Source organism: Actinoplanes flavus, from assembly GCF_017592555.1.
GTDB classification, from domain to species: domain Bacteria; phylum Actinomycetota; class Actinomycetes; order Mycobacteriales; family Micromonosporaceae; genus Actinoplanes; species Actinoplanes flavus.
On record NZ_JAGFNS010000033.1, the window covers coordinates 1 to 55495 of the forward strand.

A 55495-nucleotide genomic window follows, 5' to 3' on the forward strand; every position below is an offset into this window, starting at 1 on the left:
CCTCTGGTCGCCGTCATACTTCGCCGGATCGTGCGGCGGCGCACCACTCGCGGTCGTCCGCGAATACATCGAAAACCAGAAACGTCCAGGTGGGTGACGGCGTTCCTCCCGGCCGTGAACGGCCGGGGTTCCCGCCTTATGAACTGCTGAACCGATGACAGCGTCCCGGCGTCCGGTGGCCGAGCTGGTCCTGGGCGCTGTCTCGAAGCGTCCGGGACAGCCCTCACAGCCAGCCGGAACCACGCGGCTGGTCGTGGGGGCTGTTCCAACGGTGCTGGGACGGATCGGTAGCCAGCCGGAACGACTCGGCTGGTTGTGGGGGCTGCTTCAACGGTGCTGGGACTGCTCTGGTGGCCAGCCGGCGCGACTCGGCTGGTTGTGGGGGCTGCTTCAACGGTGCTGGGACTGCTCTGGTGGCCAGCTGAGCAAGATCAGCAGCTGTCCGGGCAGTCCGGTGGTGTGCGCCGCCCGCCCGCCGCGGCTTCCGGTGACCTGATCTTGTAGCTTCGGCGGATGGGCACGATCGGGACCGCCGCGTTCGACAACGAGCAAGCCGTCACCCTCCTGGAGGAGATCGCCGCTCATCCGCCCGAGCAGCGGGCCGCGGCCCTGGAGCAGGTGTTCCGGGAGGCGACCGAGCCGGACCGGATCGTGGCCGCCGCCGCGATCGTCGCGGCCACCCTGATCGGTGGAAGGCAGTTCGACCAGCCGGCCGCGAGCGGCGCCCGGCTGCCCGCCGCCGTGCCCGGGCTCGGCCATGCGGCGCTCGGCGCGCTCGTCCCGGCCACCGGACCGGGCAGCCCGTGGGCGCGGGACCCGGATCGGCGCGACACGGTCGCCGCGCTGACGCAGGTGCTCACCCTCTGCGGCAACGTGACCGACGAACTCGACGACATCTGGAACGACGCCGCAGACTACGGGGCAGACGGCGAGGCCCCGGACGGCACACCGCCGGGGATCGAACACCTCGCGTCGTTGCTGCGCGTGCACAACTCGGTGATGGGCGGTGGCGTCGGGTTCGCCCTGGAGGTCAACGAGCCGTTCCGGGTCCGGCGGGCGATCGATGCGCTGCGCTACTTCGAACTGCCCGAGGCCGCCGCCCTCCTCGACGACGTCCTGCGTCGCGACCTCGACGGCGAGCCCGCCGACACCCGGCCGGACGACGAGCTCACCGCCCTTCTCGACGGCGACTACCTGGACCGGGCCTTCAGAGCGAAGGCCGAACGGGTCCCCGCCGACTTCGGCCGTTCCGGGCGGTGAGCGCGACCGCCGTCGCCGGGCAGCCTCCGCGCTGGCAATGAGCGGGACCGCGATGGTGGTCATCGCTGGCAGTGTCGCGCCGGTCTTGGGTGCGGCTTGGTGGTGAGGGTGACCGCTGTTGTGGTTGCCGCTGGCTGTGGCGTGCCGGTCTTGGGTGCGGCTTGGTGGTGAGGGTGACCGCTGCGGTGGTCACCGTCCGCAGTGGCGCGCCGGTTTCGGTGGGGCGGGGTGGTGAGTGTGACTGCTGTGGTGGTTACCGTCGGCAACGGCCCGCCGGTCTCGTTTGGGCTGGGTGGCGAGTGTGACCGCTGTGGCGGTCACCGCCAGCAGTGTCGCGCCGGTCAGGAAGCCGGGGCCCGGGCCGTGGGACTCGGCGATGATGCCGGCGAGCGCGGCGCCGGCCGAACTGCCCGCGTTGGTGGCGACGTTCACCCAGGTGCCCGCCTCGGCGGCCGAGCCCTCACCGGCCAGGTCGTCGGCGGCCAGATAGGCGACCACGTAGACCGGGGCCAGCGCCGTCCCGGTCGCGCACAGCACCAGACCGAGCGTGATCAGGCCGGGCGCCGCCGAGGCGGCGGTCAGACCGGCCGCCAGGACTCCGGCCAGGGCCGCCAGCTGCCGCAGGGGGTGACGGCCGGGTTCCCGGCGGGCCCACAGCAGACCCCCGATCACGCTGCCCACGGCGAGGGCCGCCTCCAGCAGGCCGGCGGCGCCGGGACGGCCGTGATTCTGGGCGGTGGCGGCGATGCAGGTGTACGCCACACTCGTTCCGGCGCCCACCCCCAGGATCGCGGCGAGCAACCCGCGCACCCCCGGTGACCGCAGCGGGCCGGGGTCGAACAGCCTGCCCGGGGCCGCTGGCTCCCGATGCCGGGCCGGTGGCGCGGTGGCCATGCCGAGAGTGCCGGCGAGCAGCAGGAACGCGCTGAGCAGCAGTGCCCGGTGGGCCGGGCCGGCCGCCACGAGCAGGCCGGCGACAAGCGGCCCGACCAGGTACAGCGTCTCCTCGACGACGGCGTCCAGCCCGTACGCCCGCGGTTTGAGAGAGGTCCCCGCGGTGAGCCGGCGCCAGCTCGCCCGCATCGACGGACCGAGCGGCGGCGCGGCGAAGCCGGCCAACGTGATCACCACGACGAGTACGGCCGGGTCGCGCACCACGGAGGCGACGGCCAGGGCGACGGCGCACACCAGCGCGAGCGGCGGCAGGACGGCGTGCTGGCCGTGCCGTTCGGCGAGGCGGGTCTTGACGGGCAGGGTGACGGCGGCGATGCCGAAGCCGGCGGCCGCGAGACCGGCGACGGCATACGAGCTGGTGGCCTGCTGGACGGTGAACAGGATGGCGAGCGGGAGGACGCCGTAGGCCAGCCGCCCGCCGATCGCGGGCACGAAGGTGCGCAGCGCGAACGGCAGGCCGAGGACGGCACGGTAACCTCCCACGCCGACGGCGCGGGGCATGAGGGAGACTCCTCGAACGAAGCGACGGAACCGGGGGAGTGGCCCGTTCCTACGGCGGCGTCGAGGTCATGCCGCGATGGTAGCCCCCTATTCGCTGCGCAGGTTTCCTGGGCGGGTGAGCCGCCACAGGATCGGCAGTCCGGCGGCCGTCGTGCCCAGGACCACCAGGGCGGCGATGCCGGAGGTGGCGCCGATGCCGAACCAGTCGACGGTCAGCGGCGCGCCGACGGCGACCATCAGGATGCCGGCCAGCGCGCTGCCGACGGCCACGGCCAACACCATGCCCAGTACGACGGGGACGGCCACCTGCAAGAGCACCGAACCGCCGAGCGTGCGTCGGCGGGTGCCGAAGGCGACCAGGACCGCCAGCACCCGGCGTCGGTCGCGCAGCTGCTCGACCACGTTCACGACCATGCTGGCGCCGATCAGGACGAGCAGGACGATCGCACCGGCGAGCAGGGCGTCCCGCATCCCGGCCAGCGCGTCGCGAACCGTGTCGTTGCCGTACGAGTACAGGTACGCCTGAAGGTCCAGCCGCGCGGTGCTGTTGCGCAGATGCTCCATGGCCCGCGGCACACCGGGATCGAGGGCCACGTAGAAGTTGGTGTCGTCCGGCTGGACGGCGACGCCGGCCATCGCGCCCGGGGTGATCAGCAGCGTCTCGCCGGAGGTGGGCTCCGGCTCGGCCCGCGACACCGCCCGGGTGGTGGCCGGCGACGTCCAGGACGTGTCACCCAGCCGGTAGGTCGTCCCGGCGACGGCCCCGTCCAGCGCGAACACGTCGCCGTCGCGGCACTCGCCCACCTTGGCCAGCTGGCTCAGCAGGGCACAGTCGCCGATCCGCAGCGTGGCCCCGTCGAGGCGGACGATCCGCAGTGGCCGGTACTCGCGGACGCCCGGGGTGGCGTCGAGCGCCGCCGTCCAGGTGCGGTCGGGCAGGGTGGTGCCGGGCAGGATGGCGACGCCGTACCGAATCGGTGCGCTTGCCGAACTTCGGGTGTAGAGCGATTCGATCCCGGTCACGATGCCCTGCATGGCGATCACCCCGGCCACCGAGACGGCGATGCCGGAGACGGCGCGGATCGCGGTGCCGCTGTCGAACTGGAGGCGGCGCACGGCCAGCTGCCACGCCGGGGGCCCGCCGGCCCCGAGCCGCCCCACGACCGCCTCCACCTGCCACGGCAGCAGCAGCGCGATGCCGGTCAGCAGCGCGGCCATCCCGGCGACGACCTGGATCTCGTAGCCGGACGAGCCCTCGTCGATGCCCCCGTAGAGCGGCCACAGCAGGATCGACCCGATGGTCGGCAGGAGGAGCCGCCACCACAGGCGGCGACGGACCGGGGTGCTCATCCGGGTCACGCCGAGCGGCTCCACGACGACCCGGCGCATCGCCGACAGCGTCACCGCGACGGCCACGACCGGCACCGCGATCACGATCGTGATCGCCAGCGACGGCACCGGGCGCAGGTCGGACAGGTAGAAGGAGAGGGCGCCGGTGCCGAACCGGTGGGCCAGCAGGATCTCGCCCACCCACAGGGCGGCGCCGATCAGCAGGCCCAGCACGGCACCGGCCAGGGTCTCCCCGGCGGCGATCCGGCGGGTGGTCGCGGCGTCGGCGCCGACCAGCCGCAGCGCGGCCAGCCGGCGGTCCCGGGCCTCGTCGCCGAAACGGACGGCGGCGGCCATGAACACCATCACCGGGATCAGCAGCACCACCATGCCGACCAGGGTCAACAGCACGAAGATCGGAACCGGGTCGCGCACGATCGCGCCGGGGGTGCCGAACTCGCGGATCCGGCCGTCGTGCTCTGCGGACAGCGTGTCGGTGCCCAGGTAGAAGAAGAGCTCGGCCGGACCGGACAGGCCCTCCGCACCGATCACCCCGACCACCTCGGCGTCCCAGCGGTCACGCAGCAGAGCGTTCGCCGGATCGTCCAGCAGCCGGGCGAGCGCGGGGGAGACCACCATCCGGCCCGGACCGGGGATCGACGACACCCCGGGCGGCACGGGCGGGTGCGAGCCCTCCGGCTGCAACAACTCGCCGCTGATCGACCAACCCTCGAATCGGGTGCCGAAATGGCTGGTGAGCATGGTGTCGTCGGCGCGCGGCAGGTCTTGGTAGCCGTCGATGGCGCGGGCGTCGGTGCGTGCGTTGCTCGCGGCCATGGCAGCCGGCACGGTGGCCGCGCCGAGCAGCACCGCCACTCCCAGGCCGACCCCGATCGCGATCAGGCCGAGACGGAACCACCCGGCCCGGCCTCCGGCGACACTCATGCGGACGCCGAGAGCGAGCTCGAAGAACCAGTTGCGGGCCCTCACCGGGCCGGCTCCTGCTCACGAACCCGGCCGTCACGCACGACGGCCTCACGGTCGGAGTAGGCGGCCACCCGCGGCTCGTGCGTGACCAGCACGACGGCGGCCCCGGTGTCCCGGGCCGCCGCGATGAACAGCTTCATCACCAGCTCGCCGTTGAGCGAGTCCAGTGCGCCGGTCGGCTCGTCCGCGAAGATCACCGCGGGCTCGGTGACCAGTGCCCGGGCCACCGCGACCCGCTGACCCTGACCACCGGACACCTGCCCGGGGCGTTTCCCGGCCAGGTCGGCGACCTCCAGCCGCTCCAGCCACGTGGCGGCGCTCCGCTGTGCGTCCCGCCGGCCGGCGCCGGCCAGCCGCAGGGGAAGAGCCACGTTCTCCAGGCAGGTCAGCTCCGGCACCAGCTGCCCGAACTGGAACACGAACCCGAACTCGCCGCGCCGCAGTGTGCTGCGCTCCGCGTCGGACATCCGCGCCAGGTCGCGGTCGCCGTAGCGGATGCTGCCCGCGCCGGGCGTCAGGATGCCGGCGAGGCAGTGCAGCAGCGTCGACTTGCCGGAGCCGGACGGGCCCATCAGGGCGAGGACCTCACCGGCATACACATGCAGGGAAGCGCCGCGCAGCGCGGTGGTCTCACCGAAGCTCAGGTGGACGTCGTCGGCGGTGAGCAGGGGCATGCCTCTCTCCACAGTGGCGGTCACGGGCGGACCCGGGCGGCGAGACGGTCCAGGCGGGCGGCGGTCAGCTCCAGCCAGCGGAGATCGGCCTCCAGGTGGAACAGGGCGTGGTCGCAGATCAGCTCGTCGGCCAGGTCGCCCTCGTTCTTGCGCCGGGTGAGCACCCGCATCAGCCGGAGGTGCTCGGCGCGCTGGGCGTCCAGCACCTCGGTGGCGTCGCGGCCGGTCATCAGGGCCAGCACGACCTTCGTGTAGAGGGTGCTCTGCAGATACGGCTCGGGCTTCTCAGGCCGGGAGAGCCAGTCGGCGACGTCGGTGATCCCGGCGTCGGTGATCGCATACTTCTTGCGCTCCGGCCCGTCGCCCGGCTCGGACTCCACTTCGACGAGGCCGTTCTTCAGCAGGCGCGCCATCGTCGAATAGACCTGGCCGAAGTGCAGTGCACGGTCCCGGCCGAACGCCTCGTCATAGGAGCGTTTCAGGTCGTATCCGTGGCGTGGGCCGTTCTCCAGGAGCCCCAGCAGGGCGAAACCGACTGACATGCGGGCCACTATACACGCGATGTATAAACCGGGTGCATAGTGAGGCGGGCGGGTGTCGGCCCGCTGTTCCGGCCAGGTGCCACGACGAGGCGGGAGTTGGGATAATGTCGCGATACATCGGCGGGTGAGGCGGCGCGACGACCATGGGACTGCACGGACGCCTGCGCGGATTCGGCGGCGAGGGCGGCCGGATGCGCCGGGGCATGGTGCCCGATCTGGTGCTCACCGCGCTGCTCGACGGTCCAGCCCATGGTTACGAGCTGATGGACCGGCTGGAGCGGTTCAGTGGCGGCAGTTGGCGGCCCAGCCCCGGCTCGATCTGCCCGCTGTTGCAAATGTTCCAGGACACCGGTCTCGTCAGCAGCAGCGAGACCGACGGCCGGGAACGGGCGGCGCAACGACGGGTCGACGCGTTCGGGGCCGGTTTCCCGGCCGATCCCCCGGAGCACTCCCAGCTGCGGACCGAGATGCATCAGCTGCGGGCCGCCGCCCAGCAGGTGTCCGCCATCGCCTCCCCGGAAGCCGTCGATCAGGCCGTCGCCATCGTGAAGAGCGCCCGCCAGGCCCGCTATCGCCTGCTCGCGGAGCAGTGACGCGGCCGTGGACGTCGTCGTCGTGGGCGCCGGCATCGCCGGGCTGTCCTGCGCGCGGGCGCTGACCGACGGCGGCGCCCGGGTCCGCGTCGTCGAGCGGAGCCCGGTGCCCGGCGGCCGGTTGGCCAGCCGGCGCTACGACGACCGGTTCGTGGACATCGGCGCCGCCTATCTGGTCGCCGACGACCCGGACTTCGCCGCCCAGGTCGACGCGTGGCGGACCCGCGGCCTCGCCCGTCCGTGGACCGACGCCCTCCGCGTCCACCCCGGCGGGGAGTGGGCCACCGGGCCGGTACGGTGGGCGGCGCCCGGCGGACTGCGCTCGCTCGCCACCGATCTGGCCACCGGCCTCGACCTGCGGTTGTCGACCGATCTGGACACGGTTCCGGCGGACGCGGACACGGTTGTGCTGGCCATGCCCGGTCCGCAGGCGCTGCGCCTGTCACCGCCGGCGGCGATCGCCGATGCGGCGCGGGCACAGATCTGGAAGCCGGTGATCGCGGCCGTCCTCACCTACCCGGCCCGGGAGTGGGGCGACCTGCGTGGCGCTTTCGTGAACGACCACCCACTGCTTGCCACCGTATGTGACGACGGGGACCGGCGTGGCGACGGCGCGCCGGTCCTGGTGGCGCACTCGACGGCCGCGCTGGCCAACCGGTACCGGGACCATCCGGACAGCGCGGGCCCGATCCTCGCCGCCGCGGTCGCCGAGCTGCTCGGCCTCTCCGCCCGGCCGTCGGTGCACACCCACCGGTGGGCCTACGCCCAGCCGGAGGCCGTCGACGCACGGTACGCGGTCGACGGCCGTGTCTGGCTCTGCGGCGATGCCTTCGGCCGCCCGCGGGTCCAGACCGCCTGGCTCTCCGGCCGCGCCGTGGCCCAAGCCCTTCTCGGCTGACCGATCCCTCGAAGCGGAGCCGCGGCCGGTGGCGGCCCTCGGCCGGAACGGGTCGCGTCATTCCGGTTCCGCGCGGTAGCGCTTGTGGCGGTGGGCCGGCGGCCGGAACGGGTCGCGTCATCCGGTTCCGCGCGGTAGCGCTTGTGGCGGTGGGCCGGCGGCCGGAACGGGTCGCGTCATCCGGTTCCGCGCAGCAGGCGCCTGAGGTGGCGGGCCGCCGACCGGAACGGGGCGCGGCGGGGCCGATGTGGCAGCACCGGGGCGTCGGGCAGCGCCGAACCGACGTCGCGCCGTGCGATCTGGATGCTCATCACTACCGCGGACATGTCCATTGATCCTCCCTCATCGATCCCGTTACCGTTCACGTTAACGGTAACGGGCCACATCGGCACGCACATTCCCTGGACCGTGGATGCGGGATACGATGCGGTCACCGTGAAAGACGACAGCCGGGGCGTTTCGCCTCAGACCAGCCGCCGAGTCACCCTGCGTGACGTGGCCCGGATCGCCGGGGTGTCGCACCAGACCGTGTCCCGGGCGATCAACGGCAAGGGTGAGATCGACCCCGAGACCCGCCGCCGGGTGCTCGACGTGGTCCAGCGGCTGCGGTACCGGCCGTCGCGTCACGCCCGCGGGCTGGTCCGGCCGGACACGACCACCATCGGGCTGATCGTCGCCGATGTGGTGAACCCGTTCTTCCCCGAGCTGATCGCCGGGGTGATCAGCGCCGCCGAGCAGCGCGGCTGGAAGGTGCTGATCAGCACGACGCAGGACGACCCGGGTCGCGAGCCGGAGCTGTTGCGCTCGCTCGCCGGGCAGGTCGACGCCCTGATCGGCTACCTGTTCCAGGAGGAAGACGTGATCGCCGAAGCGGTGGAGGGCCTGCCGCTGGTGGTCATCAACCGGCCCGCCCGGCATCCGGCGTTCAGCGCGGTCGAGGTGGACGTGCGCGCCGGAGTGGAGGCGGCCGTGGACCACCTGATCGCCCGGGGGCACCGCCGGATCGGCATGATCGACTGCCCGGCCGCGAGTGACCCGGACCGGCGGGACGTTCTCCTGGCCGCGGCCGCCGCGCACGGCGCTCGCCTCGCCGCGGACGCGATCGTCCAGGTCGAGCAGTCCCAGGCCGGCGGGGAGGCCGGTCTCGCCCGGCTGCGCGAGATCCGCCCCGACATCACCGCGGTGATGGCCTTCAACGACATGGTCGCGATGGGCGCGCACCGCACCGCGCGCCGCCTCGGCCTGGCCATGCCCGGCGACATCGCGCTGATCGGCTTCGACGGCCTCAGTTTCGGCGAGCTGCTCGACCCGCCGCTGACCACGGTCGGCATCGACAAGCGGGGGATGGGCGAGCTGGCCGTGGCCCAGGCCGAACGGCTGCTGGCCGGCGACACCCCGCCCACCGTGGTGGCCCCGACCCGGCTGCTGATCCGCGGCTCGGCCTGAGGCGTCCCGGACAGGCCTGAAAGCGAAGGCTCCGGCGGCTCGGCGTGAGAGGTCCCGGAGGGGACCGAATGCGAAGATCCCGGCGGCTCGGCCTGAGGCGTCCCGGAGGGGCTTGAAAGCGAAGATCCCGGCGGCTCGGCCTGAGGCGTCCCGGAGGGGCTTGAAAGCGAAGATCCCGGCGGCTCGGCCTGAGCCGTCCCGGAGGAGCTTGAAAGCGAAGATCCCGGCGGCTCGGCGTGAGGGGTCCCGGAGGGGCCCGAGTGCGAGGACTCCGGCGGCTCGGCGTGAGGGGTCGTGGGGAGAGCGCGATCCGGCGCGCGCAACGGTTGTGGGTGTAACGGTCTAGTCATCGTCGTGTGTCGATGATATGAACTCATGGGGCGCTGTGGGAGCGCTCCCAGAGTGAGGAGACGTCACATGCGTGAACATCGGCGCCCCTGGAGAACCGGCATCCTGACCGCCGCCCTGGCCGTCATGACGGCACTCGGTGCGACGGCCGGACCCGCCGCGGCGGACGCCGCCGGGAACGCAGCAGTCGCCACCGGTTACTCGCACACCTGCGCCGTCCCGGCCGACGGCAGCCTGTGGTGCTGGGGCGGCAACGGGCGCGGCCAGCTCGGCGACGGCACCACCACGGCCCGCACCACCCCGGTACGCGTCGGCACCGCCACCGACTGGACGGCGATCGACGCCGGACCCTCGTTCAACTGCGGCCTTCGCGCCGACGGCGGCCTCTGGTGCTGGGGCAACAACCTGCGCGGCCAGCTCGGCGACGGGACGACCACCAGCCGCGCCACCCCGGTACGGGTCGGCGCCGCCGCCTGGAGCACGGTCAGCGCCGGCGACAGCCACACGTGCGGCGTCCGGACCGACGGCACCCTCTGGTGCTGGGGCTTCAACCGGCTCGGCCAGCTCGGCACCGGAAGCAACTACTACGAGACCGCCCCGGTGCAGGTCGGCACCGCCACCACCTGGGCGACCGTCACCGCCGGGTACGGCCACAGCTGCGCCACCCGCACCGACGGCAGCCTGTGGTGCTGGGGCGACGGCACCACCGGCCAGCTCGGCATCGGCGTCCTCAGCTACCGCACCACCCCGGAGCGGGTCGGCACCGAGACCAGCTGGAACGGGGTGACCGCCGGGTTCGGCTTCACCTGCGGGACCCGTACCGGCGGGACGCTGTGGTGCTGGGGCGAGAACGGGTACGGCCAGCTCGGCAACACCGGCAGCTACCAGACCACCCCGGCGCGGGTCGGCACCGGCACCACCTGGGCACGGGTCGCCGCCGGTGACAGTTCCGCCTGCGCCACCCGCACCGACGGCAGCCTGTGGTGCTGGGGCAACAACGCGAACGGCCAGCTGGGCGACGGCACCACCACGCACCGGTCCGCGCCCGTGCGGGTCGGCACCGCCGTCACCTGGAGCAGCGACGTCGCCGTCAACTACCACGGGTGCGGGGTGCGTACCGACGACAGCCTGTGGTGCTGGGGCGGCAACGGCTCCGGTCAGCTCGGCGACGGCACCACCACGCCGCGGACCAGCCCGGCGCAGGTGACGCTGTAGGTCAGCGCAACCGGGAGCGGAACTCGGCGAGCGTCAGCACCGCCGCGTTCCGCTCCTCTACCGGGAAGACCGCGATGTCGGCGTCGTCCTCCTCCAGCTGCGGCAGCCACTCGCGTAGGAACACGTCGGCCGGGATGCGGATGGCGTGCTCGCCGTCGACCTCGCCCTCGTTCTCCAGCCGGGCGACCGTCGCGTACGGCCAGATCGGCAGCAGGTTGCGCCGCCGGGCGTCCTCGGTGAACAGGACGTCACCCTCGTCGCCCCACACCCACAGGGCGCCGCGGTCGGCGATGGCCTCGAACGTCCGGGCCACCCGGTCCGTCTCGTCCAGCCCGCGCAGGCGCTCCGCCTCACGGCGTGAGATGTCATCCGATGCCACGTGATCTCCGATTTTCGCCTCGTACGTCCTCGGTGGCGATGCTATCGGCCGCGCGGCCCGCACCGATCCCGGGAGCGGCGGGAGGGCCCGCCCGGGAAGCCGCCGGCCGGAGCTGTTCCAGCGGACCGGAAACGGTGCGGCCGCTGTGACGAGGCCGGCCACCGAGCTCAGCCCGGCGGGCGCGGCAGAGGCCGGAGCAGGCAGCGAGCTCGCGCGGCACGGCGGAACCGCCCGGAAAGGAACGGGACGGCGTCGCGCGTACCGGAAGGAACCTCAGTGACAGGACGCCGGACCGCCCAGCGCGCCCACCAGCTGGGTCGCGGTCTTCGTGTGTTTCGCGTAGGCCTCCGGGAACGCCGACACCTGCACCGCCTGGGCCGCCTCGGTGAGCCGCATCTTCTGCCAGCCGTCGACGGTGAGCAGGCGGTCGTAGAACTTCCCGGTCTGGTACGCCGGGTCGGTGAGCTGCCGGGGCGTGCCCCACCCCTGGCTGGGTCGCTGCTGGAACAGGCCGATCGAGTCACGGTCGCCGCCCGGCAGGTTGCGCAGCCGGGACTCCTGCAACGCGGTCGCCACCGCGATGACCAGCGCTTTCTCCGGCATCCGCCGCTCGCTGCCGATGGCGACGATGAGGCGCGCGTTGGCGAGTTGCTCGTCGGTCCACCGGCCGATCGCCGACGGTGTGGGGGAGGGGACGCAATTCTCGTCGGCGCGTACCAGGGGGCTGATCAGAAAGGCGGCGATCACGGCGACCGCGGTCACGAACAACATGCGCACGACGGGGAAGGGTATCGAAGACGATCGTGGCCCTCACCGCCGGTGCACGTGATCCTCGTACGCCTGGAGAAGCAGCCCGTGGAAGTGGTGCACGCCGTGCTCGGAGAGGCCGGGCGCCGCCGGGTCGGACACGATCCGTCCCTGATCGAAAGCGGGCGTCGCCATGCCGCGCTGGACGCTCTCCACGATCGCGATGTCCTGCTGCTGGAGCACCTCGTCGATGTAGCGGACCGCCTCGACCTCGGCTCCGTCCAGTTCGGGCGTCTCGAAGAAGAAGTCCCACGTCTCGAGCGTCCGGTCCGGCCCGGCCGGAATCACCTGCAACACCATGAAATTGCCACGCCCCGGATACCGCAGCAGGCAGGTGTTCGGCCACAACCACCACACCGCGTGCTGGGTCACCGAGGCGCCGGACACGTCGTACGCCGGATTGCCGGCCCGGCCCGCCTCGGCGAAATGGCTGGACCAGATGCCGTGCGTGCGCACCTCGTAGGTGTCCATGTCGACCAGCGCCACGAACTCGCGGTGCGCGACATGACAGTGGTAGCACTCCAGGAAGTTGTCGATGACGTTCTTCCAGTTCGACCGGATGTCGTAGGTGAGCCGCTTCGCGAACGTCAGCGACGCGACGTCCGGCGCCCACCGGGCGATCTCGGCGGCCAGATCCGGCGCCTGCTCGGCCAGCGGCACGGCGTCCGGATCCAGGTTGACGTAGACGAAACCGCCGAACTCCTCGGCCCGGATCCGGTCCAGGCGGATATCGCCGGGATCGAAATCCCGCATCCGGTCGGTCTTGCGGGCCCGGCGCAGGCTCCCGTCCAGGTCATAGACCCAGGCATGGTACGGGCAGACGATGCTCTTCGTGACGCCCGAGCCGGACAGCAGCTCGTGGGCCCGGTGCTTGCACACGTTGTAGAAGGCGCGCAGGGCGCCGCCGGAGTCCCGGACCACGGCCACCGGCATTCCGGCCACCGTGGCCGCCACGTAACTGCCCGGCGCCCGCAGCCGCTCCACGTGGCAGACCCACTGCCAGGTGCGGCCGAAGACGGCTCGTTGCTCCAGATCCAGCCACCGCGGTTCCCAGTACGCCGCGGCCCGCAGTGACATCGACAGTCCCGGATCGACGTCGTACCCGGATCCGATGTCCTTGACGTCCCGCCCATCGACATTGGTCATGATCCGAACGTTAGGGCCGCCCGATGCCGCCGTACAAGAGGCGTCTGATTTGCTGATCACCATGCGCAGCACCGCGGAGTTCGACGCCTTCGGCCCCTGGATCGACGAGGTCACCGACGTCGACGGCCTGCCCCGCCTCTACCGGGACTCCGGCCTCGATCCGCGAGCCCACCGGCTGGTCCTGAAAGTGCCGCGCGACATCGAGCGCCGCAACGCCGACCCCCACATGCATCTGTACGACTACGTGATCGCGGTCGGCGACGAGGTCCTCACCGTTCTCATCCGGCGCGAGGACAGCTACGGCACCGCCGTCATCCCGCTGGACCGGATCGCCGCCGTCCGGGACAGTGTGCGCCTGCTCGACGGCCGGCTGACGATCCACACGCTGGACGGGCCGGCGCTGACCATCCCGTACAACGGCTCGGCCGGCGGCGCGGTCCGCGACCTGATCCGGGTGCTCCGCGAGGCGTACCTGCCGGCCGGCCGGTCCGGGGCGGCCGACCCGTACCGTGCCGATCCGCACGTCGGCCCCGAGGACATCGGGCTGCTCACCGCCTACCGGCGGCTGATCGACCGGGAACCGGGGATGCGGCTGCTCAACGTCTCCTACCGCCAGCACCTGCGCCACCGGATGCGGCTGGTGGTCATGCCCGCCTCGATCGTCGTCGGCGACGACCACGAGTGGCAGATCCTCCACCGCCGGGACTGGTTCACCCAGTCCCGCGACGATCTCTCCCTGGCCCGCACCATCCTGCCGCGGGCCCGGATCGACCACCTCTGGGCCCGCCCGCACGAGCGCTACCAGCACGTGCACGTCATCGCGGTGCGGTCCGGCGCCACCACCCTCGAGATCCCGGTGGTGCCCGGACCGTTCAGCGAGGCTCTCGTTCCGCCGGGGTGAGGCCGAGCCGGGCGACGGCCGGCCACGGCACGGACGTTTCCCGCGAAACGACCGCCGGTGGGATTGGGCTGATGGAGACTGGGAACGCCACCCGTCGCGGCGCGACCGGGCGGGCGTCCGTGATCCAGCGGAGATCGCGCTACGGACGGTGATCCTCATGGTCATGCAGGGCAGGAAACGAACTGGGAAGAGGCATGACGAGGGCTTCCTGTCGTCAGTGGTGAGCTCCACCGCGGACGCCATCATCGGCTGCGACACGCAGGGGCGGATCACCGCCTGGAATCCGGCGGCCGAACGGATCTACGGCTACCGCTGCGACGAGGCGCGACGCCGGCCGGTGACGATGATGTACCCGGCCGACGTCGCCGAGCGTGACTGGCAGGTCTTCCAGAAGGCGCTCCGGGGCATCCCCACGGCGCAACTGCGGACCGTGCGGCTGCGCAAGGACGGCACCCGCGTACCGGTCCGGATGTCGTTCGCGCCGATCGAGGGCACCGACGGATCGGTCCGCGGCGTGGTCAGCGTCGCCCACGAGCTGACCGACGAGATCCGGTCGGAAGCCCGGATGACGGCGCTGCTGGAGGCCACGCCGGACGCGATCGTCGGCGTCGACCGCGGCGGGCGCATCATGTTCGCCAACCGGTCCTGCGAACGGCTGCTGGGCTACCCGCCGGAGGAGCTGACCGGCCGGCCGGCCGAGACGCTGTTCGCCGAGGAGGTCCGCGCCGGCATGGTCGAGCTGTGTGAGCGCCTGTTCGACGATCCCGGACTGCGCGACCGCACCCGGACGCTGACGACCCGGCTGCGGCGCCGGGACGGCACCGTGCTGCCCGGCGAGACGACGCTGAGCTGGCGGGAGGAACCCGGCGGGCCGCTGCTGATCGCGGCGACCCGTGATCTGACCGAGCAGCACCGGGCCGAGGACAAGCTGCGGGCGCTGCTCGAGGCGGTGCCGGAGGCGATCACCGGGGTCTCGCTCGACGGCCGGATCGTGATGGCCAACCGGGGCACCGAGCGGCTGCTCGGCTACTCCCGCGAGGAGCTGCTGAACGAGCCCTACGACCGGCTCCTGCCCGGCTACGAGCGGGAGCGCGTCGCCCGGATGGTGACCGGGCTGTTCGAGTCGGCGGTGCCGTCGACCGTGGTCTACGTCGACATCGTCCGCGCCGACGGGACCCTGGTGCCCACCGAGAGCACGGTGAGCCGGTTCGACAGCGCCGGCGAGCACATGCTGCTGGTCGCCGGCCGTGACATCACCGAGCGGGTGGCCGCCGAACAGGAGCGGGCCCACCTCGTCGAACAGGTGCAGCGGCAGCGGGCCGAGCAGGTGATCCAGCGGACCCAGCGGCTGGAGGCCCTCGGACAGCTGGCCGGCGGTGTCGCCCACGACTTCAACAACCTGCTCGCCGTCATCTCCAACTACACCGAGCTGCTCGGGGACGAGATCAGCGACCTGGCCCGGACCGACCCGGGGCAGTGGCAGCCGTTCGCCGACGACCTCGACCGGATCCGGCAGGCCGCCCAGCGCGGCGCGGCGCTCACCCAGCGGCTGCTCACCTTCAGCCGGCGGGATCTCAGCCGGCCCCAGGTGCTGGAACCCGGTGCCGTCCTGGACCGGCTGCTGCCGTCGCTGCGGACCGCGGTCGGTGAGGACCACGAACTGCGGCTGACCGCCGTACCGGGGTTGTGGCCGGTCCTGCTCGATCCCGGGCAGCTCGACCAGTTGCTGGTCAACCTGGCGGTCAACGCCCGGGACGCGATGCCCGGCGGCGGCCCGGTGGTCATCGAGGCCGACAACCTCCGCTTCGACGGTGACGACCCCGGCTATCAGCCGCCACCCGAGACCGGGCGCCGCTACCTGCGCCTGCGGGTCACCGACACCGGCGTCGGCATGTCCGCCGAGGTGGCGGCGCGCGTCTTCGAGCCGTTCTTCACCACCAAGAACAAGAGCCCCGGTACGGGACTCGGGCTGGCCGCCGTCCACGGCATCGTGGGCCAGGCCGGCGGCAGCCTGGCCGTGACGTCACGTCCCGGCGTCGGCACCACCATGACGGTCCTGCTGCCGGCCACCGACGAGGCGCTCACCGACACGGTGGACGAGCTCATCCCGGACGACGGCGGCCCGGACGACGGCGAGCCGGGGCGGCGCCACGTCGTCCTGCTCGCCGACGACGAGGAGGGCATCCGGGAGTCCACCGCCCGGGCGCTGACCCGCCACGGCTACCGCGTCCTGACCGCCCCCGACGGCCCGGCCGCCCTGACCCTGGCGCACCGGCACCGCGACGAGATCGACGTGCTGCTCACCGACGTGATCATGCCGAGGATGCACGGCGGTGAGCTGGCCCAGCGGGTGGCCGACCTGATCCCGGACATCCGGGTGATCTACATGTCCGGATATGCCGAACCGCTGCTCGACGTCGTGCCCGTCGGCTCCGCGGCCAGCCCGCTGCTGGAGAAGCCGTTCGCCATCGCCGATCTGCTGCGCACCCTGCGCGGCGGCCCGATTCGCTCCGAGGGCAGGGAAACCGGTATGCACGTCACGTGACAGACGGATCTTCGATCGGGCGCGCCGGGCAGCGGATGGCCGTCGCCACCCTCGCCTCGCGGGTCGCCGGGTTCCTGCGGATCCTGGTGCTCGCCGCCGCGCTGGGGCTGGGCGGCCGGTTGCTCGACACGTACAACCTGGCCAACACGGTGCCGAACGCCGTCTACGAGCTGATCGTCGGCGGCACCATGGCCAGCATCGTGGTGCCGCTGCTCACCCGGGCGGCGCTGCGCGAACCCGACGGCGGGGTGCTGTACGCCCAGCGGCTGCTGTCGCTGATCGTCTACCTGCTCGGCGCGGTCACCGTCCTGGCCGTGGTCGCCGCGCCGCTGCTGATCGACCTGTACGCCCCCGGTTTCACCAGCGACCAGCGGGACCTGGCCGTCGTGTTCAGCCGGTTCTTCCTGCCGCAGATCCTCTTCTACGGCGTCAGCGCGACCACCGGCGCCATCCTCAACATCCGCGGCCGGTTCGCCGCCGGAGCGTGGGCGCCCCTGGTGAACAGCGTCATCGTCATCGCGGTGGGGCTGGTCTACCTGGCGATCGGCGGCACCACCGGCACCGATCCGAGCACCGGGGAACTGCTGCTGCTCGCGGTCGGCACGACGGCCGGGGTGTTCGCGCAGGCGCTGCTGGTGGTGTGGGCGCTGCGCCGCAGCGGCTTCCCGATCCGGCTGCACCTGGACCCGCGCGGCATCGCCATCCGGCGGATCGGCCGGCTCGGCGTGTGGGTGCTGGTGGCGGTCGTCGCCTCGCAGACGCTCACCGCGGCGGCGACCCGGGCCGCGTCCTGGGGCGGCGCGGGCGGCATCACCGCCTTCCAGAACGCGAGCGCCGTCTACCTGGTTCCGTTCGCGGTCGTCGCGGTGTCGGTGATGACCGCCATGCTGCCCCGGCTCAGCGAGTACGCGGCCCGCGGCGAACACCAGCGGGTCACCGTCGGCCTGTCCCGGGCGGTGCGTACCGCCCTGGTGGTGATGGCGCCGATCGCGGCCGCCTTCGTGCTGCTCGGCCCGACCATCGCGGTGGTGCTGTTCGACCACGGCAACAGCGATCCGGCGACGGTCCGGGTGCTCGGCCTGGTGCTGACCGCGTTCGGGCTCACCCTGGTGCCGTTCACCAGCTACATGATCCTCCAGCGGGGCCTGTACGCCCTCCAGGACACCCGCACGTCGGCGCTGATCACGGTGCTGGTCGCCGCGGTCGGGGTGGCCGGATGCGCCGCCGCCGGGGCGCTGCTGCCGAAGCGGGACATCGTCGTCGGCATCCCGGTGGCGTACGCGGTCGCCTACCTGTCCGGCCTCACCGTGACCGCCCTCGTGCTGCGCCGGCGGCTCGGCCACATCGACGGGCGGCGCCTCGTCCGTACCCATCTGCGGGTCTTCGTGGCGACCGCGGCCGGCGCGGGATGCGCCGGCCTGGTCGTCTGGTTCACCGGCCCGGCCTCCTGGACGGGCGCCCTGGTCACCCTGCTGGGTGCGGCGGCCGCCGGCGGCGCCGGCTACCTGCTCGCCGGACGGCTGATGCGTCTCGCCGAGCTGCGGCACCTGCTGAACACGGCGCTGCCGGGCCTGCGGACCTGGTGATCTACTTCTTCGGCGGCGCCGCGTCGGTGGTGGTCTGCTCCAGCACGACGCTGTAGCCGACGAGGTCGCCGGGCCGCAGCCGCGAGGTCGTGCCGCCCGGCTTCTCCACCCGGGACTCCTGGCCGAGGGCGCGCCCGGTGGCGGTGTCGATGATGAAGCGGCGCTCGATCGCGCCGGTGAACGCGCTCTGCGCGGTGAACGCGAAGCCCTCACCGGTACGGCCGTGCTGGTCGGCCACCACCCCCAGCGAGCGGGTGCCGGGCAGGTCGGCGATCAGGCGGAAGGCCGCCGCCCGGACCGGCCCGCTGACCGGGACCTCGGTGATCAGGCCGGAGGCGACGTTCAGCAGCCACTGGTCGCGGTCGGTCGGCATGTCGCCACCACCGCCGTCAAACTGCTTCAGCAGCGCGGCCCGCAGCGCGGCCGGCTCGGTCGGCAGCTTCTCCAGATCGCGGACGGGCAGGAAGGCGTACACGTCCGCGTCGCTCGTCGACACCGTCCGCGGGCCGGCGCCGGTGGCGACCGGTGACCCCGGCCCCACCTCGCCGTTCGGCAGCGGCTTGCCGACCGACACCGTCGCGGGGGAGCCGGCGGCCCGCCAGGCGGCCTCGTCGGCGGGTGTCAGCGGGGTCAGGCCGAGCGGCTGGGAGACCACCCGGGTGGGCTCGTCACCCGCGCGGGCCAGCCAGGTCTCGGACGACGACTTCGCCGTCATCCGGAAGGTCGCGGCGCCGGAGCCGACCGTGAGCACCGACCCGTTCTCGTGCCGGAACAGCAGGTACCTCCCGGAGCCGGGGGCCTCCTTGCCGCTGCGCTCGGCGGCGGCCAGCAGGATCTGCGACCCGGTCAGCCGGCCGGTCGCCTGGACCGAGGACCCGGATTCCGGGGGTACGGGCGCCGCGTCGCCGTTCACCACGACGACGGCCACGGCGGCGACCGCGGCGGCGGCCAGCGCCCCGGCCGGGATCAGCGCGGCGGCCCGGAACTGGCGGGGACGGGCCGCGGCCACCGGCACGGCGTGCGGGGCGAAGGACAGCGGCGGCGTTCCGGACGGGTCCAGCCGGGCCGGCCGGGCGTCGGCGAGGGTCTTCATGACGTCGGTCTGCTTGCTCATCGGCTCGGCTCCTTGATGACGACCGGCTTGACGAGCGCCGGCTGGGGGGTGGTCGGTTCGCCCGCGGCCGCGACGGCACGCTCGAGGCGGGTGCGGGCACGGTGCAGGCGTACGAGGAACGTCGCGGTCGAGCAGTTCACGACCCGGGCCGCCGCACGGGCGGACAGCCCGTCCCAGGCGGTGAGGGTCAGCACCTCCCGGTCGTTCTCGGAGAGCCGGGCGAGCGCCGCCAGGATCGCCGAGCGTTCGGCGACGCCGTCGGCGACGTCGGGGGTGTCGTCCGCCCACGCCAGCATCTCGGCGGCGACGGCGCGCTGCCGTTCCTCGTCGCGGTAGCGCTCGCGGATCACGTTGCGCGCCACGCCGAGCAGCCACGGCAGCGCCGCGCCGTCCGGCATCCGGTCGAACCGCCGCCACGCCACGAGGAACGTGTCGGCCACGATCTCGTCGGCGAGCGGCCGCCCGGCGCGGGCGACCGCGTACGCGTACACGCGGGGGTGGTGCTCGGCATACAGCGCGGTGAACTCCTGCGCATTCTCAGGGTCTGCCACTGATGGGCCGTCCTTAGGGAAGGGGTCCTGTCACCTGGTAATGCGCCGGGGAGCCGAATCCTTACAGCCTTTCTGAGGAGCACATGCGGTAGGCGCGGCGGCCCGTCGCCCCGCGGTTCGCCACGGGCCGCCGCGATCGTGTCACCCGCCGAGGCCGGACGACATGGCGTTGATCAGCTCGCCGTCGGGCGTGTCACCGGTCAGCTCCCAGAAGAAGCTTCCCCCCAGGTTCTTATCGTTGGCGTACGACATCTTCCCCCGCACGGTGTCCGGGGTGTCGTAGCTCCACCACTGGTTGCCGCAGTGGGCGTACGCGGTTCCGGCGATGGTGTCGGTGACCGGGCAGCGCGTCTTGAGCACCTTGTAGTCTTCGACGCCCTGCTCGTAGGTGCCCGGAGCGGCCGCCGTGGCCGTTCCGCCCGGCGTCGCCTGGGTGACGCCCTGCCAGCCGCGGCCGTAGAAGCCGATGCCGAGCAGCAGTTTGTCGGCGGGGACCCCCTTGTCGAGATACTTCTGGATGGCCTCGTCGGCGTTGAAGCCGGTGATCGGGATCCCGTCGTACGGGTACAGCGGGGCGTTCGGCGCGGTCGGGCCGTCCGGGTCCCAGGCGCCGAAGTAGTCGTACGACATGACGTTGAACCAGTCGACCTTCTTCGCGGCGCTCACGTAGTCGCTCTTCTCGAGCTTGCCGTCGCTCGACGCGTCCGCGGTGACGGCCGCGGTGACGAGGTTGTCCGTGCCGAACCGGTTGCGCACCGCCGTCAGCAGGGTGGTCAGAGCTTCGGGCCCGCTGGTGTCACAGTCGAGGCCGCACGCGTTCGGGTACTCCCAGTCGATGTCGATCCCGTCGAACACGTCCGCCCACCGGGGATCCTCGACCACCTTGTAGCAGGAGTCGGCGAACTTCTCCGCGTCCTTGGCCGCCTCACCGAAGCCGCCCGACCAGGTCCAGCCGCCGAACGAGAAGAGGATCTTCAGGTCCGGGTGCATCTTCTTGAGACGGCGCAGCTGACCGAAGTTGCCGCGCAGGGCGCCGGTGTCCCAGCTGTCCGCGACGCCGTCCACGCTCGCGTTCGCGTCGTAGAACTTGTCGTTGTCGGCGTACGGGTCCCCGAGGACGCACTGTCCGTTCTGGACGTTTCCGAAGGCGTAGTTGATGTGCGTCAGCTTGTCGGCCGAACCGCTGCTGTGGACGTTCTTGACGTGGTAATTCCGGGCGTACACGCCCCAACTGGGGAAGTAGCCCAACAGGATCATGTCACCGGTCGGTGGCGCCGTCGTGGCGGGCGGTGCCGTGGTTGTCGGTGGCGCGGTGGTTGTCGGTGGTGCGGTGGTTGTCGGTGGCGCCGTGGTGGGCGGTGCGGTGGTGGGAGGCGCCGTTGTCGGTGGCACGGTCGTCGGTGGCACGGTCGTCGGCGGTCCGCCGGCACACGTCACGCCGTTGATCATGCAGTTCTCCGGTGCGGTGTAGGCACCCGTGCCGACGTAACCCCAGACGAACGACTGTCCGGGTTCCAGCGGGCCCGCCCACTCCTTCTTGACGGCCGTGTAGTGCGACCCGGTGTGGGTGACGTCGGCGTCCCAGAACGAACTGATGGAGGTGGTCGCCGGCAGATCGAACTCGATCTTCCAGGTGGGCACCGCCGTGGACGTCCCATTGGTGACCGTGACCTCCGCCTGGTGACCGGACCCCCAGTCGCCCGTCGACTTCCACGTTGCGGCGAGACCGTCCGCCGCCGACGCGCCGCTCGTCGGGATCAGCATCGTGGCCGTCAGGACGGCGACTGCGGCAGCGGCCAGGCCGCCACGAATTCGGGATCTCCTCATGAACAGATCTCCTTACCAGTGGTACAAAGCTGCGGATTGGTGTGCGCGTCGACCGTTCGAACAGGCGTTTGCGCAGGTGAAGGCCGAAATGGTCAGACTTGATCAGGCGCGGCGAGGCGCCGGTGGCCGTCTGTGCGATGTGGGAATAGCGCGCCTGTCGTCGCGGTTCGACCCGGCCTCAGCGGAGATCCTGCCCGACGAGTCGCGCGCTCCAGGCGGGATGTCGGAAACCCGGGTCGGTGGCAGCGCACTGGGAGAAGATGCCGGACCACGCCAGCCGGGCCGCGACCGTTTCGCCCACCGGCGCGACGGCCCGTGATTAGGCTCGGATCAACGACGAAAGGGGGTGACATCGTGTTGTCGGACAGGTCGCGGCCGATCATCCAGGCCACGCTGCCGGTCGTCGCCGACCACATCGGGGAGATCGCCAGGCGGTTCTACGCGCACATGTTCGCCGCGCACCCGGAGTTCCAGGACGGGATGTTCAACCGCGGCAACCAGGCCGAGGGCTCGCAGTCCAAGGCGCTGGCCGGATCGGTCGCCGTCTTCGCCACCAGGCTGCTGTCCGTGCCGCCGCGGATCCCGGAACGGCTGCTCACCCGGATCGCGCACAAGCACGCCTCGCTCGGCATCCGGCCCGACCAGTACGACGTCGTCCGCGAGCACCTCCTGTGGGCCATCGGCGACGTGCTCGGCGACGCCGTCACGCCGGACGTCGCGGCCGCCTGGGACGAGGTGTACTGGCTGATGGCGTACGCGCTGATCCACCAGGAACGCGGCCTCTACAGCGCTCGCGGCGTCACCCCGGAACGGGTGTGGCGGCAGTGGCGGGTCGCCGCCAAGGAGCCGGAGACCGACGACGTCGTCTCGTTCGTGATGCGGCGCGTCGACGACCGGCCGGTCAAGACGTCCCTGCCGGGCCAGTACATCACCCTCCTCGCGCCGATGCCGGACGGCGTACGCCAGCCCCGGCAGTTCAGCCTCACCCGCGCCGACGACGGCGAGCACCGCTACTTCGCGGTGAAGCGGGTGCACGGCGGCGGCAAACCCGACGGTGAGGTCTCCAACCTGCTGCACGACACGATCCAGGTCGGCGACGAACTGACCATGAGCGTTCCGTACGGCGACGTGGTGCTGGACGACTCCGGACGGCCGGTCGTGTTCGCCAGCGCCGGCATCGGGGTCACGCCGATGGCCGGGATGCTGTCCCACCTGGTCGCCGCCGGCTCGCACCTGCACGTCACGATGCTGCACGCCGACGCCGCCGAGTCCAGCTTCGCGCTGCGCCGGCAGATCACCGAGGACCTGGCCCGGCTGCCCAAGTCGTCCCTCTACGTCTGGTACGAGCAGGACCGGCACACCGACCTGCCGGTGGCCGGCGCCTTCTCCGGCGCCATGGACCTGGACCAGGCCGAACTGCCCGAGGGCGCCGTCCACTACCTGTGCGGGCCGCTGCCGTTCCTCCAGTCGATCCGCAGCGCGCTGATCGACCGCGGCGTCCCGCCCCGCGACATCCAATACGAGGTGTTCGGCCCCGACCTGTGGCAGGCCGACGCCGACTGAGCCGGCCGGCCTGATCGGCTAGGCTGTCCGGAGGTGTGCCGGGAAGTCTGGTCGGCGGGGAGATTCACCGACCCTCGATTGGGAGGCCCCGTGCCCGACGATTCCCGTCCGTCCCCGTCCGTGCTGGGCCGCGGATCCTGGGCCGAGACCCGCCGCATCGCCGACGTGCTCCGCAAGGAGACGGTCGGCGGCGTGCTGCTGCTGATCGGCGCGCTGCTCGCCCTGATCTGGGCGAACTCCCCGTGGTCCGCCTCGTACGAGACGCTGACCGGGTTCACCGTCGGCCCGCACGCCCTGCACCTCGACCTCACCCTGGCGACCTGGGCGGCCGACGGCCTCCTGGCGATCTTCTTCTTCGTCGCCGGTCTGGAGCTCAAACGCGAGTTCGTCGCCGGCGATCTGCGGGATCCGCGCCGGGCGGCGGTGCCGGTCGCCGCGGCCGTCGGCGGGGTGATCGTGCCCGCGATCCTCTACCTGGCCGTCAACCAGGGCGGCGCGACCGAGGGCTGGGCCGTCCCGACCGCCACCGACATCGCCTTCGCGCTCGCCGTGCTCGCCGTCGTCGGCCGCAGCCTGCCCACCGCGATGCGCACCTTCCTGCTCACCCTCGCGGTGGTCGACGACCTGCTCGCCATCGTGATCATCGCGGTGTTCTACACCAGCGACCTGGCGGTTCTCCCGCTGCTCGGCGCGCTGGTGCCGCTCGCGCTGTTCACCTGGCTGGTGCAGCGCCGCGTCCGGGTGTGGTGGCTGCTGCTGCCGCTGGCGTTCGCCGTCTGGGCGCTGGTGCACGCCTCCGGGGTGCACGCCACCGTCGCCGGTGTGCTGCTCGGCTTCGCCGTCCCGGTGCTCCCCACCAGCGGTGACGGGCACGGCCTGGCCGAGAGTTTCGAGCACCGGTTCCGGCCCATCTCGGCCGGTGTCGCGGTGCCGATCTTCGCGCTCATGTCGGCCGGGGTGACCGTCGGCGGGCTGGGCGGGCTGCGCTCGGCGCTGTCCGATCCGGCCGCGATCGGCATCATGGTGGGCCTGCTCGCCGGCAAGCCGATCGGCATCCTCGGCGCCACCTGGCTGACCGCCCGGTTCACCCGGGCCCGGATCGGCGCCGGCCTGGCCGTGATCGACATGGTCGGCCTGGCCGTGCTCGCCGGCATCGGCTTCACCGTCTCGCTGCTGATCGCGGAGCTGGCGTTCGGCGCCGGCAGCGTCCGCGACGGCTACGCCAAGATCGCCGTGCTGGTGGGGTCGCTGGCGGCGGCCCTGGTGGCCGGGCTGCTGCTGCGGGTGCGCAACCACACCTACCGCCGCCTCCAGGAGGAAGAGCGCGTCGACTCCGACGGCGACGACATCCCGGACGTCTACCAGCACTGAACGACCGCCGGCTCAGGGCCGGATCGACCCTGAGCCGGCGATCGTCAGCGGGCGATGACGGTCCGGTTGACCGGCGTCCGGCCCCGGCGGGCGAACCCGGCGTTGGGCGGCCGGGTGGATCCGCCGCGGGTGGCGACCACCTCGTCGGCGGCGATACGGCGGTTGACGGTCCGGCGCAGGCCCGGATGCCGGGACTCCCACGCCTCCCGCACCCGCGACGGCAGATGCAGGTCGCGCCACACGCGGCGCAGCATCATCGGATTGATCAGATCCTGGACCTCGGTGCACTCGGAGGCCTCGCACAGCACCTTCTCGTAGGCGTGCCGCAACTGGACCGGGTCGTCCAGGTCGTAGCGGCGACGGCTGGCGTGCCCGCAGGCCATGTGGTGCGGCACCTCCAGCACCCCGAGGCTGCTGCCGTGCAGGTCGTCGATGCGGTCAGGGACAGCGGGAGCCCGGCTCGTGACGCTGCGGTTCTTGCGTCCGTCCCGGGCGGCGACGTACGACATGCCTCCCAGGCTAAGCGCGCCGGAGCCGGTCGGCGGGCTAAATCGGTGGTGGAGCCGCAGGCCCCGTGCCAGGGTGAGAACCGTAACCGCCCGATCCCGACGAGGAGTACACCGATGCGAGCAGCTTCCACGCTCCGGACCCCGACCCGTCCTACCGTGGAGATCTGCTTTGTCATTGTCGAACCTCGGGATCGTCGCCCATGTTGACGCCGGCAAGACCAGCCTGACCGAGCGGCTGCTGTTCGAGGCCGGGGCGGTGTCCCGGCCGGGCAGCGTCGACGACGGCACCACCCGCACCGACTCGATGGAGCTGGAGCGGCGCCGCGGCATCACCATCCGTGCGGCCGTCACCTCGATCGACCTCGGCGACCTGACCGTCAACCTGCTCGACACCCCGGGCCACCCCGACTTCATCGCCGAGGTCGAGCGCTCGCTCGCGGTGCTCGACGCCGCCGTGCTCGTGGTGTCCGGCGTGGAGGGTGTGCAGCCGCAGACCGTCGCCATCTGGCGGGCGCTGCGCCGCGTCGGCGTGCCCACCCTGTTCTTCGTCAACAAGGTCGACCGGCGCGGCTCCGACGTGAACCGGGTGCTCGGCCAGATCCGGCGACGGCTCGCCATCTGCCCGGTCATGCTCACCACCGTCACCGGGCAGGGCGGCCGCGACGCCCGGGTGCGGGCGCTGCGCCTCGACGCCGAACCGGTCGTGGCGGCGGTCGCCGAGGCCGACGACACGATCGCCGGGCGGTGGTTGTCCGGCGAGCCGGTCCGGGCCCGCGACGTGCGCCGCGCCATCCGCCGGGCGGTCCGCCGCACCGAACTGGCGCCGGTGGCGTGCGGCTCGGCGATCACCGGCGCCGGCGTGCCGCAACTGCGCCACATCCTGGCCGGCCTGCTGCCCCGCTGCGACGAGCGGGACGGCCCGGTGGCGGGCACCGTGTTCGCCGTCGACCGCGACGGCCACGGGCGGCGGACCTGGCTGCGGTTGTGGTCGGGTCGTCTGCGCGTACGCGATCGGGTCTGCCTGAACGGCGACCGGCCGCAGACGGTGACCGAGATCGCGGTGAGTGAGCCGGACGGCGTGCTGGTCCGCGCGTCGGCGTCGGCCGGCCAGATCGCGGCGGTGCGCGGGCTGTCGGCGCGGATCGGCCAGCACGTCGGCGATCCGCCGCGCCGCCACCTCTACCGGTTCCCGCCGCCGACCCGGCAGGCCCTGGTCGAACCGGTCGATCCGGCGCAGCGGCTGGCGCTGTTCGCCGGGCTCGCCGACCTGGCCGACGAGGATCCGCTGGTCGATCTGCGGCTCGACGAGCACCGGTCGGAGGCGATGATCCGGCTGCACGGCGAGGTGCAGAAGGAGGTGATCGCGGCGCTTCTCGAGGAACGGTACGGCGTACGCGTGCGCTTCTCCGGCACGCTGACCGCCTGCATCGAACGGGTGGTGGGCGACGGCCACGCCGCGGACCGGATCCGGGAACGCGGCAACCCGTACCTGGCCGGGGTGGGGTTGCGGGTCGAGGCCGCGCCGGTGGGGCACGGCATCGAGTTCCGTCCGGGCATCGAGCCGGGCCGGCTGCCACCGGCGTTCATCGCGGCCACCGAGGAGGGGGTGCGGGCCGCGCTGCGGTACGGCCGGTTCGGCTGGCCGGTCACCGACTGCGTGATCACCATGACGTCGTCGCAGTACTGTCCCCGGCAGAGCAAGCCGCACCAGAAGTTCGACAAGTCGGTCTCCTCGGTGGCGGCGGACTTCCGCAACCTCGCCCCGGTCGTGGTGACCGCCGCGCTGCGCGAAGCCGGGACCCGGGTCTGCCAGCCGGTCGAACGGTTCGACGTCAACCTGCCGCACGAGCAGGCCGACGCGGTGACCGCCCTGCTCGGCCGGCTGGGGGCGGCCATCGACGACACCGCGGACGCCGGCGGCTACCTGGAGGTCAGCGGCACCCTGCCGTCGTCACGGGTGCCGCGGATCGTGGCGGCGCTGCCCGACCTGACCGGCGGCGAGGCGGTGCTGACCGCGCACTTCGACCACTACGCGCCGGTCACCGGGGAGGACCCGCCGGTCCTGCCCCGCCGCGGCCCCGATCCGGCCGACCGGCGGGAGTGGTTCCGGGCGGTGCCCCGGTAGGCGCCGGCAGCTCCGGCTCTGCTGGGCTGCCTCATCGGTGCGAAACGATAGGGGATCAGGGCCGGTGGGCGATCCGCCGAGTCAGCGTGTGCGCCGCCTCCAGCAGCAGGGCGCCGAGCTGGGCGGTCCGGTCGCCGTTGAACCGGGACTCCACGCCGGTCAGGCTCAGCGCCCAGGCCGGTGCGCCGGTCCGGTCGAACACCACCGCCCCCACGCCCCAGCTGCCCGGGACGATCAGGCCGGGGTTCACCGCGTACCCGCGCCGCCGGGTGGCCGCCACCCGTTTCGCCAGCTCCGGCGTGTCGATGTAGGGCCCGGCCTCCTCCAACGGCAGGTACGCCAGGATCGCCAGACCGGCCGACGCCACCCCCAGCGGAAGCCGCAAGCCCTCGTACAGCACATGCGACCGCAGCGGGAAACTGCCCTCCACCTCGGCCAGGCACACCGTCTCCCCGCCGCGCCGGGCCGAGAAGAAGGCGCTCTCCCCGGTCCGTTCGGCCAGTGAGCGCAGCACCTCCCGGGCCGTGGACGTCACGTCGTACCGCTCCGCCGCCACCGACCCGAGCAGGAACAACTCGGGCCCCGGATACCAGCGGCCGCGCCGGGCGTCCCGGTCGACGAAACCCTCCTCGGCCAGCGCCGCGAGCACCCGCTGCGCCGTCGACCGCGGCAGCCCGGTCGCCGACGCCACCTCCGCGGTGGTCACCCCCTGCGCCGCGCCGGAACCCACCCGGCGCAGCACCGCCGCCACCCGCGCCACCAACTGCGACCCCTGCATGCTCACATTATGAGCACCCTCCGCTCACGGCGATCACCCAGCGATCAGGGTGACGGTCCCCGCGGCCGGTGTGCCTAGCGTGCCCGGCCATGAGCAAACTCGTCGACAGCGCGGCGGAAGCCGTCGCCGCCGTCGCCCGGGACGGCATGACCGTGGCGGTCGGCGGCTTCGGCCTGTCCGGCATCCCCACCTCGCTGATCATCGCGCTGCGCGACAGCGGCGCCCGGGACCTCACCATCGTCAGCAACAACATGGGTGTCGACGGCAAAGGCCTCGGCCTGCTGCTGGAGAACCGCCAGGTCCGCAAGGTCCTCGCCTCCTACGTCGGCGAGAACCGGCTCTTCGCCCAGCAGTACCTGGACGGCGACCTGGACGTCGAGTTCGTCCCACAGGGCACCCTCGCCGAACGCCTCCGCGCCGGCGGCGCCGGCATCCCCGCCTTCTACACCCCGACCGGCGCCGGCACCCCGGTCGGCGACGGCAAACCCCACAAGGACTTCGACGGCATGCGTACGGTCCTCGAGCGCGCGATCGTGGCGGATCTGGCCCTGGTGCGCGCCCATCGTGCCGACCTCGAGGGCAACCTGCGGTTCCGGCTCACCGCCCGCAACTTCAACCCGCTGGTCGCCACCGCCGGCCGGATCACCATCGCCGAGGCCGAGATCGTCGAGGACGTCCACCTGCACCCGGACGACGTGCACACCCCCGGCATCTTCGTACGGCACCTGGTGGCGTCCGAGATCCGTGACAAGGACATCGAGCAGAGGACGGTGCGGCCCCGTGTGGACGCGTGACGAGATGGCGGCGATCGCCGCGTCCGAGCTGACCGACGGCCAGTACGTCAACCTCGGCATCGGCATTCCCACCCTGGTCGCCAACCATCTGCCCGCCGGGGTACGGGTGACGTTGCAGAGTGAGAACGGCATCCTCGGCATGGGGCCGTTCCCGTACGAGGGTGACGAGGACCCGGACCTGATCAACGCCGGCAAGCAGACCGTCACCCTGCTGGCCGGGGCGTCGGTGTTCGACTCGGCCACCTCGTTCGGCATGATCCGCGGCGGCCATGTGCAGACCGCCATCCTCGGCGCGCTCCAGGTCGCGGCCAACGGCGACCTGGCCAACTGGACCATCCCCGGCAAGCTCGTCAAGGGCATGGGCGGCGCCATGGACCTGGTCGCCGGCACCCCGCGCGTCATCGTCGTCACCGAGCACGTGGCGAAGGACGGCAGCCCGAAGATCGTCGAGAGGTGCACGTTGCCGCTGACCGGCGCCGGTGTCGTCGACCGCATCATCTCCGACCGCGCCGTCTTCGACGTGACCGGCGACATGTTGATCCTGCGCCGCCTCGCCGACGACCAGACCATCGACGACCTACGCGACGTGACCGGCGCCGACTTCACCGTCGCGTTGACCTGTTGACGTGACGTCACTTGACCCCTCCCGTCAATCAATCACTGTGGAGTTGACATGAGCGTCGTGATCGCGGGCTATGCCCGTACCCCGTTCGTTCGTTTCTCCGGAGCTCTCGCCGCCGTGCCGGCGGCCGAACTCGGCGCCCACGCCATCCGGGCGGCGCTGGCCCGAGCCGGTGTGCCGCCCACCGCGGTGCAGCGCGTCTTCGCCGGCCAGGTGTTGCAGGGCCTGGCCGGGCAGAACCCGGCCCGCCAGGCCGCGGTGGCCGCCGGCATCCCGCTCGCCGCGCCCGCCACCACCCTCAACGCCGTCTGCCTGTCCGGCCTGGAGGCCGTCGCGGCCGGAGCCGCCGCCATCGAGTCCGGCCGTGCCGACGTGGTCGTCGCCGTCGGCATGGAGTCGATGTCGCTGGCCCCGCACGCCTGGCGCGGAGGCCGGACCGGCACCCGCTACGGTGCCGTCGAAATGCTCGACACGCTCCAACACGACGGCCTCACCGACGCGTTCGAGCGGCGTTCGATGGGCGCGTCCACCGAGGCCGGCAACAGCGACCTGGGCCTCGACCGCCCCGCACAGGACGCCTGGGCCGCCCGCTCCCACCAGCGGGCCGAGGCGTCGCACGCCTTCCTGGCCGCCGAGATCGAGCCGTTCCCGGCCCCCGGCAGCCTGCCCGGTGACCGCCTGCCCGGTGACCGCCTCCTCGACTCCGACGACGGCATCCGGCCCGGCACCACCGTCGAGACCCTCGCGAAGCTGCGCCCCGCGTTCGCGGCCGACGGCACCATCACCGCGGGCAACGCCTCCCCGCTCACCGACGGCGCCGCCGCCCTGATCCTGATGAGCGCGACCGCGGCGGCCGCCCACGATGTCCGCCCACTGGCCCGGGTGCTGGCGTCGTCGATGGTCGCCGGCCCGGACGTACGCCTGCACCTGCAACCCGCCGCCGCCATCCACGCGGCCTTGACGGAGGTGGGCGCCGACCCGTCCGCCCTCCACCGGGTGGAGATCAACGAAGCGTTCGCCTCAGTGGCGCTGGCCTCGGTCGGCGCCCTCGGCATCGACCCGGACATCGTCAACGTCCACGGCGGAGCCATCGCCCTGGGCCACCCGATCGGCGCCTCCGGCGCCCGCATCGTGGGCACCCTGGCCCGCCAGCTCGACGAGCCGGACGCCACCGGCCTCGGCGCGGCCGCCATCTGCGGAGGAGGCGGCCAGGGCGCCGCGATCCTCCTGGAACCGGCGTCGACCGCCGGTCACCTCTCTGACCGTCCCCGACGGGGACGGCGCGGTCGTTCGAATCGGTATGGCTTACCGCCCCTGTCGTACGCATGATCCGGAGGATGTTGTCGCTGAGCCGGATGACGTCGGCGAACCGCTGACCGGCACCCCTGAGGGAACGACCGAGATTCCCGCCGGAATCAGCGCTGCCAGGCGGCCACCACCTCATTCGGCCCCCAGACGACGTCCACCGCGCCGTCCGGCAGTTCGCTGCCGGACCTGCTCACGGCGATCAGGCCGGTTCGCTCCGGGTCGAAACCGGGCACCTGAGCCGCGCCGTCCCGGAGCTCACGAAGGTCGTGGGTGTCGAAGGGCTTCCCGAGCCACTTCAAGGATCCGCAGAAGTGGACCCGCGAGGCGATCGGCCCCCGGTCGGCGCCGACCAGGTCGACTTCCGGGTCGAACTGCCGGTTCCACCAGCCGCCGACCACCTGAGCCTCCGTCCATGGCAGCGTCCCCGTGATCGCCGCCTCCTCCAGCGAGGTACGGATCAGAGGCTCCACGGCCCTGCCGCGCCAACTGCTCCACCGGCTCTTGAACAGGGCGTATCCGGCTTCCGGACGGCCGCGCTGAGCCAGATTCTGGACGTTGCGCAGGATGGCGAGGTAGAGGCGGAGATTGGTGTCGGCGACCCGGTACAGGGCCGGTTTGCCGCCGTTGACCGACAGCGGCAGGTCGAGGGCCAGGATCTGTTTGTCCTCCGTGAGCTGTCGCAACAGGGGCGACAACGTTCCCGAGCTGACCGGTCCGCCGCGGCCGCCTGCCGTACTGGCGATGTTCGCGAAGGCCCGGACATCGCCGCCGATCGCTTCGAGAACTCGCCGGGAGACGTCCGGATGGGGAAACTCTGCCGACAGCGACTGCTCGGGCACCGTGAACAGCGGTGAGGTCTGATCGGCGCATTCTTCGCGCAGGTGGTCCTCGGCGGGAGTTCCGGTCGGCCAGCGCAGGAGGACTCCGGGCAGCCCACCGGTGATGAGATGGGCGTCGATGGCGTCAGATCCGGCCAGACCGCTCGCCGTGGCCGTTTCGGCGAGATTCAGCGGACCGAGCACCAGGTTGTCGGCCCGGCCGTAGAAGGGCCGGTCGTAGGCGGTGAGACGCTGCATCATGTGCAGGTCGCTGCCGAGCAGCAGCATCAGGACCGGGCGGCGGGACAGTAGCCGATCCCAGACGACCTGGAGATGGCCGTCGAAGGTCTCGTCCTGTTCGGCGAGCCACGGCAGTTCGTCGAGCACCACGATGCACGGACGATCTGGCAAGGCGCCGGCGAGGACGCGCAGCATGTCACCCCACCCGCCAGCGGGCGGGGTAGTGGGTAGAAGAGCGTGGTCTTTCGGTAGGTCCGATTCCGCCAGCGCCGCGAGGAACTGAGCCGTCGATACGGTGACCGACGCGCCTTTGACCGCGGCGAAGTAGAGGTACGGCAGACCTGAGCGGTCACAGAATTCCTGAACAAGGCGGGACTTACCGACCTGTTGCCGGCCCCGGACCGCCAGCGCGATCCCTGTGCCGTTTCGGGTCAGATGATCGGTCCGCCGGCTCAGGAGCGAGAGTTCGGTTTGCCGACCTACGAACACGGTGCCTCGGAGTAGGTAGATGGCATCTAGGTAGACGCAATCTACATCGCCGCCGACGCGTCGCCCTACCAATGACGGGATTTAAATCGGACGCCGGTTGTCAGGTTTCGGCGGAAGCCTGAGCGGTATGACGCAGAAAGCATTGGCCGGAAAGGTGGCCCTCGTGGCCGGGGCGACACGCGGCGCCGGGCGGCAGATCGCGGTGCAGCTCGGCGCGGCCGGGGCGACCGTCTACGCCACCGGCCGCACCACCCGTGAGGCCCGGTCGGCGATGAACCGGCCGGAGACGATCGAGGAGACCGCCGAGCTGGTCACGGCGGCGGGCGGCATCGGTATCGCGGTGGCCGTCGACCATCTCGACCAGGGCCGGGTCGCCGCGCTGGTGGAACGGATCGACGACGAGCAGGGCCGCCTCGACGTGCTGGTCAACGACGTCTGGGGCGGGGATCCGTTGACCACCTGGAACGAGCCGGTCTGGGAGCAGGACCTCGACCAGGGGTTCCGGCTGCTCCGCCAGGCCGTCGACTCACACATCGTCACCAGCCATTACGCGCTGCCGCTGCTGATCCGCAACCCGGGCGGCCTGGTGGTCGAGGTCGGCGACGGCACCACCGACTACAACGCCGTCAACTACCGGCTGTCGGTCTTCTACGACCTGGCGAAATGGTCGGTGAACCGGCTCGCCTTCTCCTGGTCCCGGGAGCTCGCCGGCCATCAGGCGACCGCGGTGGCCCTCACCCCGGGCTGGCTGCGCTCGGAGATGATGCTGGAGATCTACGGCGTCACCGAGGAGAACTGGCGGGACGCCTGCGCCAGGGAGCCGCACTTCGCGATCTCCGAGACGCCGGCGTACGTGGGCCGCGCCGTCGCCGCCCTGGCCGCCGACCCGAATCGCGCCCGCTGGAGCGGGAAGTCGGTGTCCAGCGGCGAACTCGCCAAGGTCTACGGGTTCACCGACGTCGACGGCAGTCAGCCGGACGCCTGGCGCTATCTCGTCGAGGTGCAGGATCCCGGCAAGCCCGCCGACGTCACCGGCTACCGGTAGAGGTCACCGAGGCGCCGGGCGGCCTCAGCGAGCCGGGCACGCAGGGCGGGCGGCTCCAGCACCTCGGCCTCCGGGCCGAACCGCAGCAGATACGTGTAGGCGACGTCGATCGACTCGACCGGCAGCCGGGTCCGCACCCACCCGTCCGGATCCGGCTCCCCGGCGGCGTCGAGGGCCTCCTGCGCGGCGGGCGGCTCGACGACGTGCCGCAGGATCCGCTGCCCGTGCGGGCTGAGCCGGATCGTGATCGTCTCCCGCAGCATCCGCCGCACGAACCCGGCCGCCCGTTCGGCCCAGAAGGACGGCAGATCAAAATCCGTTTCGCGTACGAACGAAGCGCCGTCCTCCTCCACCCCGGCGATCCGGTCCACCCGGTACGACCGCAGATCGTCCCCCACCCTGCCGACCAGATACCAGACCCCGTTCTTCAGCACGAGCCCGTACGGCGCGACCGTCCGGGTCACCTCCCCGTCCCGCCGGTAGCGCATGGTCAGCATCCGGTCCTGCCACACGGCCCGGGCCAGCGCGGCGAGATGCTCGGGCGGTTCGGTGTCGTCGAACCATCCCGGGGCGTCGAGGTGGAACCGCTGCCCGGCCCGTTCGGAGGCCTCCCGCAGTCCGGCCGGCAGGGCGGCCAGCATCTTGCGGCGCACCGACCGCACCGGCTCGCCGAGTCCCATGTCCCGGGCCGGACCGGGCAGCCCGGCCAGGAACAGCGCTTCGGCCTCGTCCCGGTTCAGCCCGGTGAGCCGGGTCCGGTAGCCGCCGACCAGCCGGTACCCACCGGCTCGTCCCTGCTCGGCGTAGACCGGCACCCCGGCCGCCGACAGCGCCAGCACGTCCCGGTAGACGGTCCGCTCGGACACCTCCAGCTCGGCGGCCAGTTCGGTGGCGGTCATCGTGCCTCGCGACTGGAGCAGCAGGACGAGATTGATCAGCCGGGCGGCGCGCATACCCCGATTCTCGTCCACCGCCAACGCCAGGTCCGATCCCCGCCAGCGTCCCCGCCCGCCGGAGGACAGGGTGGAGCGCATGCATGTGGCTCCGGGACTCAAGGTCCTCTACTTCGGCACACCGGTCGTGCTGATCAGCTCGCGCAACCCGGACGGCTCGGCGAACCTGGCCCCGATGTCGTCCGCCTGGTGGCTGGGCCAGACCGCCGTGCTCGGCCTCGGCAACACCGCCCAGACCACCGAAAACCTTCGACGGTACGGCGAATGCGTGCTGAACCTCGTGCCGTCCGCCCTGGTCGCCGAGGTGGACCGGATCGCCCTCACCACCGGCGCCCCACAGGTGCCGCCCCGCAAACGGGCCCAGGGATACCGGCACGTGGCCGACAAGTTCGCCGAGGCGGGCCTGACCCCGCAGATGTCCGACCTGGTCCGGCCGCCGCGCGTGACGGAGTGCCCGATCCAGCTGGAGTGCCGGGTGACGGCCGCCCATCCGATCGGCGTACCTGATCCGTGGGGGACCGCCTTCCACGTGGACGTCCTGCGCACCCACGTCGAGCAGGATCTGCTGATCCCCGGCACCGCCCACGTCGACCCGTACCGCTGGGACCCGCTGGTCATGAAGTTCTGCGACTTCTTCGGCGGCGGCACGAACGTGCACCCGTCCCGGCTGGCCGCCGGCTGGAAGATGCCGGTAGCCGGCAACGCCCGAGGCTAGCGACCGGAACCCACAAAGGCGCCCGGGGACCGGGCCCTTATGGTGATCGAATGGCATCGGTGAGGCAGTTCCAGGTCACGTTCGACTGCGCGGACCCCGAGCGGGTCGCCCGCTTCTGGTGTGCGGTGCTCGGGTATGAGCCACCATCCCCACCCGCCGGTTTCGGCACCTGGGACGCCTACTGGCAGTCATGCCCGGAGGAGGAGCGCGGCGCCTGGTTCGCGTGCGCCGATCCCACCGGGGTGGGCCCGCGCCTGTACTTTCAGCGCGTCCCGGAAGGCAAGGTGGTGAAGAATCGGCTGCACCTCGACGTACGGGTCGGTACCGGGCTCGTGGGTGAGGAGCGCCTGGCGGCCCTCGAGGCGGAATGCGCCCGGCTGCTCGCGCTCGGCGCGGTACGCGTGCGTCTGCTGACCGCTGACGGCTCCAACGAGTCGTGTCTCGTTATGCAGGACGTCGAGGGCAACGAATTCTGCCTCGACTGACGGTTCGGGCGAACCGGCGAACACCGCCGCGGTGTGGCCCGACGGTCCGGAACCGATGATCAGACTGCGGATGGCGTTCCTGGTCAGGCGGCCGGGAGCAGGTCGGCGAGCAGGGCTTCGACGCGGATCTTGATCTCGTCGCGGATCGGCCGGACGGCGTCGACACCCTTGCCGGCCGGGTCTTCGAGTTTCCAGTCCTCGTAGCGTTTGCCGGGGAAGACGGGGCAGGCGTCGCCGCAGCCCATGGTGATGATGACGTCGGATTCCCGGGCGGTGTCCCAGGTGAGTTTGGTGGGGGTCTGGTCGGTGATGTCGATGCCGGCCTCTGCCATCGCCTCGACCGCGGACGGGTTGATCGTGTCGGCGGGTGCGGAGCCGGCGGAGCGGACCTCGACGCGGTCGCCGGCGAGGTGGCGCAGCCAGCCGGCGGCCATCTGGGAACGGCCGGCGTTGTGGACGCAGACGAACAGGACGGTGGGCTTGGTGTCGCTCATGAGCTCGGGCTTCCTTCGAGGGTTGGTGATCGGGGAACAGGGTCAGACGTTGCGCTCGACGACGATGTCGTCCGCGGCGTCGCCGGCTGTCGGGTAGAGGGCGAGCAGGACGCCGACGCCGATGATCAGGCCGGCGATCTGGGCGATGACGAAGCCGGGAACCGAGGCGGGAGCGATGCCGGCGAACGTGTCGGTGAAGGCCCGGCCGACGGTGACAGCCGGGTTGGCGAAGCTGGTGCTGCTGGTGAACCAGTAGGCGGCGCCGATGTACGCGCCGACCGCGGCCGGTGCGACCGACGCTCGGCCGGAGCGGCCCAGCGCGAAGATCAGCAGCAGCAGGCCGGCGACGGCGACGACCTCGCCCAGCCAGGGGTTCCCCGCGGCCCGTTCCTTGGTCGACATGGTGACCGGGGCCAGGTCGAACATGAGGTTCGCCAGGATCGAGCCGGCGATGGCTCCCAGGGTCTGCGCTCCGGCGTACCCGAGAAGGTCTTTGATCGTCAGGCCGGTGCCCGATCGGCGGCCGAGGAACCAGTCGGCGGCCGACACGACCGGGTTGAAGTGGGCGCCGGAGATCGGCCCGAAGGTGAGGATGAGCGCGCCGAGGGCGAACGCGGTGGCGACCGAGTTCTCCAGCAGCTGCAGCCCGACGTCGTCAGGGGAGAGGGTGGCGGCCATGATGCCGGAGCCGACGACGGCGGTGACCAGCAGTGCGGTGCCGAGGAACTCGGCGAACAGCCGCCGCCACAGGGTTGTCTGGTTCATGGGGTGGTGAGGTCAGCCATGGTCGGCTCCCGGGTGGAGGACGGGGGCGATCCGGTCGATGCGGTCGGCCAGGTCGGTGTAGGCGGCTTCGAACGCCTCGTCGGTGTCGGCGCGGGCGGGGTCGGGAACCGACCAGTGCAGGCGTGGCCGGGCCGGGCCGGTGAGGTCCTCGTGGGCGTTGTCGCAGACGGCGATGATCAGGTCGCCGTCGTGCAGCACGTCGTCGACGTGATGGGTGCCGGTCGGGTCCAGGGCGAGGCCGTGTTCGTGGGCGACCCGGACCGCGCGGGGATGCACGCGGGTGGCGGGAGCGGTGCCGGCCGAGGCGACCTCTCCGCCGACCCGGTCGCGCCAGAGGGCCGCGGCCAGTTGTGAGCGGGCGGAGTTGTGGGTGCAGACGAAGACCACCCGTTCCGCGCCGGCCAGCCGGGGTGCGGTGAGTGAGGACAGCACGCCGGGAATCAGGCGCAGGTAGGTGCGGCGGCGGTCGCCCTCGGAGCGGGCCCGCACGAGCAAACCGGCCTCGTGCAGGACTTTCACGTGGTGGGCGACGAGGTTGCTGGGCATGCCGAGGTCGGCGGCGATCTCGCCGGGGGAGGCATCACCCAGGATGAGCGCGTCGACGATGGCGAGGCGGGCGGGGTCGCCGAGGGCGGCGTGCACCCGGGCCCGCGCCGCCAACGACGAAGTCTCAGCGTTCATTGACTCAAAGCGTTCATTGACTCAATGATTGCTGAGTTTTACTGCCCGGCGCAAGCGACCATGCGGTCAACGACCCTCGTGTGGGGACTCGGTGGAACTGATCCACGTCTCAGTGAATGTGATCGAGAAGTCCCGTTGAGCAAGATCATCTATGGTGGCGCTGGCACTGCTCGTGCGGTGATCAGACGGGTGAGACCGCTCGTCGGGTGGTAAGAGCGCGGCTACATGGGGGCAGTCGGGGATGGCGTCCGCGGTGCACTCCATGCCGTGCGTGAGCACAGGCAGCAGGGTGGAGAGTTCGGCGATCCGCCGTTTCAGCGCGGCGCGGTGGCCGGCGACCACCGCGCGTTGCGTAGCGCGATCGGAGCTGCCGCACACGAGCGTGCGCATCTGGGCGTGGCTGAACCCGAGTGACCTGGCGAGCAGGATGAGCCGGACCGCGAGAACGTCGCGGGAGGTGTAGCGGCGGCGACCGTTGGGCAGGCGGTCGGGGCTGAGCAGGCCCTGTTCTTCCCAGTGCCGCAGCACGTGCGGGCCGAGCCCGAACCGCCCGGCCACCTCGCCGATGCTGAGGGAGGGCTGCGGGGTTGACCTCATATCGACCTGAGGATGCATGGTCACCAGTGTCCCGTCCCCGTACCGAACGAGGTGTCCCATGCCCGTGGCCGACCTTCCCGCCGGCCGGCTCCGCTACCAGGACAGCGGAACCGGTCTTCCCGTGGTGTTTCTTCACGGTGCGTTGCAGGACGGCCGGGTGTGGGCGCCGCTGCTGCGAGCCCTGGGCCCTGGCCTGCGGTGCCTGGTGCCTGACCTTCCGCTCGGCGGGCATACGCTGCCGATGCCGGCGGACGCCGACCGGTCCGCGGAAGGCGTCGCCGATCTCGTGGCGGCCTTCGTCGATCATCTCGGGACGGGACCGGTGACGCTGATCGGCAATGACACCGGCGGCGCCATCGCGCAGCTGCTCGTGGCGCGCCACCCTGATCGGGTCGCGCGACTGGTCCTCACCAGCTGCGAGGCTTTCGACAACGTACCGCCGCCCATTTTCCGGGCCATGCCACCGGCCGCCCGGCTGGGGGTGCTGTCGGCGCTGCTGGTCCCGCTGCGGCTGCGCGCGGTACGCCGCCTGCCGGTCGGTTTCGGTGCGCTGACCAGGGGTCCACTCCCCGACGACCTCGTCTCTTCGTGGATGGTCGCCTATTTCACCGACCGCGGGGTACGCCGCGACGCCGCCCGTTTCCTCGGGTCACTCCACCGGCGGCTGCTCACCGATCGCGAGGCACAGCTGCGCCGCTTCGACCGGCTGGTGCTCGTCGTCTGGGGCGCCGACGACCGGCTGTTCCCGCCACAGCACGCACACCGGCTGGCTCGCCTGTTTCCCGACGCCCGGGTCGAACTCGTCGCCGGCAGCCGGACGTGGCTCATGATCGACCGCCCGGACCGCACCGCCGCCCTGCTGCGTGACTTCATCGTTCAGCGTCGGTGAAGGCGAAGCCGGCACTGATCCGCGCAGCTCAGGGCCGTTCTGGCGGGATCAGATCTGCTGAGTCCGCACACCTCGCGGCGATCACGTCTCGGCTGGCGTGTCCATGGTCAGCAGGGTCGCGAGCTGACGCAGCAGGCCGGGGCGGGCGCGGTAGTAGACCCAGGTGCCGCGGCGTTCGGCGTCGACCAGGCCGGCCTCGCGCAGTGTCTTGAGGTGGTGCGAGATCGTCGGGCCGGACAGCTCGAACGCCGGCGTCAGGTCACAGACGCACGCCTCGCCACCCGGCGCCGACGCGATCATCGACATCAACTGGAGCCGCACCGGGTCGCCGAGCGCCTTGAACGCCGGGGCGAGCAGGGCCGCGGTCTCGGCGGGGACGCGCTGCCGCGCCAGCGGCGGGCAGCAGGGCGTCCCGGCGGTGAGGTCGGTCAGCGTGAGCGCCCCGGCTTGTTTCGTCATCCGTCTAGGTTGACAGTTGTCGAAACAGTGTGCAACTGTCTGTTTCGACAAACGTCTAACTCGACGGAAGTCGAGACAGCAGGCTGGAGAGGTCATGTTCCGTTTCACCCGCCAGTCGGGATCCTGCTGCGGCGCGGCCGCCAAGCAGGAGGCGGTCGCGGCGGGACAAGGCTGCTGCGGATGACCAGCCCCAGGTTTCCGCGTTCCCGGGCCGTGCGGTGGGCGTGACGTCGTTTTCCTCGAACACCACAGGCCGCACGCCAACTGATCCGTCCGGCTGCTCCGTGGCCGTACCACACGCTCGTATCTCGATTGTTCTCTAGACAGGAGTCATCTCTCGTGACCAGCAACCTCCCCGAACTGCCCGTCGTGGTCATCGGCGCCGGCCCGGTCGGGCTGGCCGCCGCCGCGCACCTCACCGAGCGTGGTCTGCCGTTCCTGGTCCTGGAAGCAGGAGACGGCCCCGCGGCCGCCGTCCGGGAATGGGGGCACGTCCGCCTGTTCTCGCCGTGGCGGTTCGACATCGACCCCGCCGCGGCACGCCTGCTGTCCGGCGCGGGCTGGGTCCGGCCCGACGACGGCAAGCTGCCGACCGGCGCCCAGCTCGCCGCCGACTATCTTCAGCCGCTGGCCGACCTGCCCACGATCAAACCCCATATCCGGTACGGGGCGCGCGTCGCCGCCGTCACCCGGCTCGGCCTCGACCGGGTCCGCAGCCTCGGCCGCGAGCAGACCCCCTACCTGGTCCGGCTCGCCGACGGCGAGGACATTCTGGCCGGCGCGATCATCGACGCCTCCGGCACGTGGCGGACGCCGAACGTGCTCGGCGCCTCCGGCATCCCCGCGCACGGCGAAACCGCGGCCGCCGCGTTCGTCGACTCCGCCCTGCCCGACGTCCTCGGCCGTGACCGCGACCGGTTCGCCGGCTCCCGCACCCTCGTCGTCGGCGCCGGCCACTCCGCGGCCAACACCCTGCTCGCCCTCGCCGAACTCGCCGCGCAGGCGCCGGGCACCACGGTCGGCTGGGCGATCCGCGCCACCAGCCCGGCCCGCACCTACGGCGGCGAGGCCGCCGACGCCCTGCCCGCCCGCGGCGCGCTCGGCGCCCGGCTGCGCGAGCACGTCGAGAACGGCACGATCACCCTGTACCCCGGCTTCTCCGTGCAGAGCGTCACCGTCGACGGCGACACCGTCGCGGTGTCCGACGGCGACCGGACCGTCATCGCCGACCGGATCGTGTCCGCCACCGGATTCCGGCCCGACCACACGATCGCCGGCGAACTGCGCCTCGACCTGGACCCGGTCCTCGGCTCGACCCGGGCGCTGGCACCGCTGATCGACCCCAACGAGCACTCCTGCGGCACCGTCCCGCCGCACGGCGCCGACGAACTCACCCACCCCGAACCCGGCTACTACGCCATCGGCGTCAAGAGCTACGGCCGCGCCCCGACGTTCCTGCTCGCCACCGGCTACGAACAGGCCCGCTCCGTGGTCGCCGCCCTCGCCGGCGACTGGGACGCGGCCCGCGACGTACAGCTCGACCTGCCCGAGACCGGCGTCTGCAACAGCAACCCGATCGCCGGCGACGACACCATCGCCGACGGCGGCGGCTGCTGCGGCACCCCGGCACCGGCCGCGGCGCGGGCACCCGGCCGTGGTCTGGCCACCGGCATCGCCGGCGGACTGCTCACCGCACCGCTGAACCTGATCACCCTCGGCGACAAGCCCGCCGACGGTCAGGCCGGCAGCTGCTGCTGACACCGATGGACGCGTCGAACCCGCCGGCCACCCGTGGTGGCCGGCGGGTGTTCCACGGCTGGTGGATAGTGGCGACCTTCGCCGTCCTGCTGCACCCGATCGCCGCGGACCTGCACACGTCGGCGGCGGTCGTGACCGGAACCGCAACACCGATGCCGTACATGAGCAACCCGTACGCCAGAGAGGCCGCATCGCCTCGGTGCTCGCCGTTCACTGGATTGCGCGGGCCAAGGGCACAAGGGTGTCCGGTGATCTGGCCGATGAGCGGGGGTTATCCGTTACCACTACGATCATCGGCATGACCGCCGTGCTGATCGGCTATGCCCGCTGCTCCACCGACAAGCAGGACCTCGAAGCCCACCGGCGGATCCTGCTCGACCTCGGCGTACCGGCTGATCAGCTTCACCTCGACTGGGCGTAGCGCGACCTCGCAGGTCTGACCGCTCCGGGCCTCCCGGCCCTGACTTCACCCCCGCGTCCACACGAGAGGCACCACATCCATGAGCGCTGTATCCGACCAGCGGCCGGCTGGTACGGCACCGGCGGACACCGGGCACCCGGCCGACGAGGACCTGCGGGCACTGTTCGGGCAGTCGACGGCCGTGTACGCGCTGTTCACCGGGCCGGCGCACGTGCTGGAGACGGCGAACCCGGCGTTCGTCGCGACCTTCGGCGAAGGCCGGGCCCGTACCGGCGTCCCGGTCGGCGAGCTGCTGCCCCAGCTGGCCGGCCGGGGCTTCCTCGATCTGCTGGACCAGGTCTACCGCACCGGTGAGCCCCGCACCGGCCGCGACGCGCGCGTGGTGCTGGGCAGCGGGTCACAGGCACGGGAGATGTTCTTCGACTTCACCTACGAGCCACGCCGTGACAGCACCGGCACGGTGACCGGCGTCCGGGTGATCGGTGTCGAGACCACCCAGGTCAAACACGCTCAGCGACTCGTGACCAAACACCGGGCCCTGCTGGAGCAGATCGCCCGGCAGGCACCGTTGACCGAGGTGCTCGGCGGCATGGCCCGCAGCATCGAGGCGCTCGCCCCACACGGGGTGATCGTCTCCATCCTGCTCGCCGACCCCGACGGCCGGCACCTGTACCACGGCGCCGCGCCGAGCCTGCCCGACTTCTACAACCAGGCCATCGACGGCATCGCCACCGGCGACGGAATCGGGTCCTGCGGCACCGCCGCCCACCGCCGCGAGCCGGTCATCACCAGCGACATCACCGCCGACCCGGCCTGGACCGACTTCCGGGACCTGGCCGAAGCCGCCGGGCTCGCCTCCTGCTGGTCGATGCCGATCCTGGCCCGCGACGGCCACCTGCTGGGCACCTTCGCCATGTACCACCACACCCCACGCACTCCCGAGGACATCGACCTCGCTCTGGCCCGGCTCTTCGCCGGCACCGCCGCCCTGGCGATCGAACGCCACCACATCGAGCAGGCGAAACTCACCGCCGAGGCCAGCGCCAAGTCAGCGATGGAGGAACTGGCCAAAACCGTCCGCGCCGAACGGCGGCTACGGGGCGAGGCCGAACAACGCGCCGAAGCCGCCGCGGAGCTCAACGCCCGGATGCGCGCCGCCGCCGCCACCCAAGCCGACCGGCCCCACCCGGAACACTGCCAACTCGGCGGCACCGCCGGCTGCACCGAACCAGCCGAGATCAAAATCGCCGACTCGTGGGGAGACTCGGCCTGGGGCTGCCACGACCACGTCGAGGAAGCGATCCTCAACGTCCGGTCGGTGTTCATCGCCAGCGAAGAACTCGGCGGCCTGGCCGCCTACCTCAACCGCACCAGCCGGCGGTGAAGACGGCGTCGGGAGCCAGGGCGGTGCGGATCGTGCACTTTTCGCGGCGGGGTCGCGCGATATCGTGCACGTCGGTTCCGCGTACGACGAGACGCCCAAGCTGGCAGCGTTGAAGGCGGTGGCCCGGCAGCGGCTGGCCGGTCAGGCTCGGTGCCGACGGTCGCCGCGCCACTGCAGCAGACCGAGCAGCAGCAGAAGCAGCGGCACCATGACCCACAACTGCGCGCCCGTGTAGTGCCGCAGGTCTGCGGGCACGTCGACGCCCTGGATCTCCTTCTCCAGCGCGCCGGGACGAATCAAGGTGAGCCCGTGTGCTGACAGTGGCAGGTAATTCGCGGCCACACCGATCATCCACCAGCCCACGACCGCACGGAATGCGCCACCCGACGACGCCAGAAGTATGCCGAGGAGGGCGACTCCGACAACACCGAGCAGAAATTCGACCAGGATGACCCACCGCCGCCAAGGAGCACCGGTCGAGCCCCACATGTCGATGGCTGCGAGTCGACGTACGTCCATGTGCGGCCGCATGCTCCCATGCTCTCAGGCGTGCAACGCCTCGCGGCCGGCGAGGCCCGCGTCGTCGACCTGACCGGCGAGCTCGGTCTCGCTCAGTCCACGGTGTCCAAACATCTGGCCTGCCCGCGCGACTGCGGGCTGGTCGACTACCGCGTCGAAGGCCGGCAGTCGTTCTATGCCCTGACCCGGCCCGAACTGCTGGATCTGCTGGCCGCCGCCGAGGGCGTGCTCGCGGCGACCGGCGCGGCCGTGGCGCTCTTCCCGGGCCACGGGCCCGGCGAGAACGCCGCCACCGCCGAGACGGTGACCAGGTGAACAGTCCGATCAACCTGACCGTGTCGCCGCGACGCCGCGCGCAACTCAACCGGCGCAGCCTGAATCTGGCCTACGCGACCGCCGGATACAACCTCGCCGAAGGTGTCGTCGCGGTCACCGCGGGGACTGCGGCATCCTCCACCGCCCTGCTCGGTTTCGGCCTGGACTCCTTCGTCGAGGTGTCCTCCGCACTGGTGGTGGTCTGGCAGTTCCGATCCCGGGTCCCCGAAGCCCGCGAACGGCTCGCGCTGCGCCTGATCGCCGTGTCGTTCTTCGCCCTGGCCGCCTGGGTCACCGTCGACGCCGCCCGCTCACTGCTCGGCGCGGAGCAGGCCGGCACGTCACCCGTGGGGATCGCCGTCGCCGCGACCTCGGTCGTGGTCATGCCGCTGCGGCGCCACGACTGCTCCGCTGACCTCGACGATGGGTACCGGAACGCTCGACCACGGTTTCGAAAAGTTGTTCCCGGGTGCCACACTCGGCGGCCGGACGGCCGGACAGGGAGCGTACGACGGATGTGGCAGGACGTGGCGGCGGTGCGGGAATGCCTGCGTACGGGTCAGGCGGCCGCGCTCGCGAGGTCGCTGAAGCGGGAGAATGCGGCGACGTGGCGGGCGCTGGAGCCGGTGGAGCGGCGGCAGATCCTGGCAGCCGGCTCGGCGAGCAAGCGCGAGGAGGTCGCCGGGTTCGCGTCCGCCGGCCGGGTGGCCGAGGCGCCTGTTCTCTTCGACGACCTGGTGACCCTGCCGGATCTGCGGGCGAAGACCTACTGCGCGGCGCTGGAGACGCTGTACCACGAGTATGCCGACCCGATCGACCCGGAACGGGCGCGCGTCTACCTGGCCGCGGCGCTGCCGCACGGACCGGCGTACCCGAAGATCTTCCATTGCGCGGCCCGGGTCTACTTCGCACTGGGTGACCGGGACCGGGTGGTGCGGATGGTGGCCGCCGGAAAGCGTCACGACGGTTCCCTCTGGTTGATCCGCGACGACATGGCGCTGGCCCCCATGTGGTCCCATCCGGGGTACGCGGAGTTGTTCGCCCACCTGGATCCGCCACTGTTCCGCGGCATGGAGGCCGCACGCGCGGCCGGCCCCGCGGCGGTGCGCCGTCTCCGGGCCGGCGGGAGACCCGGCGCCCGGCTGCGGGAGTTCGTCAACCTGGAGTGGGTGGACGTCTGGGGCGACGACGAGGAGACGCTGGCGGCGCTCGCGGACCTGCCGAGGCTGGCCCGGCTGGAGGTGAGTGCCCACGCCCGCGGGCCGTTGCCCACCGGCACCTTGACTCGGCTGGTCCAGGTGCCGTCCCTGGAGGAGTTCACCTTCGAGCGCGGCGGCGAGGCCGTCCGGCCCGGTCAGATCCGGGCGTTGCGGACCGACTTCGCGCGCCGGGACCTGCCGGCGCCGGAGCGCCTGTTGCACGTGGCGCTGTTGTTCGGCACCGGCGACGGCACGGCGGAACAGTCCGGCGTACGCGACCTGGTGGCGGCGATGGACTCGGGCGTGCCGGCGGTCCGGCAGGCCGCGCAACGGCTGCTGGCCGACCGGCTCACCGTTCCGGAGGGTGGCCTGCGCCCGGGTGACGGGGTGTTGCCGGCAGGGAAGATCAATTCCGATCTGGCGGTGCTGGCCGACCGGCTCGCGGAGCTGGGTGCCACCCTGCAACGCCGGCCCGGCCCGGCGACCCGGCTGGTCGTCGTCGGTGAGCAGCACAAGGGCCGGGCGCTGGCACACCTGGATGCCGGCGTCCCGCTGATTCTGGAGTCCCAGCTGCGTGACCTGCTCGACCGGGTCGCACCGCAGCCGCTGTCCGGGGTCGCCGGCGAGGGGGAGGAACTGGCCGCCCGGCTCCGGGCGCTGCTGACGTCACCGGACGAGGCCACCATCAAGCTGGCGGTGGACCTGGCCCGGCAGGGTGGCCTGCCGCCGGGGCTGCTGGAGGAGCTGATCGTCGTCGGGAAGGACACCCGGCTGGGCCGGCCGGTCCGCAGCGGTGCCCAGAAACTGCTCGCCGAACACGCCCCGGCGGCGTTGCGGGACGCGCTGGCCGGCGCGTTCGCCCGGACGAACGTGTTCCGTGACTCGGCCACCTCATGGGACGTGATGTCCGCCGTACACGATCTGGCCGAGCTGTGCCCCGGCACGATCGACGGGGTCCGGCTGCTCACCCTGCTCATCGCCCGGCGGGATCCCGACCGGTTCGGGCGGAGGCTGGACGTCAGCGGTGGCTGGATGACGTTCACGCACCTGCCGCCGTACGTCCTGGACCTGACCGACCTGGGCCACCTTCGCATCGAGCAGGCCGGCCTGGTGGAACTGCCCGACGACATCGGACGCCTCACCGGGCTGCACACCCTCGACCTGGGACGCAACCGGCTCACCTCGCTGCCGGCCGGGATCGCGGAACTGCGCGACCTGCGTCATCTGGACCTGTCCAACAATCACCTCGCCCAGGTCCCGGAGGTCCTGTTCGCGATGGGCGGTCTGGTGCGGCTCAGCCTGGGCCTGTCCAACTGGAAGCCGCCCTGGCCCGTCCACCTGACCACGCTGCCGGATCGGTTCGACGGGCTCACCGGGCTGGCCCATCTGGATATCAGCCACCAGCACGTCGCCGCGCTGCCGGACTCCATGGGCGCGATGCCGAACCTGGTGGGGCTGAACCTGCGGGGGACCCGGCTGCGCCGGCTCCCCGACTGGCTGACCGGCCTTCCGAAGCTGCGCCAGCTGCTGCTGGAGGGTGCGTCGCTCGACGACGACGCGACCAACCGGGACCTGATCGCCCGCCTGCGGGGGCGTGGCGTCACCGTCCGGACCGATCTGGCGGACGCCTGACCGCCGTCGCACCGGGTCTTCCCACCTACCGCGCGTGCGATGTCAGGCGGATCTTGCGCCCGGGCAGGCGGGAGGCTTCCGGCGCCACGCCGTCGGCCGTCAGCACCCACAGCACCGGCATGCGGGGCCGGACGCACAGCTCGCACGGGCTCGGCGCGTGACCGTCGGTGAGATAGACCAGCCCGTCGGCGGCGAGCTCGTTGGCCCGCACCAGTACCGGCCGTAGGCAGGTGCCACCCCGGCCGGTCACCGCCGCCGGCGCCCGCCCCCGGTACCGGTACTCGCGGTGCACCTCGGCGTCGGCTTCCAGCACGGTGATGTCCGCCCCGCGCCGCCACATCCCGTGGATCTCGGCGAAGAACGCGGCGATGTCGGCGGTGGAGACGCTGCCCGAGGTGTCGACCGCGACCACCAGCCGGGTTCGCCGGCGAACCCGGGTGCCCGGCGCGGTGCCGTACCGCTTCGACGGCCGGGACATCACGTTACGTACGAGGGTCCGTTCGCTGGTCGCCCCGAACAGCCGTAACACCCGCTGCCACGGGATCTCCGGAGGCCTGTCGACAAGCTCCAGCCGGGCGACCAATGCGGCGGGCAGGGAACCCCAGCCCCGGCGCCGGGCCCGGCGTACGGTCGAGGCGACCAGGTCGTCGACGCTGTGCGTGTACGTCGACAGCGTCGCCGACGGCAGCGCGGTGAACTCCGGCCACCCGTGATGCCGGGCCGCCCCGGGACCCGCCAGCCAGCGCCGGATGGCCTCCACGGCGCCGTCCGCGCCGCTGTCGCAGCTCCCGTCGGCGCCGGCGTGGCAGGCCGCCCGGAACGGCTCCCGCAGCAGCTCGTAGTACTCGTCCGCGGAACGGTCCGGTGACAGCCGAAGCTGCCCGGCGGTGATCGCGCCGGGGAGGTCGGAAACGTCCATCAGCTGGTTGACCACCAGATCACAGGCCAGGTCCCAGAGCTGCCGTGACGCGTACGCCCGGCCGCGCAGGGGATGCTTGAGCGCCAGGTGCAGCAGTTCGTGCTTGAGCGCGGCGGTCCGGGCCGCGGGGGTCAGCGCCGACCACTCGCCCGTCCCGATCTCCAGGCCGGGCGCCACCGGGTTCGGTACCAGCCGGACCGCCGCGCCGCCGGCACCGACCGACCGGATCGTGCCGACCAGCAGGTGCCCGAAGAACGGCTCGCGGATCAGGAGATCCCGGGCGACCGCGTCGACGCCGGCACGGACCGACCGCGCGCCGGGCGGCTCGTTCACCGCATCGGTCCCGCCATCAGCAGCATCCGTGCCGTGGCCGGGTCGCTGAGCACCCGCGACGCGCCGACCGTACCGTCCAGCATGGCCAGGTCCTGGGCCAGCGCCAGCCGCATGTCCTCGGGCAGCGCATCGAGCCGCAGCATCGACCGAAGGTTGTCCACCTCGGTCGCGGTCAGCTTCGCCCGGCGCGCCGCCAGGACGTTGACCAGCCGGGTACAGACCGCGGCGAGGATGTCGACCCGGCGTTCGGCGCCCTGGTCGGCCAGTTCGGTCAGCCGTGCGGCGACGGGGCCGAACTGCTTGGCCCCGAGGATCTCCTCGGGGGTCACCAGCACGTCCAGACCTCGGTTGACGAAGGCCACGAAGGCCGACACGGTGGCACTGTCCAGACAGGCCTCGCCGAGCATGGTGACCAGGCCGAGATTCGCCCGCAGGTCGGTGATGTCGCGGATCCGGTCGAAGAACTGGACGAGCGTACGCGGCGTGGTGCGTGATCCGGTCACCGTCTCGGGGTACGCCAGCACGAACGCGATGCCGCGCGGGTCGACGTCGTGCGCCTCGGCCCAGCCCGCCCACCGTTTCACGTCGAAGCGCAACGTCACGTGCAGCATCCGGGTGAGCATCGCGTCGTCCATCGGCGTCACCGAGTAGTCACCGCCGTCCGGATTGGCGGTGAGCACGATCTGCCACCGTGCCGGCAGCCGCCACGAGGTCAGGGCGGACCGTTGCAGCAACTGCATCATGCCGCGCAGGATCCGGTCGTCGGCGCGGTTGACGTCGTCGATCAGCAGGATGCCCGGCCCGTCCTGCCGGGGCACCCATTCCGGCGGCGCCATGCGGGTCGCGGTGCCGCCGTCGACCACCACCGGCATGCCGAGCAGGTCGCCCATCTCCTCGAACTGCGCCGGCGCGATCGACACCAGCGGCACGCGGCGGGCGGCGGCCACGGACTCGACGATCTCGGTCTTCCCAATCCCGTGCCGGCCCCACACGCACACCGGGGTCTGGTGCCGGCCCTCGGTGGCCAGCCGGTCGTTGACGGTCATCGCGTGGTCGAGGAACTGCACGAGCTCGCCGGGGTCGCACTCGGTCCCGTACGTCACGTAGGTGAAGGCGCCGGCGGTCATCGCGGATCCACGTCCTCGTCGTTGATCTTCCGCAGGTGAGGCAGCCGGCGAAGAACGGCGAGCAGCTCGTCGTCGGGGTCGTCGGGCAGCGTCAGCTCGGTGAGCGCGGTCAGCTCACCGAGCCATTGCGGGTACTCGTCGATCTCGTTCCTCCACAGCCCGAGGACCCGCAAATTCGTCAGGCGGCGGATCCACTCCGGCACCGTCGACAGGCCGTTGCCGGCCAGCTCCAGCCGGGTCAGGTTGGTGAGCTGCCCGAGCGTGTCCGGCAGGCTCTCCGGGGTGCAGTTGAACCAGTTCAGGTACAGGTCGAGGTCGGTCAGCCGGGTCAGGTCGCCGATGCTCTCCGGAAGCCGGCCCGCGCGCGTGTCGACCAGCGAGAGGTGGGTGAGGTCGGTCAGCCCGCCGAGGACGTCGAGCGGCTCGTCCTCCAGGTTGTTCTCGTCCAGAACGAGCACGCGCAGGCCGGTCAGGTCGGCGAGGACCGCGGGCACCCCGGCCAGGTCGTTCGCCTGGACGTCGAGCTCGACCAGCTGATCGAGTTCGGTCAGCCAGTGCGGCAGGTCCTCGATGTTGTTGAACCGCAGCGTCAGCGACCGCAGATGGGTCAGCTTGCGAACGGCCTTCGGCAGCTCATCGAGACCACACCGGGACAGGTCCAGGGTGGGTGACCGCGCCGCGCGTGCGGCCTCGATCCGTTCCTTCGGCGACATCTTCTCGATCTCCGGCACGCCGCACATGCTAGGCGCCGAGTGCGACCGGCTGGATCGCGCTCGGCGCCGTGCACGGCTAATCCGCCTCGATCACCAGGAGGATCGCGTCCTTGGCGACCGTCGCGCCGGCCCGGGCACGCAGTTCGGTGACCGTGCCGTCGACCGGGGCGGTGAGGGCGTGTTCCATCTTCATGGCCTCGACGACGGCGACGGTCTGCCCGGCGGTGACCCGGTCGCCCTCGCTGACGGCGACGACGGTGACGGTTCCGGGCATGGGTGACAGGATCGGGCCACCCGCTCCGGCGGTCCCGTCGGCTCCGGCGTCCAGCGCCTCGTGGTCGTGCAGCGCCCAGGCCCGCCCGTCGCGCCCGATCCACAGCACCCCGGCCGCGTCCCGGGCGTACGCGTAGGTGCGGGTTACCCCGTCCTGCGTGTGCCGTCCGTCGGCCCGGGTGGCGATCCGTACCGGCGGCCCGCCGTCGATGCTGATCTCGGCGTCGGCGGCCCGCCCCCGGTACCGGATGACGACCGGCTCGTGCCCGGCCGCACTGATCCGCCGGGTGGTCCAGGCCCGGTCGCCGAGCCGCCACCCGCCGGGGACGTCGAACGGGTCGGCCAGAGCGGGCGTGGCCGGTTCCAGGTCGAGCAGGGCCAGCCCGACAGCGGCGCCGAGCACGTCGGACGGCAGGTCCTGGCCGGTGAGCGTGTCGAGGCGGCGGCCGACCAGGCCGGTGTCGAGGTTCCCGGCCCGGACGTCGGGGTCGGCGAGCAGCGCCCGCAGGAAACCGATGTTGGTGCCGAGCCCGAGCAGCACCGTCCCGGCCAGGGCGGCGTCGAGCCGGTGCAGCGCCTCGGCCCGGTCCGCCCCGTACGAAATGATCTTGGAAAGCATCGGGTCGTAGTCGGAGCCGACCACGCCGCCCTCGGCCACCCCGGAGTCGACCCGGACACCGGTGGGCTCGCGCAGGGCCAGGATCCGGCCCCCGGTCGGCAGGAATCCGGCGGCCGGGTCCTCGGCGTACACCCGCACCTCGATCGCGTGCCCGCGCGGCCGCGGCGAGACCGGCCACGGCGCCACCTCGCCGGCCGCGATGCGCAGTTGCGCCTCGACCAGATCGACCCCGTACACCTCCTCGGTGACCGGATGCTCGACCTGGAGCCGGGTGTTCATCTCCATGAAGTACCAGTGGTCGGGCCGGTCACCGGCGACGATGAACTCCACGGTGCCGGCGCCCACGTACCCGCAGGCGCGGGCCGCGTCGCAGGCGGCCGCGCCCATGGCCTGCCGCTGCTCGTCGCTGAGCAGCGGCGACGGCGCCTCCTCGACGATCTTCTGGTGGCGGCGTTGCAGGGAGCACTCGCGCTCGCCGAGGTGGGTGACGTTGCCGTGCCAGTCGGCGAGCACCTGGATCTCGATGTGCCGTGGCGTGGTGACGAGCCGTTCGGCGAGCAGCGTGTCGTCGCCGAACGAGCCACGCGCCTCCCGCCGGGCGCTCGCCAGCGCGGCCGCCAGGTCCTCGGCCCGGTGCACCTCGCGCATGCCCTTGCCGCCGCCGCCGGCCGACGGTTTGAGCAGCACCGGATAGCCGATCCCGGTGATCGCCGCGGTCAGTTCCGCGTCGGAGAGCCCGACGCCCTCGGAGCCGGGGACGACCGGAACGCCGGCCTTCGCCACGGTCTGCTTGGCGCGAATCTTGTCGCCCATCGCGTCGATCGCCGTGGCCGGCGGCCCGATGAAGACCAGCCCGGCGGCCTCGCACGCGGCCGCGAAGGCGGTGTTCTCGGACAGGAAGCCGTAGCCCGGGTGGACGGCCTCGGCGCCCGTGCTGCGCGCCGCCGCGACGATGGCCTCGATCGAGAGGTACGACGAGGCGGCCGCGGCCGGGCCGATGCGGACCGCCAGGTCGGCGGCCGTGACGTGCGGCGCGCCGGCGTCCGCGTCGGAGTGGACGGCGACCGAGCGGATCCCGAGGCGCCGCAGCGTGCGGATGACACGGACGGCGATCTCACCGCGGTTGGCGACGAGGACTGTCGAGAACATGGCGCTCACATCCGGAAGACGCCGAACGCCGGGTCGGCGAGGGGCGCGTTGGCGGCGACGGACAGGGACAGACCGAGGACGGTACGGGTGTCGGCCGGGTCGATGACCCCGTCGTCCCAGAGCCGCGCGGTCGAGTAGTAGGGGTGGCCCTGCGTCTCGTACTGGGCCCGGATGGCGTCCGGGTCGTTGCCGGACCCGACCGTCCCCAGCACGAGGGCGGCCTGTTCACCACCCATCACCGAGATCCGCGCGTTGGGCCACATGAACAGGAACCGGGGCGAGTAGGCGCGGCCGCACATGGCGTAGTTACCGGCCCCGAACGAGCCGCCGATCACCACGGTCAGCTTCGGGACCCGGGTGGTGGCGACCGCGGTGACCAGCTTCGCCCCGTGTTTGGCGATGCCGCCCGCCTCGTACTCGCGGCCCACCATGAACCCGGTGATGTTCTGCAGGAACACCAGCGGGATGCCGCGCTGGTCGCACAGTTCGATGAAGTGCGCGCCCTTCATGGCCGACTCGGAGAACAGCACCCCGTTGTTGGCGACGATCCCGACCGGGTGGCCGTGGATGTGCGCGAACCCGGTGACCAGCGTGGTCCCGTAGTCCGGCTTGAACTCGCCGAACCGGGAGCCGTCGACGATCCGGGCGATGACCTCCCGTACGTCGTAGGGGATCCGCGGGTCGGTGGGCACCGCGCCGTACAGGTCGGCCGGGTCGACGGCCGGCTCCTCGACGGCGATCCGCTGCCACGGCGCGGGCGTCCGCGGCCCGAACGTGGACACGATGGACCGGACGATCCGCAGCGCGTCGGCGTCGTCGTCGGCCAGGTGGTCGACCACCCCGGAGGTACGGGCGTGCACGTCCCCGCCACCCAGTTCCTCGGCCGTGACGACCTCGCCGGTGGCCGCCTTCACCAGCGGCGGCCCGCCCAGGAAGATGGTGCCCTGGTCGCGGACGATGACCGCCTCGTCGGACATGGCCGGCACGTACGCCCCACCGGCCGTGCACGAGCCCAGCACGGCCGCGATCTGCGGGATCCGCCGCGCCGACAGTTGCGCCTGGTTGTAGAAGATCCGCCCGAAGTGGTCGCGGTCCGGGAACACCTCGTCCTGCTTGGGCAGGAACGCGCCGCCGGAGTCGACCAGGTAGATGCAGGGCAGCCGGTTGTGCAGCGCCACCTCCTGGGCGCGCAGGTGCTTCTTCACGGTCATCGGGTAGTAGGTGCCGCCCTTGACCGTGGCGTCGTTGGCGACGATCACGCACTCGCGCCCGGCGACCCGCCCGATCCCGGTGACCATCCCGGCGGCCGGCGCCTGCCCGTCGTACAGGCCGTGCGCGGCCAGCGGGGAGAGCTCCAGGAACGGCGACGACGGGTCGACCAGGGTGTCGACGCGGTCGCGGGGGAGCAGCTTGCCGCGTTCGACGTGCCGGGCGCGGGACTTCTCCGGTCCGCCGAGCCGGGCGGTGGCCAGTGTCGCGTTCAGGTAGGCGACCAGCGCGCGGTGCGCCTCGGCGTTGCGGGTGAACTGGTCACCGCCCGGGTCCACGCGTGTGCCCAGCACCGGATGTGCGGTCATCGGTTCTCCTCAGCAAGGGCGGTCACGGTTCGTGAAGGGCTGGGGCGGCCCAGGTGTTCCGCCATCCAGACGCTCGTGTCGATCAGTTTGCGCAGGTCGACGCCGGTTTCGATGCCGAGCCCGGCGAGCTGCCACAGCAGGTCCTCGGTGGCCAGGTTGCCGGTGGCGCTCTTCGCGTACGGGCAGCCGCCGAGCCCGCCCGCCGACGCGTCCACGGTCGTGACGCCGTGCTGGAGGGCGGTCAGGGTGTTGGCGAGCGCCTGCCCGTACGTGTCGTGGAAGTGCACGGCGATGTCGCCGATGCCGATGCCCTCGGCGGTCAGCGCGCCGAGCAGCGCCGCGACCCGGCCGGGGGTGGCCACGCCGATCGTGTCGCCCAGGCTGAGTTCGGTGCACCCCATCGCCATCAGGCGTTTCGCCACGTCGACCACCCGCTGGGCGGGCACCTCACCCTCCCAGGGATCACCGAAACACATCGAGAGGTACGCGCGAACGCGCACGTCTTCACGACGGGCACGCTCGACGACCGGCCCGAACATGGTCAGCGACTCGTCGACGGTGCGGTTCAGGTTGCGCCGGGCGAACGTCTCGGTGGCACTGGCGAACACCGCGATGTCGCGGACCCCGAGGGCGAGCGCCCGGTCCAGGCCGCGCTCGTTGGGCACCAGCACCGGATAGCGGACGCCGTCGGCGAACGTCAGCCGGCCGAGCAGTTCCTCGGCGTCGGCGAGCTGGGGAACCCATTTCGGGTGCACGAAGCTGGTCGCCTCGACCACGGTGTGACCGGCGTCGACGAGCCGTTCGATGAATTCGGCCTTGACCTCGGCCGGCAGCGGCCGGGCCTCGTTCTGCAGTCCGTCGCGGGGCCCGACCTCGCAGATCGTGACGCGGGCCGGTAGCCCGGACAACGGTGTGACGCCGTATGCGGTCACGGCGATACCTCCTGGGGTTGCTCGTTCGGACCTTAACTGACCGCACGTACGGTCAACAAGCACTGGCGGCAGCCGGAGGGATCTTCGTATAGTGGGCGGGTGACCGTCCGGCCCGCACGCGCCAGCTCCCGAGACGCCATCCTGCGGGTGTTCGCCGAGCACGTGGCGCGCCGCGGTTACGCCGACACCAGCCTCGGGGACATCGCCGCCGAGTTGGGTCTGAGCAAGGGCACCATCGTTCATCACTTCCGCAGCAAAGAGGCGCTGCTCGGGGAGCTGCACGAGGCCTATTTCGGCCGGCGGTTCGCCGAGGCGGAGTTCATTCTCGCCGAGCTGGACGACCCGGTGGGCCGGCTCGTGGCGATGATCTACGCGCTGCTGGCGGCGCACCGCGACGACCGGGCGGCGAGCCTGGCCTGCCTGCGGGAGCTGATCCGCTACTTCGAGGGCGAGCTCAACGATTTCGTCCGCCAGCAGCGGGTCGGCTACACCCAGATCGTGGTGGACATCCTGGCCGACGGGGCCCGGCGGGGAGTGCTGCACACCAGCGACCCGCGGATGACGGCGTTCCACGTCTTCGGCATGTGCAACTACGCGTGGACGTGGTATCAGCCGGACGGCACCCAGTCGGTGGAGGAGATCGCGAGCCGGTTCGCCCGGGAGATCCTCGGTGGGCTGACCGGTTCCACGGAGCAGGGCGCCGCGCTGGACGACCGCATCGCGAGCGCGATCGCGACCGTCCAGCGGGCGCCGGGCCGACTGCCGGCGGGTGTCCCGGCCGTCAGCTGACTTCGGGTTGTTCCGGCCGTCAGTTGACGAATACCGGCGACCCCGCCGAGTCGACGACCGGGGTGTACTTCGCGGTGAAGTAGCCGTTCGTCACGCAGGCGGCCGGTCCGCTGAACTTGTTGAACTGCTGGTCGGTGAAGCTGATCGAGTTGTCGGCGTTGTCCGCCGTACCGGTGATGGTGTTCTTGTCTGCCGTGAAGACGCAGGTCACCGTGCCGAGCAGGGTGCGCAGCACGAGGGTGGCGGAGATCGGCGCGGTGTCCGTGCCGCTCACCGTGACCGTGCCGTCGCTGGCGACCGTGGTGGTGTAGGGCTGGTTGTTGATCGCCACGCTGTTGACGCCGAGGACCCCGATCACCCCGGTGACGGTGCAGTCGGCGAGTCCGAGGGTGGCGCTGAGGGCGGCCGCCCCGGGCGCGGTGGGGTTGTCGTCGACCACCGCGCTGAGGCTGGAGGTCTTGCACTTCATGCCGTTCGCGCCGGCCGCGGCGGTGGCGAAGACCGCCTGGGTG

At 72.0% G+C, this 55495-nt stretch carries 53 protein-coding genes and 1 pseudogene (1 of these 54 cut by a window edge); 26 read left to right on the forward strand and 28 right to left on the reverse strand.

Going from position 1 to position 55495, the window contains the following annotated elements:
* Both J5X75_RS36055 and J5X75_RS36060 read left to right on the forward strand, forming a co-directional pair.
* The coding region (locus tag J5X75_RS36055; protein ID WP_208467988.1) for a transposase at window positions 1–97 on the forward strand (97 nt) is incomplete at its 5' end.
* A gap of 416 nt (window positions 98–513) precedes the next feature.
* Window positions 514–1260 (forward strand): DUF4259 domain-containing protein, encoded by a 747-nt coding sequence (locus tag J5X75_RS36060; RefSeq protein ID WP_208472090.1) that lies wholly within the window; start codon window positions 514–516, stop codon window positions 1258–1260.
* A gap of 189 nt (window positions 1261–1449) precedes the next feature.
* Here J5X75_RS36060 and J5X75_RS36065 read toward each other — a convergent pair whose 3' ends face one another.
* From J5X75_RS36065 to J5X75_RS36080, 4 genes are all read right to left on the reverse strand, one after another.
* Window positions 1450–2715 carry an MFS transporter gene (locus J5X75_RS36065; protein WP_208472091.1) on the reverse strand — a complete coding sequence of 422 codons (1266 nt, stop codon included), beginning with the start codon at window positions 2713–2715 and terminating at the stop codon, window positions 1450–1452.
* Window positions 2716–2802: 87 nt separating this feature from the next.
* Complete coding sequence (locus J5X75_RS36070) at window positions 2803–5034, reverse strand: FtsX-like permease family protein (protein WP_208472092.1); 2232 nt, start codon at window positions 5032–5034, stop codon at window positions 2803–2805.
* Window positions 5031–5705, reverse strand: coding sequence for an ABC transporter ATP-binding protein (locus tag J5X75_RS36075; RefSeq protein ID WP_208472093.1), 675 nt, complete (start codon window positions 5703–5705; stop codon window positions 5031–5033). Before J5X75_RS36075 ends, J5X75_RS36070 begins: the two co-directional genes overlap by 4 nt.
* A gap of 20 nt (window positions 5706–5725) precedes the next feature.
* Window positions 5726–6247 carry a PadR family transcriptional regulator gene (locus J5X75_RS36080; protein ID WP_208472094.1) on the reverse strand — a complete coding sequence of 174 codons (522 nt, stop codon included), beginning with the start codon at window positions 6245–6247 and terminating at the stop codon, window positions 5726–5728.
* Between the two features lie 143 nt (window positions 6248–6390).
* On the opposite strand from J5X75_RS36080, the gene J5X75_RS36085 reads away from it, so the two are divergent.
* Together J5X75_RS36085 and J5X75_RS36090 are read left to right on the forward strand one after the other, a co-directional pair.
* Window positions 6391–6840: a PadR family transcriptional regulator gene (locus J5X75_RS36085; protein ID WP_208472095.1), complete on the forward strand. Its 450-nt coding sequence runs from the start codon at window positions 6391–6393 to the stop codon at window positions 6838–6840.
* 7 nt (window positions 6841–6847) lie between these two features.
* Entirely contained in the window at window positions 6848–7738 is an 891-nt protein-coding gene (locus J5X75_RS36090) for an NAD(P)/FAD-dependent oxidoreductase (protein WP_208472096.1), read from the forward strand.
* A 176-nt stretch (window positions 7739–7914) separates the two neighbouring features.
* Here the strand turns inward: J5X75_RS36090 and J5X75_RS36095 are convergent, their stop codons facing one another.
* Window positions 7915–8064: a hypothetical protein gene (locus J5X75_RS36095; RefSeq protein WP_208472097.1), complete on the reverse strand. Its 150-nt coding sequence runs from the start codon at window positions 8062–8064 to the stop codon at window positions 7915–7917.
* Between the two features lie 109 nt (window positions 8065–8173).
* Here J5X75_RS36095 and J5X75_RS36100 point away from each other — a divergent pair, with 109 nt between their 5' ends.
* Together J5X75_RS36100 and J5X75_RS36105 are read left to right on the forward strand one after the other, a co-directional pair.
* Complete coding sequence (locus tag J5X75_RS36100) at window positions 8174–9184, forward strand: LacI family DNA-binding transcriptional regulator (protein ID WP_307798486.1); 1011 nt, start codon at window positions 8174–8176, stop codon at window positions 9182–9184.
* A 417-nt stretch (window positions 9185–9601) separates the two neighbouring features.
* Window positions 9602–10747, forward strand: coding sequence for an RCC1 domain-containing protein (locus J5X75_RS36105; protein WP_372451005.1), 1146 nt, complete (start codon window positions 9602–9604; stop codon window positions 10745–10747).
* 1 nt (window position 10748) lies between these two features.
* On the opposite strand, the gene J5X75_RS36110 is transcribed toward J5X75_RS36105, so the two are convergent.
* The 3 genes from J5X75_RS36110 to J5X75_RS36120 form a co-directional block, all read right to left on the reverse strand.
* Entirely contained in the window at window positions 10749–11126 is a 378-nt protein-coding gene (locus J5X75_RS36110) for a DUF2750 domain-containing protein (protein ID WP_208472099.1), read from the reverse strand.
* A 273-nt stretch (window positions 11127–11399) separates the two neighbouring features.
* On the reverse strand, window positions 11400–11897 hold the full coding sequence (locus J5X75_RS36115) for a peptidase M23 (RefSeq protein WP_372451007.1): 498 nt from the start codon (window positions 11895–11897) through the stop codon (window positions 11400–11402).
* A gap of 39 nt (window positions 11898–11936) precedes the next feature.
* Window positions 11937–13079, reverse strand: coding sequence for an aromatic ring-hydroxylating oxygenase subunit alpha (locus J5X75_RS36120; RefSeq protein WP_208472101.1), 1143 nt, complete (start codon window positions 13077–13079; stop codon window positions 11937–11939).
* Between the two features lie 61 nt (window positions 13080–13140).
* On the opposite strand from J5X75_RS36120, the gene J5X75_RS36125 reads away from it, so the two are divergent.
* From J5X75_RS36125 to murJ, 3 genes are all read left to right on the forward strand, one after another.
* Window positions 13141–13980 (forward strand): hypothetical protein, encoded by an 840-nt coding sequence (locus tag J5X75_RS36125; protein ID WP_208472102.1) that lies wholly within the window; start codon window positions 13141–13143, stop codon window positions 13978–13980.
* 163 nt (window positions 13981–14143) lie between these two features.
* On the forward strand, window positions 14144–16525 hold the full coding sequence (locus J5X75_RS36130; protein ID WP_238490568.1) for a PAS domain-containing hybrid sensor histidine kinase/response regulator: 2382 nt from the start codon (window positions 14144–14146) through the stop codon (window positions 16523–16525).
* Window positions 16526–16560: 35 nt separating this feature from the next.
* Window positions 16561–18111 (forward strand): murein biosynthesis integral membrane protein MurJ, encoded by a 1551-nt coding sequence (murJ, locus tag J5X75_RS36135; protein WP_208472176.1) that lies wholly within the window; start codon window positions 16561–16563, stop codon window positions 18109–18111.
* 1 nt (window position 18112) lies between these two features.
* Here murJ and J5X75_RS36140 read toward each other — a convergent pair whose 3' ends face one another.
* The 3 genes from J5X75_RS36140 to J5X75_RS36150 form a co-directional block, all read right to left on the reverse strand.
* Window positions 18113–19225: a CU044_5270 family protein gene (locus J5X75_RS36140; RefSeq protein WP_208472104.1), complete on the reverse strand. Its 1113-nt coding sequence runs from the start codon at window positions 19223–19225 to the stop codon at window positions 18113–18115.
* Window positions 19222–19776, reverse strand: coding sequence for an RNA polymerase sigma factor (locus tag J5X75_RS36145; protein WP_208472105.1), 555 nt, complete (start codon window positions 19774–19776; stop codon window positions 19222–19224). The genes J5X75_RS36140 and J5X75_RS36145 overlap by 4 nt, the downstream gene beginning before the upstream one ends.
* 141 nt (window positions 19777–19917) lie before the next feature.
* A complete protein-coding gene (locus J5X75_RS36150; RefSeq protein WP_208472106.1) occupies window positions 19918–21603 on the reverse strand; it encodes a glycosyl hydrolase family 18 protein in 1686 nt (561 codons plus the stop codon).
* 354 nt (window positions 21604–21957) lie between these two features.
* Between J5X75_RS36150 and J5X75_RS36155 the strand changes: the two genes are divergently transcribed.
* The gene (locus J5X75_RS36155; RefSeq protein ID WP_208472107.1) at window positions 21958–23166 is read left to right on the forward strand and encodes a globin domain-containing protein; all 1209 of its coding nucleotides are present in this window, start codon (window positions 21958–21960) and stop codon (window positions 23164–23166) included.
* Between the two features lie 90 nt (window positions 23167–23256).
* Window positions 23257–24537, forward strand: coding sequence for a Na+/H+ antiporter NhaA (nhaA, locus tag J5X75_RS36160; protein ID WP_208472108.1), 1281 nt, complete (start codon window positions 23257–23259; stop codon window positions 24535–24537).
* A gap of 44 nt (window positions 24538–24581) precedes the next feature.
* On the opposite strand, the gene J5X75_RS36165 is transcribed toward nhaA, so the two are convergent.
* Window positions 24582–25046, reverse strand: coding sequence for a hypothetical protein (locus J5X75_RS36165; protein ID WP_208472109.1), 465 nt, complete (start codon window positions 25044–25046; stop codon window positions 24582–24584).
* A 169-nt stretch (window positions 25047–25215) separates the two neighbouring features.
* On the opposite strand from J5X75_RS36165, the gene J5X75_RS36170 reads away from it, so the two are divergent.
* Window positions 25216–27171: an elongation factor G gene (locus tag J5X75_RS36170; RefSeq protein ID WP_208472110.1), complete on the forward strand. Its 1956-nt coding sequence runs from the start codon at window positions 25216–25218 to the stop codon at window positions 27169–27171.
* A gap of 55 nt (window positions 27172–27226) precedes the next feature.
* Here J5X75_RS36170 and J5X75_RS36175 read toward each other — a convergent pair whose 3' ends face one another.
* Window positions 27227–27949, reverse strand: a complete 723-nt coding sequence (locus tag J5X75_RS36175; protein ID WP_208472111.1) for an IclR family transcriptional regulator — start codon at window positions 27947–27949, stop codon at window positions 27227–27229.
* 89 nt (window positions 27950–28038) lie between these two features.
* On the opposite strand from J5X75_RS36175, the gene J5X75_RS36180 reads away from it, so the two are divergent.
* From J5X75_RS36180 to J5X75_RS36190, 3 genes are read left to right on the forward strand one after another with little or no spacing between them, the layout of a single operon-like run.
* Window positions 28039–28743, forward strand: a complete 705-nt coding sequence (locus tag J5X75_RS36180; RefSeq protein ID WP_208472112.1) for a CoA transferase subunit A — start codon at window positions 28039–28041, stop codon at window positions 28741–28743.
* Window positions 28730–29368, forward strand: a complete 639-nt coding sequence (locus J5X75_RS36185; protein WP_307798487.1) for a CoA transferase subunit B — start codon at window positions 28730–28732, stop codon at window positions 29366–29368. Before J5X75_RS36180 ends, J5X75_RS36185 begins: the two co-directional genes overlap by 14 nt.
* A gap of 48 nt (window positions 29369–29416) precedes the next feature.
* On the forward strand, window positions 29417–30694 hold the full coding sequence (locus tag J5X75_RS36190; RefSeq protein ID WP_208472113.1) for an acetyl-CoA C-acyltransferase: 1278 nt from the start codon (window positions 29417–29419) through the stop codon (window positions 30692–30694).
* Window positions 30695–30780: 86 nt separating this feature from the next.
* On the opposite strand, the gene J5X75_RS36195 is transcribed toward J5X75_RS36190, so the two are convergent.
* Window positions 30781–32292, reverse strand: coding sequence for an ATP-binding protein (locus J5X75_RS36195; protein WP_238490570.1), 1512 nt, complete (start codon window positions 32290–32292; stop codon window positions 30781–30783).
* A gap of 55 nt (window positions 32293–32347) precedes the next feature.
* On the opposite strand from J5X75_RS36195, the gene J5X75_RS36200 reads away from it, so the two are divergent.
* Entirely contained in the window at window positions 32348–33265 is a 918-nt protein-coding gene (locus J5X75_RS36200; RefSeq protein ID WP_208472114.1) for an SDR family oxidoreductase, read from the forward strand.
* Here the strand turns inward: J5X75_RS36200 and J5X75_RS36205 are convergent.
* Window positions 33256–34218: a helix-turn-helix transcriptional regulator gene (locus J5X75_RS36205; protein WP_208472115.1), complete on the reverse strand. Its 963-nt coding sequence runs from the start codon at window positions 34216–34218 to the stop codon at window positions 33256–33258. The genes J5X75_RS36200 and J5X75_RS36205 overlap by 10 nt on opposite strands.
* A 79-nt stretch (window positions 34219–34297) precedes the next feature.
* On the opposite strand from J5X75_RS36205, the gene J5X75_RS36210 reads away from it, so the two are divergent.
* The gene (locus J5X75_RS36210) at window positions 34298–34933 is read left to right on the forward strand and encodes a flavin reductase family protein (RefSeq protein WP_208472116.1); all 636 of its coding nucleotides are present in this window, start codon (window positions 34298–34300) and stop codon (window positions 34931–34933) included.
* Window positions 34934–34983: 50 nt separating this feature from the next.
* Complete coding sequence (locus J5X75_RS36215) at window positions 34984–35418, forward strand: VOC family protein (RefSeq protein ID WP_208472117.1); 435 nt, start codon at window positions 34984–34986, stop codon at window positions 35416–35418.
* 83 nt (window positions 35419–35501) lie between these two features.
* Here the strand turns inward: J5X75_RS36215 and J5X75_RS44955 are convergent, their stop codons facing one another.
* From J5X75_RS44955 to J5X75_RS36230, 4 genes are all read right to left on the reverse strand, one after another.
* Entirely contained in the window at window positions 35502–35912 is a 411-nt protein-coding gene (locus J5X75_RS44955) for an arsenate reductase ArsC (RefSeq protein WP_238490571.1), read from the reverse strand.
* A gap of 42 nt (window positions 35913–35954) precedes the next feature.
* Entirely contained in the window at window positions 35955–36677 is a 723-nt protein-coding gene (locus tag J5X75_RS44960; RefSeq protein WP_238490572.1) for an aquaporin, read from the reverse strand.
* A 12-nt stretch (window positions 36678–36689) separates the two neighbouring features.
* Window positions 36690–37379: an arsenate reductase/protein-tyrosine-phosphatase family protein gene (locus J5X75_RS36225; RefSeq protein ID WP_208472118.1), complete on the reverse strand. Its 690-nt coding sequence runs from the start codon at window positions 37377–37379 to the stop codon at window positions 36690–36692.
* 66 nt (window positions 37380–37445) lie between these two features.
* Window positions 37446–37937, reverse strand: a complete 492-nt coding sequence (locus J5X75_RS36230) for a MerR family transcriptional regulator (RefSeq protein WP_208472119.1) — start codon at window positions 37935–37937, stop codon at window positions 37446–37448.
* Between the two features lie 97 nt (window positions 37938–38034).
* Here J5X75_RS36230 and J5X75_RS36235 point away from each other — a divergent pair, with 97 nt between their 5' ends.
* Window positions 38035–38865: an alpha/beta fold hydrolase gene (locus J5X75_RS36235; protein ID WP_208472120.1), complete on the forward strand. Its 831-nt coding sequence runs from the start codon at window positions 38035–38037 to the stop codon at window positions 38863–38865.
* Window positions 38866–38946: 81 nt separating this feature from the next.
* On the opposite strand, the gene J5X75_RS36240 is transcribed toward J5X75_RS36235, so the two are convergent.
* Window positions 38947–39324, reverse strand: a complete 378-nt coding sequence (locus J5X75_RS36240) for an ArsR/SmtB family transcription factor (protein ID WP_208472121.1) — start codon at window positions 39322–39324, stop codon at window positions 38947–38949.
* 339 nt (window positions 39325–39663) lie between these two features.
* Between J5X75_RS36240 and J5X75_RS36245 the strand changes: the two genes are divergently transcribed.
* The 3 genes from J5X75_RS36245 to J5X75_RS36255 all read left to right on the forward strand — a co-directional run bounded on the left by J5X75_RS36245 (window position 39664) and on the right by J5X75_RS36255 (window position 42887).
* Window positions 39664–41082, forward strand: coding sequence for an NAD(P)-binding domain-containing protein (locus tag J5X75_RS36245; protein WP_208472122.1), 1419 nt, complete (start codon window positions 39664–39666; stop codon window positions 41080–41082).
* A gap of 298 nt (window positions 41083–41380) precedes the next feature.
* A complete protein-coding gene (locus tag J5X75_RS45720) occupies window positions 41381–41503 on the forward strand; it encodes a recombinase family protein (RefSeq protein WP_274383759.1) in 123 nt (40 codons plus the stop codon).
* Between the two features lie 79 nt (window positions 41504–41582).
* Entirely contained in the window at window positions 41583–42887 is a 1305-nt protein-coding gene (locus tag J5X75_RS36255) for a GAF domain-containing protein (protein ID WP_208472123.1), read from the forward strand.
* 141 nt (window positions 42888–43028) lie between these two features.
* On the opposite strand, the gene J5X75_RS36260 is transcribed toward J5X75_RS36255, so the two are convergent.
* The gene (locus tag J5X75_RS36260) at window positions 43029–43418 is read right to left on the reverse strand and encodes a hypothetical protein (protein ID WP_208472124.1); all 390 of its coding nucleotides are present in this window, start codon (window positions 43416–43418) and stop codon (window positions 43029–43031) included.
* Window positions 43419–43424: 6 nt separating this feature from the next.
* Between J5X75_RS36260 and J5X75_RS36265 the strand changes: the two genes are divergently transcribed.
* From J5X75_RS36265 to J5X75_RS44970, 3 genes and pseudogenes are all read left to right on the forward strand, one after another.
* Entirely contained in the window at window positions 43425–43721 is a 297-nt protein-coding gene (locus J5X75_RS36265) for an ArsR/SmtB family transcription factor (RefSeq protein ID WP_372451006.1), read from the forward strand.
* Window positions 43718–44113: pseudogene (locus tag J5X75_RS44965) on the forward strand (cation diffusion facilitator family transporter); the annotation flags it as partial. The gene J5X75_RS36265 and the pseudogene J5X75_RS44965, both read left to right, overlap by 4 nt.
* 1839 nt (window positions 44114–45952) lie before the next feature.
* The gene (locus J5X75_RS44970; protein WP_238490582.1) at window positions 45953–46552 is read left to right on the forward strand and encodes a leucine-rich repeat domain-containing protein; all 600 of its coding nucleotides are present in this window, start codon (window positions 45953–45955) and stop codon (window positions 46550–46552) included.
* 25 nt (window positions 46553–46577) lie between these two features.
* Here the strand turns inward: J5X75_RS44970 and J5X75_RS36275 are convergent, their stop codons facing one another.
* The 6 genes from J5X75_RS36275 to J5X75_RS36300 are packed head-to-tail and all read right to left on the reverse strand — an operon-like array spanning window position 46578 to window position 54194.
* Entirely contained in the window at window positions 46578–47804 is a 1227-nt protein-coding gene (locus tag J5X75_RS36275; RefSeq protein ID WP_208472126.1) for a vWA domain-containing protein, read from the reverse strand.
* Window positions 47801–48931 carry an AAA family ATPase gene (locus J5X75_RS36280; RefSeq protein ID WP_208472127.1) on the reverse strand — a complete coding sequence of 377 codons (1131 nt, stop codon included), beginning with the start codon at window positions 48929–48931 and terminating at the stop codon, window positions 47801–47803. Before J5X75_RS36280 ends, J5X75_RS36275 begins: the two co-directional genes overlap by 4 nt.
* Window positions 48928–49662, reverse strand: a complete 735-nt coding sequence (locus J5X75_RS36285) for a leucine-rich repeat domain-containing protein (protein WP_208472128.1) — start codon at window positions 49660–49662, stop codon at window positions 48928–48930. Before J5X75_RS36285 ends, J5X75_RS36280 begins: the two co-directional genes overlap by 4 nt.
* A 58-nt stretch (window positions 49663–49720) precedes the next feature.
* Entirely contained in the window at window positions 49721–51685 is a 1965-nt protein-coding gene (locus J5X75_RS36290; RefSeq protein WP_208472129.1) for an acetyl/propionyl/methylcrotonyl-CoA carboxylase subunit alpha, read from the reverse strand.
* A gap of 5 nt (window positions 51686–51690) precedes the next feature.
* On the reverse strand, window positions 51691–53262 hold the full coding sequence (locus J5X75_RS36295; RefSeq protein WP_208472130.1) for a carboxyl transferase domain-containing protein: 1572 nt from the start codon (window positions 53260–53262) through the stop codon (window positions 51691–51693).
* Window positions 53259–54194, reverse strand: coding sequence for a hydroxymethylglutaryl-CoA lyase (locus tag J5X75_RS36300; RefSeq protein WP_208472182.1), 936 nt, complete (start codon window positions 54192–54194; stop codon window positions 53259–53261). The genes J5X75_RS36295 and J5X75_RS36300 overlap by 4 nt, the downstream gene beginning before the upstream one ends.
* 99 nt (window positions 54195–54293) lie before the next feature.
* On the opposite strand from J5X75_RS36300, the gene J5X75_RS36305 reads away from it, so the two are divergent.
* A complete protein-coding gene (locus J5X75_RS36305) occupies window positions 54294–54983 on the forward strand; it encodes a TetR/AcrR family transcriptional regulator (protein ID WP_208472131.1) in 690 nt (229 codons plus the stop codon).
* 19 nt (window positions 54984–55002) lie between these two features.
* Here the strand turns inward: J5X75_RS36305 and J5X75_RS45725 are convergent, their stop codons facing one another.
* Window positions 55003–55495, reverse strand: partial view of a Tat pathway signal sequence domain protein gene (locus J5X75_RS45725; RefSeq protein ID WP_208472132.1) — the 3' portion only. Its footprint extends 167 nt past the window's final position; only the last 493 of its 660 coding nucleotides appear in the window; the start codon falls outside the window, past its right edge; its stop codon occupies window positions 55003–55005.

Excerpts from the sequence above, each read along its gene's own strand:
- J5X75_RS36150 (WP_208472106.1), bottom strand. The coding sequence starts at position 21,603 with ATGAGGAGATCCCGAATTCGTGGCGGCCTGGCCGCTGCCGCAGTCGCC.
- J5X75_RS36180 (WP_208472112.1), top strand. The coding sequence starts at position 28,039 with ATGAGCAAACTCGTCGACAGCGCGGCGGAAGCCGTCGCCGCCGTCGCC.
- J5X75_RS36290 (WP_208472129.1), bottom strand. The coding sequence starts at position 51,685 with ATGTTCTCGACAGTCCTCGTCGCCAACCGCGGTGAGATCGCCGTCCGT.
- J5X75_RS36255 (WP_208472123.1), top strand. The coding sequence starts at position 41,583 with ATGAGCGCTGTATCCGACCAGCGGCCGGCTGGTACGGCACCGGCGGAC.
- J5X75_RS36095 (WP_208472097.1), bottom strand. The coding sequence starts at position 8,064 with ATGTCCGCGGTAGTGATGAGCATCCAGATCGCACGGCGCGACGTCGGT.
- J5X75_RS36265 (WP_372451006.1), top strand. The coding sequence starts at position 43,425 with ATGCTCTCAGGCGTGCAACGCCTCGCGGCCGGCGAGGCCCGCGTCGTC.
- J5X75_RS36060 (WP_208472090.1), top strand. The coding sequence starts at position 514 with ATGGGCACGATCGGGACCGCCGCGTTCGACAACGAGCAAGCCGTCACC.
- J5X75_RS36215 (WP_208472117.1), top strand. The coding sequence starts at position 34,984 with ATGGCATCGGTGAGGCAGTTCCAGGTCACGTTCGACTGCGCGGACCCC.
- J5X75_RS36235 (WP_208472120.1), top strand. The coding sequence starts at position 38,035 with ATGCCCGTGGCCGACCTTCCCGCCGGCCGGCTCCGCTACCAGGACAGC.
- J5X75_RS36165 (WP_208472109.1), bottom strand. The coding sequence starts at position 25,046 with ATGTCGTACGTCGCCGCCCGGGACGGACGCAAGAACCGCAGCGTCACG.
- J5X75_RS45720 (WP_274383759.1), top strand. The coding sequence starts at position 41,381 with ATGACCGCCGTGCTGATCGGCTATGCCCGCTGCTCCACCGACAAGCAG.
- J5X75_RS36080 (WP_208472094.1), bottom strand. The coding sequence starts at position 6,247 with ATGTCAGTCGGTTTCGCCCTGCTGGGGCTCCTGGAGAACGGCCCACGC.
- J5X75_RS36205 (WP_208472115.1), bottom strand. The coding sequence starts at position 34,218 with ATGCGCGCCGCCCGGCTGATCAATCTCGTCCTGCTGCTCCAGTCGCGA.
- J5X75_RS36140 (WP_208472104.1), bottom strand. The coding sequence starts at position 19,225 with ATGAGCAAGCAGACCGACGTCATGAAGACCCTCGCCGACGCCCGGCCG.
- J5X75_RS36200 (WP_208472114.1), top strand. The coding sequence starts at position 32,348 with ATGACGCAGAAAGCATTGGCCGGAAAGGTGGCCCTCGTGGCCGGGGCG.
- J5X75_RS36065 (WP_208472091.1), bottom strand. The coding sequence starts at position 2,715 with ATGCCCCGCGCCGTCGGCGTGGGAGGTTACCGTGCCGTCCTCGGCCTG.
- J5X75_RS36120 (WP_208472101.1), bottom strand. The coding sequence starts at position 13,079 with ATGACCAATGTCGATGGGCGGGACGTCAAGGACATCGGATCCGGGTAC.
- J5X75_RS44960 (WP_238490572.1), bottom strand. The coding sequence starts at position 36,677 with ATGAACCAGACAACCCTGTGGCGGCGGCTGTTCGCCGAGTTCCTCGGC.
- J5X75_RS36225 (WP_208472118.1), bottom strand. The coding sequence starts at position 37,379 with ATGAACGCTGAGACTTCGTCGTTGGCGGCGCGGGCCCGGGTGCACGCC.
- J5X75_RS36210 (WP_208472116.1), top strand. The coding sequence starts at position 34,298 with ATGCATGTGGCTCCGGGACTCAAGGTCCTCTACTTCGGCACACCGGTC.
- J5X75_RS36105 (WP_372451005.1), top strand. The coding sequence starts at position 9,602 with ATGCGTGAACATCGGCGCCCCTGGAGAACCGGCATCCTGACCGCCGCC.
- J5X75_RS36190 (WP_208472113.1), top strand. The coding sequence starts at position 29,417 with ATGAGCGTCGTGATCGCGGGCTATGCCCGTACCCCGTTCGTTCGTTTC.
- J5X75_RS36240 (WP_208472121.1), bottom strand. The coding sequence starts at position 39,324 with ATGACGAAACAAGCCGGGGCGCTCACGCTGACCGACCTCACCGCCGGG.
- J5X75_RS36260 (WP_208472124.1), bottom strand. The coding sequence starts at position 43,418 with ATGCGGCCGCACATGGACGTACGTCGACTCGCAGCCATCGACATGTGG.
- J5X75_RS36125 (WP_208472102.1), top strand. The coding sequence starts at position 13,141 with ATGCGCAGCACCGCGGAGTTCGACGCCTTCGGCCCCTGGATCGACGAG.
- J5X75_RS36175 (WP_208472111.1), bottom strand. The coding sequence starts at position 27,949 with ATGCAGGGGTCGCAGTTGGTGGCGCGGGTGGCGGCGGTGCTGCGCCGG.
- murJ (WP_208472176.1), top strand. The coding sequence starts at position 16,561 with ATGGCCGTCGCCACCCTCGCCTCGCGGGTCGCCGGGTTCCTGCGGATC.
- J5X75_RS36280 (WP_208472127.1), bottom strand. The coding sequence starts at position 48,931 with ATGACCGCCGGCGCCTTCACCTACGTGACGTACGGGACCGAGTGCGAC.
- J5X75_RS44970 (WP_238490582.1), top strand. The coding sequence starts at position 45,953 with ATGACGTTCACGCACCTGCCGCCGTACGTCCTGGACCTGACCGACCTG.
- J5X75_RS44955 (WP_238490571.1), bottom strand. The coding sequence starts at position 35,912 with ATGAGCGACACCAAGCCCACCGTCCTGTTCGTCTGCGTCCACAACGCC.
- J5X75_RS36075 (WP_208472093.1), bottom strand. The coding sequence starts at position 5,705 with ATGCCCCTGCTCACCGCCGACGACGTCCACCTGAGCTTCGGTGAGACC.
- J5X75_RS36295 (WP_208472130.1), bottom strand. The coding sequence starts at position 53,262 with ATGACCGCACATCCGGTGCTGGGCACACGCGTGGACCCGGGCGGTGAC.
- J5X75_RS36130 (WP_238490568.1), top strand. The coding sequence starts at position 14,144 with ATGCAGGGCAGGAAACGAACTGGGAAGAGGCATGACGAGGGCTTCCTG.
- J5X75_RS36115 (WP_372451007.1), bottom strand. The coding sequence starts at position 11,897 with ATGTTGTTCGTGACCGCGGTCGCCGTGATCGCCGCCTTTCTGATCAGC.
- J5X75_RS36085 (WP_208472095.1), top strand. The coding sequence starts at position 6,391 with ATGGGACTGCACGGACGCCTGCGCGGATTCGGCGGCGAGGGCGGCCGG.